We start from the raw sequence: 57,671 nt of genomic DNA, 5'->3' as shown, positions 1-57,671 counted from the left end.
AGAATCGTAGTTGCAAAAAATAAACGATAAAAGGCGATAATGGCCGATGGCGCATCAGCAAGCTTAACGAAGATGGCTGAAGTTGATAGAGCAAAGACTCCAAAAAATAATGCTATGTAAGAGAAAATAGATCCTTTCATATATGTACACTCCATAAGAAAAACCCATTTACAATGCAGATATTTGTAAGTGGGTTTTTTATCATTTTATAAACATAAAAACGGTTTACGCAGTCTTTTTATTAACAAGTCCTTTTCCTTCTTTACGATTCTTTGCGTATTCAGCAGTTGCTGTAAACAGTACGTCAGAAGAGGAATTAAGTGCAGTCTCACATGAGTCTTGTAAGACACCGATGATGAAACCAACACCAACAACTTGCATTGCGATATCATTTGGAATTCCAAATAAACTACATGCTAACGGAATTAATAACAATGAACCTCCGGCAACACCTGAAGCACCTGCAGCTGAGATTGCTGATAAAACGGACAGGATTACCGCAGTAGCAAAATCAACTTGAATGCCTAGAGTATGAACGGCTGCAAGTGTTAGGACAGAAATCGTAACAGCTGCCCCAGCCATATTGATAGTAGCTCCCAATGGGATGGAAACTGAATACGTATCTTTATCTAATTTAAGTTTTTCACATAAACTCATATTCACTGGAATGTTTGCAGCTGAACTACGTGTGAAGAATGCCGTAATTCCACTTTCCCTTAAACATTGTAAAACAAGTGGAAATGGATTTTTACGAGTATTCATGTATACAATAATTGGATTCACTACTAGAGCTACAAAAAACATGCATCCGAGTAATACTAAAAGTAATTTTCCGTAATCAAGTAAAGCAGAAAGTCCGCTTGTAACAATAGCATCGAAGACAAGCCCCATGATTCCAAGTGGTGCCAAACTTATAACCCATTTAACTAATTGGGAGATGGCATCAGAAAAATTAGATAGCATGTCCTTTGTCGAATCAGAAGCATGCTTTAAAGCAATACCTAAAACAATAGCCCAAGTTAAAATGCCGATATAGTTAGCATTCAATAAAGCATTTACTGGATTGTCAACTATATTAAATAGCAATGATTTAAGTACCTCTACAATACCGCTAGGAGGGGTTACACCTTCTGCACCGGTAGTAAGAGTTAAACTAACAGGAAAAAGAAAGCTTGCAATAACTCCTGTAACCCCAGCAAGGAATGTCCCAATTGCATAAAGGCCAAGAATTGATTTCATATTTGTTTGCTGACCACTTTTATGTTTGGAAATGGCTGACATAACTAGGAATAAAACTAGTATTGGTGCCACTGCCTTTAATGCACCTACAAATAAGGAACCAAAAATTGTGATCCATTTTACTGCATCTGGAATCGTAATAGCTAGGATAATACCAATAATAATACCAATAAGAATTCGTTTTACTAGGCTGATTTGGTCCCACTTGCGAATTAAATCCTTCATTGACTTCCCTCCAAAAATAATTATTAGAAAATACAGGCATTTCACCGTGTGAAGACAAATGTTCACAAGAAATTTACACTTATTTTAACATGAATATTAGAAATTGTGAAACAAATTATTATATTGAAATATTTGTAAGTGCTATATTGATATATATAAAATCAAAATATAATTTCTTTGTTAAGTTACTTAAAAAGTCCAGATTATATACAGGTTATTGCTGTTATTTGTCGAAATAGTGTATGGGAGGGAGCATAGAATATGGTTAAGGTTAAAGCTGTAAAAATCGATGGTGAAGATATTCATATATTTAATAGCGCTATTTATATTCTGGAGTCTAGTTCAGGCTACACCTTAGACTTGGATATTATTGTTAGTGAAGTTGTCGTTAAAAAATATCGAAATGAAGAAAACTTAATTGTTGAAATAGAATTACAGGATGGCAGAATGATAACGTCTTATATGAACCTAAAAAGTCTGTCAGGTGGACTACCACAGCTAAATCTTTTCTGTGAGATAAGTGATGTCAGTGAATACATTGATTTTCAAATAGTAAATGAGAATGATTTATCATTTCCAAATATAGAGGAGGGAATAACATTAGAAGAAATAAGGAAATATGAAATGCCAAATGAAAAGGTTACTTTAAAATTAACTTTACCTATAGATCAAGTTGAATGGCTGAAAAAGCAGAAAAGTAAGGATGTAGCCGAAGTAATAAAAGAAGCTATTTACGATTATTGGGAAAAAAATAATAAAAATTAATAATTGGAAAATATTACTGATCGTGATATATTGTTATTGAACAGCGGTTAATAAAATCTTGATGAGGGATAAAAATGTCACCAAGAAAAGCAGTTGAACAAGAACTTACACGTGAAATCATAATGGATACAGCACGAGAATTGTTCATGAAAAATGGCTATGAACATGTGTCAATGAGGCAAATTTCAAAGGCCTTAGGCTATAGTCATGGGGCAATTTATTATCACTTTAAGAATAAAGCAGGCTTATTTTATGAGCTCGTGAAGGCAGATTTTTTCTTACTTGATCAGACGCTTGAAGACATTATGAATAAGCCATTAGATCCGGAAAGTAAGCTCAAGGAGGTTTTCTTAGGATTTATCGAATTTGGTCTGACACATCAAAGTCATTATGAAATTATGTTTCTTATAAAAGACGAAGAAGTGAGAAGTTGTCAGCAAGAGGAGCCAATTCTAAGTTATGAGAAATTTGCCAAAGCCGTATTCTCTTTATGCGGAAACCAAGTCACTTTAACTGAGATTTGGTCTATGTTTCTGTCCTTACACGGGTTTGTTTCCCATTATTGCAGAAGCGGGCAAACATACGAGGATGTACGCTCATTAGCCGAAACACATGTAAATTTTATTTTAAGAGCCATGTTAAGGAAATAATTTTTTTTGAATTTTATTGACCAATGGTTAATTAATAGGAGGAAATTATATGAAAAAGGTATTAGTACTGGGAGCATCAGGCGGTATGGGATATTCAATTGTAAAGGAATTGGCGCAAAGAGGGATTAATGTAGCTGCTTTTGCCCGTGGAAAGGAAAAACTTCAAAAGCTTTTTCAGGATAATGCGAGGGTCACGATCAATTCCGGTGATGTTTTCGATTTGGAGAGTTTGAAGGAGGCTTCAGCCGGAGTAGATACGATTTTTCAAGCGATGAGTATACCGTATTCTGAGTGGGAGCAAGATTTGCACATTGTTATGAAAAATATCTTGGAAACAGCAAAACACGCGAATGCAAAGCTTGTTTTGGTAGATAACATCTATGCTTATGGAAAGAACCCGGGCCACTTAGTTACGGAGGATACTCCGAAAAAGCCTCATACGAAAAAAGGAAACATTCGCTTGCAGCTTGAGACAATGGTAAAACAATCGAATCTGCCTTTCTTAATTGCTCATTTTCCTGATTTTTATGGCCCGAATGCCACCAATACAATACTAAATTACACTTTGGAAGGCGTAATAAAAAACAAAAAAACATTATTTGTGGGGGATAAGAAAATTTCAAGGGAGTACATTTTTACTCCGGATGGAGCAAAAGCTTTAGTAGAGCTGGCATTCCTTGATTCAGCTTACGGGCAGAATTGGAATATACCAGGCAGTGGGGTCATTACTGGTGACGAAATCGTAGATATCTTGTGTGAACATACTGGCTATAGCAAAAAGGTAGGCACGGTATCAAAGGGGATGGTAAAGTTTCTAGGTTTATTTGATAAAAACATGAGAGAAGTTGTGGAAATGTTCTATTTGACGGAAGATCCGGTAGTTTTAGATGGTGGGAAGCTAGAGCGGGCGATTAAAAGTATTCCTAAAACACCTTATCAAGATGGAGTAAAACAAACGATAGATTATATGCTTCGTAGTTTAACCTAATATGAAAATTTTATATAACTTGTCATCACCTGTCTTTTTGCAAATGCATAGAATGTAAAAAGGTGGTGATGATATATGGAATTTACTGCTGTGAGCATGTCTAATTATATGATGATGGCTGTATTTGGACTAATGATTATTGGTTTTCTCTTAGGATTTTTTAAATCTTTTTGGACGGGAACATTCAGTCCATCGATTGTTCTAAATTATTTAAAAGATATCGTATACTACGTTCTTCCATTAAATGTTCTTTGGTCAATGATGTCGATCGATCCTACAGGCTGGATCCTTTTAATTTTCTACTTTATAGGCGGTCTTGCTGTAATGATTAAGTATGCGATGGATATTAAAGGAAAAATATAAATAAATTCTTAAAAATTAAAGCCTTCCTTGCGAAGGTTTTTTTTGTAGTTTAATTTCAATATTTTAGGGTAAAAGCATAATTAGAGATATATTATGAATACTAATTTTGTGTGAAATAAGAATAAAAGGAAGTTTAATGACTATGAGCCATGAAAAAATTGAAGCTGGTTGGAATTTTGATAATAGTTATACGCGATTACCGAAGATGTTTTATAGCAGTCAAAGCCCTGATCCTGTTACCGCACCGGAGCTGGTCCTATTCAATTCATCGTTGGCAGCTTCACTTGGGTTGAACGAAGCGGAATTAAATAATAATGATGGAGCTGCTGTGTTTGCCGGAAATAAAATCCCTGAGGGTGCTTCGCCACTCGCTCAAGCGTATGCCGGGCATCAATTCGGTCATTTTACGATGCTAGGGGATGGCCGTGCTGTTTTGCTAGGTGAGCATTTAAGTCCCGAAGGTGAACGGTTTGATATTCAGCTTAAAGGCTCAGGTAGAACTCCTTATTCAAGAGGTGGCGATGGTCGGGCTGTACTAGGACCAATGCTTCGTGAATATATCATCAGTGAGGCGATGTATGCACTTGGAATACCGACTACTCGCAGTTTAGCAGTAGTGAAAACGGGTGAGTTAGTATTCCGGGAAACAGCTCTTCCTGGTGCCATTGTCACTCGTGTGGCGTCTAGTCATATTCGGGTAGGTACTTTTGAATTTGCAGCCAATTTCGGAACTGATGGGGATGTTAGAGCATTGGCGGATTATACATTGCAGAGACATTTTGGCGGTGCGACAGACTTTGAAAATGCTACTGAAACTGACTTGCGTAAGGGAATTGCTGCGGGCCGTTATCTTTTTCTGCTACAAGAGGTTATAAAACGGCAGGCAGAGCTGATTGCAAAATGGCAGTTAGTTGGCTTTATTCATGGAGTAATGAATACTGACAATATGGCTATAAGTGGTGAAACAATCGATTATGGCCCTTGTGCATTCATGGATACGTATGACCCTGCAACAGTTTTCAGTTCCATTGATAGGCAAGGACGTTATGCTTATGGAAATCAGCCGCCGATCGGGGCCTGGAACCTTGCCAGATTCGCCGAAACCCTGTTGCCATTATTGCATGAAGATGAGGAGCAGGCTGTTCAATTGGCCCAGGATGCAATATCAGAATTTCCAAAGCTGTTTCATAAGTATTGGTTATCCGGTATGAGAGCAAAGCTCGGCCTGTATAATGAAGAAGAACAGGATGAATCTCTAATTGAAGATTTACTTAGCTTGATGAAAAAGAATCGTGCGGACTTTACGAATACATTCCGTGCATTGACCTTAAATCGAATTGAAGATACGGGCCTCACTGAGGTTATTGGGTTTGAAAAGTGGTATGCGGAATGGGAGACAAGACGCAGCAGACAGTCACAATCAAGATTGGATTCGCAAAAGTTAATGCAACATAGCAATCCTGCTGTAATTCCACGTAATCATAGGGTTGAAGAGGCACTGGAAGCAGCGGTAAACGACGGTGACTACACTGTGATGCACCGACTTCTTGAAGTTCTATCTGATCCATATGCCTATTCGCCCGATCAGGACGAGTATTGTGAACTGCCAGTACCAACAACGGTACCATATCGAACTTTTTGTGGTACTTGATTAGTGTGGGTTGGGAGTGAGTGGGGCTTTGATTCCCGTTTACTGCTTATGGTACTTAGTTCGGGAATCAAAGAGAGTCAATAATCCGAAGAACCCGACCCTGTGTCCCACCAACCCGACTCTACTCCCAACCCTATTTAAAACCGAAATTGACTAGCAAGCTCAACTGGATTTGCACAAGTCATCGCCTCAGACATGATACAGACACCACTTGCTCCAGTTTTAGCAACCTCAGTAACATTATTCTTAGTGATGCCGCCAATCGAAAATACCGGAATCGCAACGGATCCGCATACTTCCTTTAGAAACTGGAGCCCTCTTGGAGGCACTCCTTTTTTACAATCAGTTGCAAAGATATGACCGGCAACTAGGTAGGTGGCACCTAATCTTTCAGCTTCTTTTGCCTCTTCGATTGAATGAACAGAGGCACCAACCCGAGAGAACACCACTAATTCATTTTGAAAACTTCTTAGGTTTTCCATGGAGAAATGGATATTCGGTATTTTTAGTTTTAAAGCAGCTTTTATATTCTGATTAATAATGAGTGGGACCCCATTTTTCTTACAGATTTTATTAACTACAAAAGCCAACGCTTCATATTCGATTTGAGTTAAGTCTTTTTCCCTTAGCATGATTCCATGTGGCTTGCCTTTAGCTATTTGAGCAATTCGAGTTAATAAATCATCCTTACAAAGCTTTCGATTTGTTACACAAATGAGCATGTTGGCTCTCCTTAAATCAAAATGCGCCTTGGCGTATTTGCGCCCAGATTTTTTCGAGCTTGCTCGAAAAACTACCTTTGAAAATCTGAGGCATCCGCCGGAGGCTTTAACTTTATTCAGTAGGAGCTTGAAACCTCTACTGAATTACATACTGGTTTGTGTTCATCCCGCCACTCATGGAAGTGAAGGACTTCTGCTGAATAAAGTTATACCCTAATATAATCCGTATAAACAGGCTGCAGCCCTTTATTAACAATCATTTCATGAACTTCCGTTACTGAACGTTCATCGGAAATTTCAAACTGTTCGTCACCTTTTTGTTCTTCATCGTGGCCACCAACACCAACACTTACACCGGCTGACATTTTTGTAGCAACCAAGCCGATTACATTGTCCCGAAAACCTGCACGTTCTCGAGTGGAAATCGTAATTCCGGCGTAAGGCATTAACAAACGATAAGCAAGCATGACCTGCAGTAACTGTTTTTCATGAACATCTTTAGAATTATTGTCCGCATTGTTTTTAAAAGGTCGTAAACGTGGGACAGAAAACCCTATCTCAGCATGCGGATATTTTTGCTGGATCAATGCTGCATGGAATCCAGCTGCAAAAGCATCCTTACGGAAATCATCGAGTCCAAGCAAAGCACCAAATGAAACGCCACGCATACCTCCTAATAATGCACGTTCTTGGGCATGAAAACGGTAAGGGAAAATTCGTTTTGACCCCCATAAATGGACCGCAGCATATTTATCCGGGTTGTACGTTTCTTGGTAAACTGAAACAAAGTCAGCACCACAGTTGCGCAGATAGGTATATTCTTCTACATTTAATGGATAAATTTCAATACCCACAGTTTTAAAATATTTTGTTGCTAATTGAATTGTTTCACCGATATACTCAACATCGGATTTATAACGAGATTCACCTGTTAACAAAAGAATTTCTTCAAGACCGGTCGCCGCAATCGCTTTTAGTTCACTTTCCGCGTCTTCCTTTGACAATGTAGCACGTTGAATTTTGTTCGTTGCTTTAAATCCACAATAAACACATTCATTTTCGCAATAATTCGCAATATATAAAGGTGTAAATAAGGAAATAGAATTTCCAAAGTGCTTTCTCGTTTCAAGCTTAGCCTTTCTTGCTATATCCTCCAAATAAGATAAGGCAACAGGAGAAAGAAGCGCTCCAAAATCATCAATGGAAAGATGGTCTTTATGTAGAGCAATTTCTACATCTCTACTAGAATATTGGCTATAATCATATTTTTCAACAGCCGATAACACCTTTTCCATCAAATCTGATTCTATGACATCCATACCATCAAGATACTTCATATGATCTATTCTGTTGAGCACCATATTAATCCTCCAAAAATCCAGTCAAAGGACTTGATGCCTCTGCCTGAAAGTCTAATACACGTCCTAAGCCTGCAAGATAAGCGGATCGTCCTGCTTCAATTGCAAGTTTGAAAGCCTTCGCCATTAAAGCTACATCACCGGCAGTGGCAACAGCTGTGTTGCACATGATTGCGTCAACGCCCATTTCCATGGCCTCACAAGCTTGTGATGGACGGCCAATACCGGCATCGACAATGATAGGGACGTTAATTTCATCAACTAAAATTTGAATAAAATTCTTGGTGGAAAGCCCCTTATTACTTCCGATTGGAGACCCAAGCGGCATGACAGCGGCTGCGCCGGCATCCACCAATGATCTTGCTACATACAAATCCGGATACATATAGGGCATTACAATAAATCCTTCTTTGGCAAGGATTTCGGTCGCTTTAATAGTTTCATAGTTATCAGGCAGTAAATACTTTGAATCATGGATAACCTCTAATTTAATAAAATCACCGCAGCCAAGCTCCCTTGCTAGACATGCGATACGAACGGCTTCTTCCGCATTTCTGGCACCAGAAGTGTTTGGAAGTAATGTAATATTTTCAGGGATATAATGAACAATATTTTCTTCTCCACCTGTATTAGCACGTCTTAGCGCAAGCGTTACTATTTCAGCCTCACCATATTCAATAACAGCCTTCATGAGGTCTAAAGAAAATTTTCCTGATCCTAAAATAAATCTTGATTGAAATTCATGTCCACCAATTACTAACTTATCAGTCATATTATTAAAATCCTCCTAAAATTCATTTGTTCTCATGCTGAGCCGGAGTTCCCGACCCTGTGTCCCACACCACCCCCGTGGCTCAACCCCCACCAACGAAGGTGACGACTTCTAGCGTATCTTCATTCGTAAGCAAAACTTCTTGATAGGTATCTTTGGGTACAATTTCTCCATTGCGTTCAACAACAATAATCCCTAAATTGAAGTTTTGCAGCATTAAAAAATCGTACAATGTCTGCTGTTTTTCTAATTCAATAAATGAGCCATTTACTTTCACTTCTTCCACCCTTTCTAAAAATCTGCATAAAAAAAGCACAAAATGGCCCTTACACCCTTTCGGTGGTGTACCCCATTTTGTGCTTCGTTTTTTTTTTTTTTTATAATTTAAAATATACAAAACATTCATAAGGAAGTCAAGAGAATGATATTTTATCAATAGCTTGCATTATTCAATTCCAAAGCTTTAGTTTGAGTATATGGAAAAAATTCTGTATCTGCATTTTGGATATGACCAATAATAAGATCGTTCACAATAAATGAAAATAATTCGGATAGTTTAAGATCGCCTGCCTGATAAGATTTTTTAAATTGAAATACTTTATCAAGTAATGTTTTATGAATTTCGGCATGTTTTTCATAATCAGGGTAGCCTGTTTCTACCAATATTTGTTCTTCATCATGAAAATGCTTAATTATACGGTCTAAAACTTTATCGACCGCTGGCATGATTTTACCTTTTTCTGACTCTGCAAGGAACAGATATAAAAGACTATTAGCACTTTCGACAAGCTCCCGATGTTGCTCATCAATCATATGGTTACCGCTTTCCCATTCCGCTTTCCACTTAATATTAACGGGTGCGTTGAGTAAGCGGTCTTGGTCTTCCGAACGATATACTCGGTTTCTTCCGCCCTCTTTAGCTCGATACATCGCTTTGTCTGAACGTTTGTACCAGCTATAATAGGATTCCAATTCCATTCTTTCCGCAACACCGAAACTAGCGGTTAAATGCCCAATAATCGGGTATTTATATTTTTCCAAGGTTTGACGAATCGTTTCCGCCACTGCAAGTGCTCGTTGAATGGAGCTTCCAGGCATGATAATAACAAATTCCTCTCCACCAAGCCTAACGAGGAAATCCGGGTCGCAAATTAAGCTATTTGCAAGATTGGCCGTTTCTTTTAGCACCTCATCCCCAACTGGATGCCCCCAAATGTCATTAACGCGCTTAAAATGATCCAAATCGAAAATAATCATCGAAAGAGGTTGATGATCCCGGTCCGCACGGGACATTTCTTTTTCAATCCACTGATCTAAAAAATGGCGATTATAAAGTCCGGTTAATTCATCTTTAATAGCAAGATCGTTTAGCATTTTATTTTTTTGCTCTAATTTTTTCGTAAGTTCTAATAGACTTCTATTATTCCTAAAGAGCTCCATTTCCAATTTTTGAGTTTCCTTGTTAAGTGCATATTCTGTCGTTACATCATGATAAATACACCCAATTATTTCGCGACATAATGGAAAAACAAGGACACGGATCCATTTTTGAATCGATTCACGATGTATATCGAATTGAGTAGATGTATAATTCACAACAGCATTTTGTAAGAGTTCTTTCCATTGCTCTTCGCCTTCCCAGCCTTCAGGGAAAACTTGATAGAATGTCTTATTAATAAGATCAGTTCCTTGAATTTTTAATAAATCTTCAAAAGCCTCATTTAATAATAAATATTCATAGTCATAAGGTATACCTTCATTATCAAATATAGCTCTATGACATGAATAGGCAATAGGAGATTTTTTAAAGAACTCTTGAAAACAGCGTTCCTTCATAAATTTTCCCTCATTCCATTCTTTTCCTTACCATTTAATTATAATAGATATTTTGTTTGCAAACCGCGAGTTTTGTAGCAACTTTTAGAAAAATACTGGAAAAATAATTTGAAATTTCGTTATACTAAATTCTATGGGGAAACGGACAACAAGGGGGACAACCGGCGTGAAGGGGCAGGTAAAATTAATTGCAGCAATGTTGATTTTCGGTAGTTTGGGTATTTTTGTGAAAAATATAAATCTATCATCGAGTGAAATTGCGCTTTTTAGGGGTGCGATAGGGAGTATATTTTTAATTTGTGCTAGTTTTTTGGTAAAACAAAAGCTTTCTTTTAAAGCAATTAAAAGGAATGGTATTCTTTTAATTTTATCTGGAGCAGCGATTGGCTTTAATTGGATTTTTTTGTTTGAGGCCTATCGTTTTACCACGATATCAAATGCAACGATCAGCTATTATTTTGCACCTGTATTTGTTATGGCGCTTGCACCCATGATTTTAAAAGAAAAACTGACAGCGAGTAAGGTAAGCAGCATTATTGGGGCGATGATCGGCTTATTTTTAGTCGTTAATAATGGGACTGGCAGTGCAAGCGGTTCCTATAATCATACAGTTGGAATATTATATGGACTTTCGGCGGCTGCTTTATATGCGAGCGTTATTTTAATGAATAAATTTATTAAAAAATTATCGGGCTTTGAGACGACGTTAATTCAATTAATGCTGGCATCACTCGTGCTGGTACCTTATGTGTATTGGCAAGAGGGCATCACTTATGTAACAGAGCTTGGCCTTCAGTCTATTGTTTTCATTTTGATTCTTGGAATTGTCCATACAGGCTTCGCTTATTATTTGTATTTTGGTTCCATTAAAGAACTTAAAGGGCATACGATTGCCATTTTAAGTTATATTGATCCGATTTCTGCTGTGATCTTTGCTGCGATATTTTTCAGCGAAAGTATGAGTTTGTTGCAAATAATCGGTGGTGTGCTTGTTTTAGGTTCGACCTTTATTGGCGGAATGGGAACGTCAAAAAAACGTAAAAGAGTAAGAGGAGACGAAAAACAGTCTAAGCAGCGGGGCGAATGAAAAGCCCCGTTAAGCATAAAATATTCCCAACTAACTATGTTGGAGATGTGAATGATGGCATTAACTCAAAAATATATTGACCTCTGTGGTGTTAAAATTTATTGTGAATATTCCTTCGTTGAGAATCGGCCTCCACTTCTCCTCATCCATGGAGTTGCCGCCACTATGTATACATTCAATTCCTTAATTCCACTATTAAAAGACCATTTCTCAATCATTGCTATAGATCTGCCTGGGTTTGGACGGAGTGAAAAATCGTCATTATTCATATATTCATTTCAAAACTATGCCAAAGTAGTCGCAGCTTGTATCGATTATTTTAAATTAGAAAATGTAAATATCATAGGACACTCAATGGGTGGACAAATTGCTTTATATGCGACGAAAATGGTTCCGGAAAGAATTAACAAACTGGTGTTAGTATCAAGCTCCGGTTATTTAAAAAGGGCAAACAAAGCAATCATTTTTTGCACGTATCTTCCTTTTTTCGGGCATTATGTAAAACACCAAGTACATAAACAAGAGGTAAAAGACGTTTTGAAAAATGTCTTTTATGATCCTTCGCTTATTACCGAAAATCACATTAGAGAATTTGGCAAGCCATTGGAGGAAAAGGGTTTTTACACTTCATTAATGAGGTTATTACGATATCGTGAAGGGGATTTAAACAGTAAGGACCTGAAAACAATCGAAAATCCGACATTATTACTTTGGGGGAAAGAGGATCGGGTTGTGTCCTACCGTATTGGTCAAAGATTGGCAGATGATCTTCCGAATGCGAAGCTGATCACATACGAAAAAGCAGGTCATTTGCTAACTGAAGAACGTCCCGAAGAGGTTTTTAAAGAAATAGTAACCTTTATTTTATAGAAAATTCTGAAAATGTTAAAAACATAATAATTCTGCTAAAATGAGAAAAGTGTATTTATCCTTATAAAAAACTTAGAAGGGTGAACAAGCCTTGAAAACATTCAAAAAAGTATATGTGGAAATTACGAGCGTATGTAATTTAGCTTGTAGTTTTTGCCCACCTACGGAACGGCTTGCAAATTTTATCAAATTAGATAAATTTAATAATATATTAGACCAGATTAAACCGCATACATCTTATATTTACCTTCATGTAAAAGGGGAGCCTCTCCTTCATCCAAGGATTGACGAATTGCTGGAGGCTGCTTATACCAAGGGATTTAAGGTGAATATTACGACGAATGGAACTTTAATTGCTAAAAATAGGGAAAAACTATTAGGGAAGCCGGCATTGCGCCAGATGAATTTCTCCCTCCACAGTTTTGATGGAAATGAAGGGGCTTTGAACCGGGAACAATACTTGTCTCAGATTCTTTCTTTTACTCGTGAAGCAGCTGAGAGTGGTGTTCTAATTTCATTTCGTTTATGGAACCTGCAACGGGAAAATGCAACAAGTGCGGAAAAGAGAAGGAATCGTGAGACCCTCGAAATGATCGAAAAAGAATTTAATCTTGATTTTAAAATTGAAGAAAAAGTTATGCCTGGCAGCGGAGTCAAAATTGCTGATCGAATCTATCTCAACCAGGATTATGAATTTGAATGGCCGAGTTTACAGGTCCCGGAAGATGATGGAAAAGGATTCTGCCATGCTCTAAGAACCCAAGCGGCTATACTTGTTGATGGAACTGTTGTCCCTTGTTGTCTTGACGGTGAAGGCGTAATTAAATTAGGTAATATTAATCAAACACCTTTCTCCGATATTGTCGAAGGTGAGCGAGCTAATAATCTATACGATGGCTTTTCAAGAAGAGAAGCTGTGGAAGAAATGTGCAGGAAATGTGGTTACAGAAAGCGGTTTGGGGTATAAAGGGAGAGTGGAATTTATGATAGAAAAAAAAATAACGGTTGAAGACATAGTTCGAAGGTTTTCACTTACAGTGTTAGCTGGTGAAGAACATTTACAGAATACAATAACACAACAGCGAGTACATCGGCCTGGTTTGGAATTTGTTGGACACTTTGACTTTTTTCCAAAAGAAAGAGTTCAAATTTTAGGAAAAAAAGAAATAAACTATTTGCATAAGCTAAGTAAAGAGGAACGTATTATCCGAATTGGGAATATTGTTAGCTATCATCCGCCTTGTTTTATTGTGCCTTCTGGTGAAGAGGGACTTACGTATTTAAAACATCATTGTATTAAAGCGGGAATTCCCTTATTAATTACAAAAAAACGTGAAGTAACCTCGGAATTCATTTTGAAGATAGATGCATATTTGGTAAAGGCATTGGCACCCGAAATGACTGTGCATGGAGTATGTATGAATGTGTTTGGAATTGGGATTCTACTTCGAGGCAACTCAGGGGTTGGAAAAAGTGAGACAGCACACACATTAATCGGCAGGGGACACCGACTTGTGGCTGACGATGTTGTTGTTTTAAAAAAGCTTAGTTCACAAACAATTCTCGGTACTCATGATGAGAAGACGAAAGAATTCTTGGCCCTTCGTAGTTTAGGATTATTAAATGTAGTTCGTATGTACGGACGAACAGCTTTTCAAGATGAAACAAGAATTGCACTTGATATTAATCTGACAAAATGGCAGAAAGACGATCTGAATAATGATTTGGAACAGGAGCCCGAATATGTAGACTACATGGGTGTTAAAATTCCTTCATTAGAAATTCAGCTACAACCCGGTCGCGATGTGGCAGGATTAATTGAGGCCGCCGCAAATAATTGGTATTTAAGGCAGCAGGGCTATAGTGCTGCAGAGGAATTTCTAAGTCGGCTTGAGCCAGAATTTGGCCGAATCGAGAAAAGATAAAAAGGAAAGGGCAAAAGTTGTCACTTAAGCCCTTTCCTTTTTATTAATTATAATTATCCATACAATTTTCACAAAAAGTTAATGAAATGGATATATTTTTGCAATTTGACTTTGATTAGTTATGATAGCTTATTTTATATGAGAAAAATTTTTTCGAATAGATTAACGGAAATATCTAGCTAATCAGAGGAGCAATTTATTATGGAACAAGGACTTTTTCAAAACCAGAGGTTACAACTTGTTATTACAAACAAGATGGAACAACAGCTTTCACTATTGCATATGCCCATGGTTGAGTTGGAGAGGTTTTTAATGGACCAGGCTCTGGAAAACCCATTAATAGATATGGAGTCTTTTGACAACAACCATCTTATTTTAAAAAAACATCAAAATGATAAAAATAGTGAAAAAGATTGGTTAAATAATATTGAGCAACCGAGAAATTTATATGATTTTTTATTGGAACAACTAAGTTTTTTAACACTTAAACCTAAAGAACAAGAAATAATGGAATACTTAATTTTTCTAGTCGATGAAAATGGATATTTTCAAGGAGATTTACAGGATGTTAGCAAGCACTTTGCAGTACCTGTTGATTTGGTAGAACAAGCCCTTTATCGCTTACAAACTTTTGAGCCAATTGGTGTAGGTGCCCGTACATTACAGGAATGTATTTTGCTTCAAATAAGAGATGTTAGCAATCATAATGAACTGGCTGAATTAGTAGTTGCTCATTATTTCGAATTATTAGTTGAAAGAAAGTGGAGAGAAATTAGTAATAAAATGGGGGTGGATATTACAGAAATTCAAAACGTATTTGATTTATTAAAAAATCTAAATCCTAGGCCAGCCAGTTCTTATCAAAATGATTATCCTCAACTCATAAAACCAGAATTAATCATAAGCGAAGATAGGCAAGGATTTATTGTTAAGATAAATAACGCTCTCTATCCAAAGTTGTCATGCGACTCCTACTATAATGAACGAATGGATCAACTCTCAAAGTATGACCAGTCAAATTATTTAACTGAGAAGTATGAGCACTTAAATTGGCTGAAGAAATCAATTGAAAAACGGAAGACAACTTTAGTACGTGTAATGCAAGCAATTATAGATAAACAAAATGACTTTTTTCAAAAAGGTACTTCCTATTTAAAACCATTAACCATTAAAGAAATTGCGGAATTGGTTGAACTACATGAATCAACTGTAAGTCGAGCTGTTAACGGTAAATATGTGCAGACACCACATGGTCTTTTCGAATTAAAATACTTTTTTACATCAAGTATAAGTACAAATGGAAATGACGAAATATCCTCGGAGATTGTTAAGGATTTGATAGTTGAAATAGTTAAAAATGAAAATAAGAGCAAGCCATTATCAGATCAAAAAATTTTAGATATATTATCTGCCAATGAAGGACTTACTCTTACTCGTAGAACGGTAACTAAATATCGTGAACAACTAGGCGTTCCTTCATCATCTAAACGTAAGCGATATTGACTTTAAACATGTGAAAAAACTCACAATGTTAAGCAGGTAGCTATGCTTAGCAGTGAACTAATACATTATTTGTTTCTTAAGAATATTAGACGGAGGCAAGGGAAACATCCTTTGCTTCCTTTTTTTGTTATTAAAACGGCTTTGTTCACAAAACCTTCACCTATATTTAAAAGTCTAAAACTCCTATAAACTTATTTTCTACTTCAATTTGGAAAGAAAGTTCTACTTTTTGTTAAAAATTTTTTACATATTATCTAACCCATACAATACCAACAGACTTGTACGTCAAAAAAATTTAACATGTAAAAATATTTTTCGAAAAGGTACAACATAGATTTTTGTTTGTGTCATCTTTTGTGAAATAAATCACAAAGTATGTTTAGTTTCAGGTGAAAAATTTTATTTTTATTAAGAGACTGACGAAAAAGTTGGAACAGTTATTGCTTATATAATTTAGTGAAAGAAAAACCATGGTTTCACTTAATTAAAGATTTCATTTTTTATATGGGAGGTGAGAGGGCAGTCAATATTATGCTCAACCGATTGAGTAATTAGAATTTATTCACGAGCCAGGAATAGATAAAAGGATAATGAGGAGGAAATCAAATGAAAAAGAAAATGAAGATTGATCATATTATCTTCTGGCCACCATTACTATTTATTTCCATTATTTGTGGATTAATCATTAAAAATCCGGACAAAGCAAATGAAATATCAAATGCTGCCTTGGCTTGGACAACAGACAAACTCGGTTGGTCATTTGAATGGTACGTAATTATTCTTTTCCTTATTGCTATGTACTTTATCTTTGGTAAGTACAAGGATAAAAGATTTGGAGATGGCGAACCGGAATTTAAGACTAGTACATGGTTAGGAATGATCTTCACTTCAACTTCAAGCGCGGCCCTTTTATATTGGGCAACAATTGAATGGTATTATTACATGCAAGCTCCTCCTTTTGGCGCAGAACCATTTTCTACTGAAGCTGCACAATGGGCTTCTGCATATGGTATGTACCATTGGGGACTAATTCCATCTGCTATGTATGTGGTAATCGGAACAGCAATTGGTTATAACTTCTTTGTTAAGAAAAGGAATGTTGTGAAGCCGAGTAGTGTGTGCGGCTTATTAGGAAAACAAAAGGATGGATTTACAGGGAAAGTAATTGACATCCTTTACATTATCGGAATGGTTGCCGGAGTAGGTACATCATTAGGTTTAGGTACACCGCTTGTTGCAGAACTAATTTCTAAGATATTTGGAATTCCACATACGCTGTCAATGGATGGATGGATTCTAATCGCTTGGATCGCTTTATTTACAACTAGCATTTATTTTGGATTACAGAAAGGGATTAAAATCCTTAGCGATATAAGAGTGTATTTAGCTTTTGGTGTTATTATTTTTGTCGCAGTGTTTGGTCCAACATCATTTATTTTAAATGGTTTTACAGATGCGCTTGGAACAATGCTGCAAAATATTACTAGAATGACATTCTATACAGACCCATATGGTAAGTCTGGTTTCCCACAAGGATGGACGATTTTCTATTGGGCTTGGTTCTTAAACTGCGTTGTTACTTATTCTATTTATCTAGTAAAAATTTCAAAAGGGAGAACGGTTCGCGAATTCTCATTAGGAGTATTAGGCGCAATTGTTCTAGGAGAAATGGTTTTCTTCGGTGTGTTTACAAACTATGGAATGTTCGCCCATTACGAAGGACTAGTAGATATCGGCACGATAATGGAAACAGCTGGTCCGGCTGCCGCTATTGTCGGAATATATAACACGTTGCCATTAGCAAAAATTGTACTCCCAGTATTTCTTGTTTACGCTTTTATTTCTACAGCGACATTCATTAATGGTGTTGCCTATACATTGGCGATGGTAACGACTAAAGAAATCACAGAGGATGATGAACCATCAAGAGTAAATCGGATCGCATGGTCATTACTACTGGGTGTACTTGCGATTTCACTGCTGATGCTAGGGGGACTTAAACCTTTGCAAACAGCCTCGGTTTTAGGCGGCTTGCCAATGATGATTGTTTGTATCATTATCCCGCTTTCATTCTTTAAAGAGGTTCAAAAAACGGGTTGGAAAAACAGTAAAAAAACTAAAAATGATGATGAAAAGAGAGCTGGATAATCAGTAGATACATTACCTAAATTCTATAAATATAATGGAGGGGTTTCATAATGGATTTTAGACTTACAGATGAACAGGAATTAATCGTTGCAGGGATTCGTGAATTAATGGGAAGAGAGAACTGGGAAAGTTACTTTCTTGAGTGTGACGAAAAAAGTGAGTATCCAGAAAGATGGGTTAAGGAGCTTGCTGATTTAGGAATTGATAGTCTTTTATTACCGGAGGAACATGGTGGTTTTGATGCAGGTCTTGTAACATTAACAGCTGTTTGGGAAGAACTAGGCAGATTAGGTGGACCAACATACGTTTTATATCAGCTTCCTGGCTTTAATACGGTTCTTCGGGAAGGAACTGAAGAGCAAATTGAAAAAATCATGGCCCTGCGCGGCACAGGAAAACAAATGTGGAATTCAGCGATTACTGAGCCAGGAGCAGGTTCAGATGTTGGTAGCCTGCAGACAACGTACACTCGCAAAAATGGAAAAGTCTATTTAAACGGCCAAAAAATCTACATTACAAGTGGTGCAGGTGCTCCTTATTTAGTAGTAATGGCGAGAGATTCTGACAATTACTCTACTTTTTCGGAATGGTTTGTTGATATGACAAAACCAGGCATTAAAATTGAGAAACTTCCAAAATTAGGGTTGCGCATGGATAGTTGCTGTTCAATCTATTTCGATAACGTTGAATTAGAAGAAAAAGATATGTTTGGAAAAGAAGGAAACGGCTTTAACCGTGTGAAGGAAGAGTTCGACTTTGAACGTTTCCTAGTTGGCTGTACGAATTATGCTACTGCACTATGCGCACTAGAGGATGCAGCTAAATATGCCAACCAAAGAAAGCAATTTGGTGAGGCAATTGGGCGATTCCAATTAATTCAAGAGAAGTTTTGCCGTATGGCGATCAAAGTTAAGAATATGCGCAACATGTTATATGAAACTGCTTGGAAGATTGATAATGGTTTAGCAGATTCCGGAGATGCTGCGATGTGTAAATATTACTGTGCAAATGCTGCTTTTGAAGTGGTAGATGACGCTATGCAGGTTTTAGGCGGAGTAGGTATCGCTGGTGAACACCGTATTACCAGATTCTGGCGTGACCTTCGTGTCGATAGAGTTTCTGGTGGATCAGACGAAATGCAAATTCTTACTGCCGGCAGAGCAGTACTAAAAAAATATCGCTAATCACATATAGTAAGAAACTTATAGGTTAATAGATATTGGACCTGGTGAAAGGAGTAATGTTGATGTCAACCGCAACAAGCAAGCCGGCATTTGGAAACTTACATGGTTTAAAAGTGGTTTATTCCGCAGTAGAAATAGCAGGACCTGAGGCTGCACAATTAATGGCAGAATGGGGGGCAGATGTTACTTGGATTGAAAATACATTTAATGGCGATTCAATGAGAGACACAACCTATGTGAAAGAACTCGAACGCCGCAATCAGCGGAGCTTATCGTTGGATATCTTCTCGGAAGAAGGAAGAGAAGTATTTCTAAAACTAATTGAAACAGCAGATATATTTATTGAATCAAGCAAGGGACCAGCGTTTGCAAGGCGTGGCATTACAGATGAATTGCTATGGGAACATAATAACTCCTTAGTCATTGTGCATGTTTCCGGCTATGGTCAGTATGGCGACATGGAAAGAGTAAACAGGGCGGCTTATGACCAAACAGCTCAAGCGTTTAGCGGCTATCTAAGTCAAAACGGATCTCCAGAGCAGCCGATGATTGCTTCACCTTATACTGGTGATTATTTTACCTCACAAATGGTCGTGGGTTCGGCACTTGCAGCCCTTTACAAAGCACAGAAAACCGGAGTTGGCGAGAGCATTGATATTGCCATGTATGAAGTGATGCTTCGCATGGGTGCTTATTACATGATGGATTACCTTAATGCAGGAATTCTCTATCCACGTGCAGGTGCCAAACACCAAAACTTATGTGGAATCGGAGTGTACAAGTGTAAAGATGGTTTCTTAAGCTTATGCCTATATGGTGCAAAGCAGAATAAGGCGATCCTTGAAAGAATTGGACTTGGTTATTTATGGGGAACGGATGAATACCCGGAAGGTACAACAGCACTTTGGTTGGATGGTCCTAAGGCGGAGCTTATCGAACAAAAAATAGAAGAATACTTGTTAAGTATGCCGGTTGACGAGGTAGAAAAGGATTTCTCAGATTGTAAGATTGCAGCAAATAAAATGATGACGTTTGAAGAGTTGCCAAATCATCCGCATTTTATCGCTCGTGAAGCATTCGTGGAATGGGAAACAATTGACGGCAAAAAATGCAAAGGTCCTAATATATTCCCTAAGTTCAAAAATAATCCGGGGCAAATTTGGCGGGGTATGCCAACCCTTGGAATGGATACAGAAAGTATCTTAACTGAAATAGGTTATTCATGTGAAAAGATTCACGAACTAGCTGAAAAGGGCATTATTAAAAAATCCTAATACCCAAATTGATGGATGGGAGGAGCATATCCTCTCGTCCAGTGAAAAATGATCTATATTAAATCAAACAAAATTATTAAGAAGGTGTTAATAGATGAGAGTAATTGCATGTTGTAAAGCGGTACCTGAGGAACAAGATATTGTGATTTCGAAAGATAGACAAGTTTCCTTTGAAAAAGCGGAATGGAAGTTTGGATCCTATGATCTCAACGGCGTTGAAGCAGGAAAACAAATTGTTGAGGCTGCAGGAGGTCAATTATCTGGTTTGTGTGCTGGAGGAAAAATCCTTGAAAATGCAAAACTGAAAAAAGATATTCTATCTAGAGGTTTGGATGACTTATATATTGTGACCGATGAAGCATTGGTACAAGCTGATACCTATCAATCTGCAAAAATATTAGAAACAGCTATTAAAAAAATGGGTGACTTTGATCTTGTCTTATGCGGTGCAGGATCCTCTGACTTTTATGCACAGCAAGTCGGTAATCAATTAGGTGAATTGCTAGGTGTTCCGGTAGTTAATGCCGTGAATAAGATTACACCTGATGGGGATAAAGTCATTGTAGAACGTGCGCTAGAAAATGAGATTCAAGTTCTAGAGATAACATTACCTGCGGTATTATCTGTTACATCTGAAATTAATGTCCCCCGTATTGCGGGAATGAAAGACATTATTGCAGCAAATAAGAAACCTGTAACGACATACACATTAGCTGATATTGAGGCAACAGATTATCAACCTTCAAGTATAGTAGTTAGTACACTCGCACCTGAACAGGTGGAGCGCCGTTTAAATATATTTGAAGGCGAATCAGAAGATGTTGTCGATGCATTTGTAAAATTAATTAGTGCTGAATTGAAGTAATTTGATAAAAAGAGGTGGAGATATCATGGCAGTAAAAAAAGTATGGATAATAACTGACGATCAAAATACTATTGGGGAATTATGCGGTGGCGGACGTAAGCTTGGTGAGCATGTAACGGCTGTTTTATTTGGGGGCCAAGCCCAAGCAGAAGAAGCAAGCTTTCTAGGAGCGGACCAAGTCTATTTATTTGAACAAAATGGGAATGCCATAATGGAAGCAAATTCACAACCTATAGCGGAATTGCTTCGTGAAGAAAAGCCCAACCTTGTGATGGTTTATTCCTCTACAAGAGGAAAGCTCCTTGCTGGAAAAATTGCTTCACAACTAGGTACTAGCACTCTATCAAATATTTCTGAGTTTGCCGCAGAAGATGGCAGCATCGTTGTCAAACATCTGGTTTACGGTGGAGCAGCAATTAGAACGGAAAAAGCATTATCTGAAACAGTGATCGTAACAACAGGAACAGGTGTATTTGAAGCAATACCAAAAGACGAATCAAGGCAAGTGAATGTGATTAAGCTTGAGGCTAAAGCTGAGCAGTCTGGAATTCGTGTTCTTGAAACTCGTCCAAAACAAGGAGAAGTCGTTAATTTAAGTGCTGCAAAACGAGTTGTTGGTGTCGGAAGAGGGTTTGCATCTAAAGATGACATAAAAATGGCGGAGGAACTTGCTTCTTTAGTAGGGGCTGAAATGGCATGTAGCCGTCCAATTGCGGAAGGCGAGAAGTGGATGAGCAAGGAGCGCTATATCGGTGTATCAGGTGTAGTACTTAAGCCAGATATCTATCTTTCTATCGGTATATCAGGTCAAATTCAGCACATGGTTGGGGTTAATCAGGCAAAAACATTAGTGGCTATTAATAAGGATAAAAATGCGCCAGTTTTCAAACAGGTTGATATTGGTCTTGTTGCTGATATTTATAAAGTACTACCACAGATTATTGAAAAACTTAAAGCCTAGTGAGTTTTCTAGGCTTTACCAAAATTTTCATAGAGAGGTGAGAAGCGTTGAGCGAGAACGGATTTGACGCCATTATTGTTGGGGGAGGTCTTGCTGGTTCAACTGCAGCTTATGTTTTGGCGCAGGAGGGCCTTGAGGTTTTACTCATTGAAAGAGGGAATTACGGTGGTTCCAAAAATATGACTGGTGGGCGTCTCTACGCTCACAGTTTAGAAAAAATAATTCCTAGCTTTGCCGAAGAAGCACCAGTAGAGAGAAGGGTTGTAAAAGAACGTATTTGCATGATGACGGAACAAGATGCAGTAACAATGGATTATCATTCCCCGCGCCTTGCTAAAAATGGGAGTGATTCCTATGTCGTGATGCGTGGTGAGTTTGACCGCTGGCTTTTTGAAAAGGCGGAAGAAGCAGGTGCCGTTACTGCTGCTGGAATAAGGGTAGACGAATTAATTATAGAAAATAATCGTGTCACTGGTGTAATTTGCGGTGGGGAGGAAATGAAAGCTGATGTTGTGATTTTAGCAGACGGTGTCAACTCCCTTCTAGCGGAAAAAGCTGGACTGAGAGAAAGAGTCAAGCCATCCCAGGTGGCTGTTGGCGTCAAGGAAGTCTATGGTCTGCCAAAAGAGGTGATTGAAGACCGCTTTGGATTAACTGGCAATGAAGGTGCAGCCTGTTTGTTTGCCGGTTCCCCAAGCAACGGACTTGTCGGTGGGGGCTTCCTGTACACGAATAAGGAAAGTATCTCCATTGGTTTAGTTTTAGGTCTTGAGCATATCGGCGAAAGTGACAAAACAATAGACGAAATGCTAACTGCATTTACGAGTCATCCTGAAGTTGCCCCTTTAATTAAGGATGGCAAGCTTCTTGAAAGAAGCGGTCACGTCGTTCCTGAAGCAGGATTATCTATGGTATCAACATTATATGGTGATGGCTTCCTCATTTGCGGTGATGCTGCGGGATTTTGTTTGAATATCGGCTATATGGTTAGAGGAATGGATTTAGCGATAACATCCGGAGAACTGGCAGCCAAGGCGGTTCTTGAAGCGAAGAAAAGGGGCAACTTTAGTGCATCGACTCTCAAAAGCTACAAAACAATGCTTGATCAAAGCTTTATTATGAATGACCTAGATGTATATAAAAACTTCCCAGGATTTATGGAAAATCCACGCATTTTCAATCAATATCCAGCTATGTTAGCAGATATTATGGCAGATATGTTTGTAATAGACGGAAAGCCTGCTGTTCCATTACGCAAAAAAGCGATGAAGCACTTAAAAGCCGTTGGTCTTATGAATCTAGCGAAAGATGGTCTTAAGGGGGTTAAATCCGTATGAGTGTATCTATTGAAGAAAAATTAGGTGTGAATAAGTATTTTGTTGATGAGGGAAATGCTCATATTGAGATTGACCCTAATTACCCAGATATGAAGGAGAAAATGAAGCTCGTCAATGCCTGTCCAGGTGGGCTGTACAAGCTCAATGAAAATGGCAGCCTGTCTTTTGATTACGCGGGCTGTCTCGAATGCGGTACATGCAGGATTCTGTGCTTAGGTACAATTATCAAGAAATGGGAGTTTCCTGAGGGAACAATGGGAGTAGAATTTCGCCACGGATAATTTACAACAAGGAACGATGCTTAGCAAATCTAACAGGTGTAAGATCTGAGTTATGTTAAGAGGTGGAAGAAATGGCAGATATAGTGGGGAACAAGACTATACGAGATATCTGGGATGAGATGGTCTGGATTAACGGTGAAAAAACGGTCTTGATCTTTCATGGCTGCGATGATAAGATACAGGAATTTTCTTATCAACATTTTAACGAAGAGATCAATAAGACGGCCAATCTTTTCCTTGATTTAGGAATCCAAAAAGGGGATAAGGTTGCAATTCAGCTTTATAATTGCCCGGAGTTTTTAATGTCTTGGTTTGGACTCGCAAAAATTGGAGCTATCATGGTTCCTTTAAATACACAATTAACCCAAGAGGAATGTGAATATATCATTAAAAAATGTGGAGGTGTTGTTGCTGCCGTTATTGAAGAAGAGTTTTTGCCTTATTATCATACCAATGGACAAATTCCCGATAATGGCATCAAACATTTACTACTTGCCCGAAGTAAAGACCATACTCCCGGTACGATCAACTTTTGGGAAAATAAAGAAGCACAACCCGTTAAATTAAAGGAAAACAGACCGTTAACGAGTGATGATGTTGCGGAAATCTTGTTTACATCAGGTACTACCTCCATGCCAAAGGGGGTTGTTATCACACATGCCAATATGATTTTTGCAGGTATTTTCACTGCTTGGCAGCTTTCATTAAGGAACGATGATCGGTTTTTAACGATCATGCCAGCATTTCATGTTGATTTTCAACTCAACACGATGATGCCGATCTTAATTGCCGGTGGAACATTAATTTCAGTTGCTAAATATAGTGCAAGAAGGTTTTGGAAGCAGATCTTTAGTTATCAAGCAACGATAACCGAATGTATACCGATGATGATTCGAACAATGATGATGCAGCCACAACAGAAGTGGGAAAAAAACCATTGTCTTCGCGAAGTGTTTTTTTACCTTGCGCTTACAGAAAAGGAAAAGAATGAGTTTGAAGAGCGCTTTAATGTGAGACTTTTCAATTCTTACGGCTTAAGCGAATCTCTCGTAGGTGTAATCGGTGACTCTCCATGTGGGGAAAGACATTGGCCTTCAATAGGAAAGCCAGGATTAACGTATGAAGCGAAAATTATTGATGAGGAAGGCAATGAACTCCCTCCAAATACAATCGGAGAAATCTATATAAAAGGTGTACCCGGCAGAACACTCATGAAGGAATATCATAATGATCCGGAAGCAACAAGAAAGACATTAAGTCCTGATGGCTGGATGCATACAGGTGATAAGGGCTATGTAGATGAATCAGGCTGGTTTTACTTTGTTGACCGAAAAGTAAATATGATTAAACGATCTGGTGAAAATATCTCCACTACGGAAATTGAAAATGTTCTTATGACTCACCCGAAAATTGAAGAAGCTGCTGTAATCGGTGTACCTGATCCTATTCGTGATCAGGCGGTTAAAGCCTTTATTATTGTAAAAGATGGTGAAGTGCTCAATCAAGAAGAAATTTTAGAATATTGTAAGGGTCATATGGCAAAATTTAAAGTGCCTTCTTTTATAGAAATAAGGAAGTCCTTACCAAGAACCTGTACTTATAAAGTGCAAAAAAAATTACTTAAATAATCGAGAGGATGAGTAAAGTGGCTATTAAGATGGAAATGGTTGGACAAACATTTGGACCTTTTGAAAGAGAGTACAATTTCAGAGATTTAATTTTGTTTGCGCTAGGCTGCGGTGCTGGCATTGATGGAAAAACAGACTTGCAATATGTTTACGAAAAGGATTTAAAAATCCTTCCTATGTTTGCAGCAATGCCAATAGTAGATAGTGAAGTTACGAAAACAATTGATTATGGCTATAATTATGCAGGCTCTCTTCATTGGGGCTTTGATTTGCAATTTCACAAGCCGCTGACCAAATTATCGGGGAAATTAAGCACGTATGTACTACTAAAAGGGTTATATGATCGCGGCCCGGACAGAGGCTTATTAGCACAGCATATAGGAGAAACTTTTGATGAAACAGGTGAGAAGATCTTCACTAACGAAAGCTGGGATTGTTTAATTTATGATGGCGGATTCGGAGGTCCAAAACCACCAAAGGATATCGTTGAAATTCCAGATAGAGAACCTGATTTTGAAGTTGAGGAACGAATTCCTGAGAATCAAGCACTCATTTACAGATTGTCAGGAGATTATCATCCTCAGCATATCGATTGGGAATATGCCAAAGCAAATGGTCAAATGAAGCCCATTCTTCATGCTGTGAGTTTTGCAGGTGTGGCTTGTCGTCATTTTATTAATACATTTATTCCTGGGGAACCTGAAAGATTAACACGCTTTAAAACTCGTATTACTGCTTCTCTTCTTCCTGGTGCAACAATTAAGACGCAAATGTGGAAAATGGCGGACAATAAAATTCATTTCAGAGTAATTGATGCTTATACACAAGCTAAGCCATATTTGAACTTTGGCATTATTGAATGGAAATAATAACGTTAGCGGAATTTTGTAAGCAATGAAAATGTAAACGGGCTGCTGTGGTAGAAAGCAAAACAGGTTGATAGTGGTTAGGAAAAGGGAGATAAAAACTATGAAGACGAAAAAAACACTTGATGATTTTGAGTTAACGCCTTTTCTCAAGAAAATGATCCTTTTTGCTAGTGGCGGACCATTCTTGGACGGCTATGTTCTCGTTATTATAGGAGTCGCCCTTGCCCAACTGGGTCCAGAACTGCATTTAGATGCACATTGGAATGCATTAGTTGGTGCAGCGGCATTGGCGGGGATTTTTATCGGTACAGCCGTATTCGGTTATTTAACAGATATAGTTGGACGCCAAAAAATGTTTACCATCGATATCATTGCCATTGCGCTCATTTCTGTTGCAACCATGTTTGTAACCACTCCTTTGCAGCTCGTTATAATGAGGTTTTTAATCGGAATAGTGATTGGGGCAGATTATCCGATTGCCACTTCACTAGTAGCAGAATTTACGCCAAGGAAATACAGAGCTATTTCAATTGGCTTTATCGCGGCGGTTTGGTACATCGGTGCTACCGCTGCTGATGTTGTTGGTTATTATCTCATTGACGTTGAAGACGGTTGGCGCTTTATGCTTGGAAGTGCTTTTATTCCATGTGTGATCTTACTGATTGGTCGATGGGGCACGCCAGAGTCACCACGATGGCTGCTGAGCAAAGGGCGCACTGATGAGGCTAGGGCAATCGTTCATAGGTTATTTGGCGATGATATCGAATTGGAAAAAGAAGAAGTAAAAAAGACTCGCTATAGCAAGATTTTTGAAAAAGGCTATTTTAAGAGAATGTTGTTTGTTGGAACAATATGGGCTTGTCAGGTTGTTCCGATGTTTGGTTTATATACGTTTGGCCCGCAGATTATGAGTGCATTTGGATTCGGTGTTGGAAAACAGGTGATTTTAGGAGATATTGTGATCAGTATGTTTTTCTTAATCGGTTGCATACCTGCTATGTTCTGGCTGAATTCAATTGGACGCCGCCCCTTGCTTATTGGGAGCTTCGCCATCATGAGTATGGCATTAGCTGTTTTAGGGATCTTTCCCAATGCTAATATAGTGGTTGTCGTAGCTGCCTTTGCTATATACGCATTCTTTTCCGGCGGTCCTGGTATTCTGCAATGGCTTTATCCAAATGAACTTTTTCCAACAGAGATTAGGGCTTCGGCGGTAGGTGCTGCAATGGCTTTTAGTCGGATAGGAACAGTCTTATCCACTTATACATTACCTATTTTCATGGCTTCTCATGGCATTGGACCAACAATGATGATTGGGGTCGCTATTTCCGTGCTTGGATTGATTGTTTCAATAGCGATGGCTCCTGAGACAAAAGGATTAACGTTAGCACAATCAAGTTCTGTAGATTTTAAATATAAAAAGAATAAGCTTGCTTAAACCATTGTTAATTCAACACAAATGAAATAAAAGCCGGTAATGGGATCTTCTCTCCTAGCTACCGGCTTCTCTGATACCAAAAAACTATGCAATATCTATGAGAGGTCCATTTTATGAAACAACTTCGAGGAATGAGTCTAATTATTGCTGCCGCAACTCTTTTTGGATTTATGCCAATATGGACCAAACAGGCCTATGCAACCGGCCTCTCTATTTCGGAGATTAGCTTTCTTCGTTTTGGTTTAGCTGCGGTTATGATACGAATAGCTATGCACTATCGCAGGATTGATTCGCGTGTAAGGAAACAACAGATAAGACCATTGTTTTTATCGATTTTCATTGGTTATATCGCCACCAATCTTACTCTATCATTATCTTATAAATATATAAGCTCCGGCATTGCTACCTCGCTACATTACTTGTTTCCAGTAATTATTATGCTGTTAGCTTATTTTATTTATCATGAAAAATTAAACTGTTATAAATGGATGGCCCTAGTAATATCTTTGACAGGCATCTATCTAGTAGCTAGTCCAGGGGGAAGTAATTTTTCTCTACGCGGCGTTACCCTTGCGATTAGTTCAGCTGTATTTTTTGTCATTTATGTTTTGTTAATTAACCATCATCAGCTAAAAAAGATGGACAGTCTAGTGTTAGCATTTTATTCGTGCCTAATTTCATCGCTCGTATTTCTGATATTCATTTTAATGAGAGGGAATTGGTCAATGATGCTACCGATTACATTAAAAGGCTTTTTTTATGTAACTTTGTTAAGCTTTTTTTGTTCTTCTATGGCAATGATTTTCTTTATAAAAGGTGTACAAAGTATTGGATCAATCAATGCTTCTATACTTAGTACATTTGAACCGGTGGTTAGTCTGGTGGCGGGTATTTTCATTTTAGATGAACCACTAAGTTGGCAAACATCGATGGGGTGTATAATGATTATTTCTGCTGTTATTCTGATTGGATATTCAAATCTAGCTAAAGATTACGTCACCCGTGAAAAAGCGAATAAGTAATTTAAAATAAAAAAATCGTACCAGCATGTTTTTTGCTAATACGATTGGGGAGTTATTCAATATGAATCTCATGCTGTACATCAATATCTAAACGCTTTAATTTATAATGCAAGCATTGTCTTGATAGATTAAACTCCTTAGCAGTTTGGTTGATATTGCCGTTATTTCTTTTCAATGCTTCTGTCAAAATATCCTTTTCAACCTGTTGCATCATTTGTTTATAATCATTAAATTTCGAGACATTGATCGGTGGTATATTTTTCTTGAGTGTCTTGTCCTGAAGGAAAGGAGGTAAATGCCGAGCCTGCAAGGAAGTATCGTTAGGATCAATAATGTTCATTGCATGTTCAATACAATGGCTTAATTCACGAACGTTTCCTGACCAGTTATAACTTTCCATCATTTGAACTACTTCATCAGAAATCTTGTCAATTTTTCTACCTAAGATTTTGTTATACTTTTTAATATAACACCAAGATAAAGTGGTAATATCCTCTTTTCTGTCCCGTAAAGGCGGAATATCTAAAGTGACCACAGCAAGCCTATAATAAAAATCACTTCTTAGTTTTTCAGTTTCAATGGCTTCGATTGGATCTATATTCATAGCACTAATAATTCGGGGGTTTACAGGTATTTCTTTGTTGCCACCAACCCTGCGAATTCGATTTGTTTCCAGCGCTCTCAATAATTTAGCCTGAAGAACGATACTCATTGAATTAAGCTCATCAAGAAAGAGTGTGCCATTTTTTGCTTCTTCAAACAGTCCAGCTTTATCCATGGCACCTGTAAATGCACCTTTCGTTGTTCCAAATAAGATGCTCTCTAATAAAGTATCGGGTATGGCGGAGCAGTTTACTGCGATAAAAGGTTCAGCAGCTCTTGAACTGAAGTTATGGATACTTTGGGCAAAGAGTTCCTTTCCTGTTCCTGTTTCTCCTAATATCATAATTCTTGATTCTGAACTAGCCATTTTTTTTGCATTATTAATAACTCTTTGCAATCTTTCGCCGGATCCGATAATGTCGTCAAAACAAAACTGGGTTCCGTTATTGTTCGTTTTCTGCATTTGGTGATACAGGGCTTTTTGGAGTTGTGATAATTTATCTGTAAGCTCTTTTATTTTGCTTGTATCCCGGCTAATTGCAACAGAACCAATTACCTCTTGTTCAGAAAAAACTGGGTATATATCCATTATGAGCTCAACAATTTTACCATTTGCTGCAGAGTACCTTAATAGCGTATTCTTCATGATCCGTCTTTCATGAATTGCTATCATATGCACACTATTTTGTTCTCCTAAATTGTATACATCCAATACATTTCTTCCTAAAATATCACTGGTTTTATAGCCGTCAAATTTTTCAAATTCTTTTGATATGAACACAATTTTACCTGTTGCATCGACTATTGAAAAATAACAATCACTCAAACAATCTAAAGAATTAATAACCAATTCGAATTCAGCACAAATATCTTTGCAACTTTTTTTAGGTTTATTTAACTCCACTAGAGGTTTGGTGATTACATCTTTGGCCATTTCTATATCTCCTTCAAGACATTTTATTATTTTTAAAAATTACTTAGACTCTAGCAATTTTAAATCTCTTTAATTTTAGCAACATAATAATTTTACTACCCATTTTACTTTGTAAATCCTGAAATTCTAACTTATTTGTGAAATTTGGTAGGACACTTAATATACGACGCAATCAATTGCAGCACCTCCAGTGTCCAATTTGTTCACTACATAGGTGAAATAAACTTTGGATTTGAAGAATGATCGTATCATAGCATTCATAAAAAATTTAAGACAAACTCTTTCTGTGTAACCTAAATGTGGTACGATAAATTAATAAAAAACTTTATGAAAATAATGTAAACGGAGGCTTACGAATGTACAGTTTTAAGAATGATTACAGTGAAGGTACGCATCCAAGAATTTTACAAGCATTAGTGGAAACAAATCTTGAACAGTTAGAGGGTTATGGATTGGATCGATATTCCCTTGAGGCAGCAGAGCTGATTAAGAAAAAAATCGAACGGAGTGACGTAGATATCCATCTGTTGACAGGGGGAACGCAAACGAATCTTACTGCTTTATCAGCATTTCTAAGACCACATGAGGCTGCCATAGCAGCTAGTGTAGGACATATCAATACACATGAAACAGGCGCGATTGAGGCTACGGGTCACAAAATAGTAACGGTCGATGTAGCGGATGGAAAATTGAATCCTTCTCATTTGCGGGATGTACTTGATGCTCATACAGATGAGCATATGGTGAAGCCGAAGCTTGTTTACATATCCAATTCTACTGAAATAGGTACGATTTATAAAAAGAACGAACTTGAGCAATTAAGAGCCTTTTGTGATGAGAACAACCTTCTTTTGTTTATGGATGGTGCGAGACTGGGGTCCGCTCTTTGCTCCAAAGAAAATGATGTACAAATAAGCGACCTCCCTTGGCTAGTTGATGCATTTTATATTGGTGGAACAAAGAATGGTGCACTTCTTGGTGAGGCTTTAGTTATTTGCCATGATTCACTAAAAGATGATTTTCGTTTTTATATGAAGCAAAGAGGAGCGATCCTAGCGAAAGGCCGACTAGTAGGAATCCAATTTCTGGAGCTATTCAGGGACGATTTGTTCTTTGAACTAGCCTCCCATGCAAATAAGATGGCAGACAAACTTAAAGAGGAACTTGCCGGAGCCCATATTAGCTTTTTAACGGATTCACCATCCAATCAAATTTTTCCGATTTTGCCTAATGCGGTGATTAGTGAGCTTCAAAATAAATATGATTTTCATATTTGGGAAAAGGTTGACGCAGAAAACTCTGCGATCCGTTTAGTAACATCATGGGCAACGAAGGAAGAAGCAGTAGCTGCTTTTATTGAGGATATTAAATGAGACGGAGTTCCCGACCCTGTGTCCCGCCCCCGACCACATGTCCCGCTTTTCCGAAAAATTATGAAATAAGGTGTAGCAATTGTTTTATTTCTGTTATATAATTAAAATCAATAAAACAAATTGTTATATAACAACAAAATTTCAAATAAAACTTTAAAAATTTTGTGAAAAGGGGAAATCGGAAATGAATAAAATTGATGCGATCGCTCGGAGAATCTTTGGTTGGAAATTAAATAGATGGGATAGATGGTATGATCATGAAAGCCGCACTTTCATCCATGATTCAGAATTCCAGCCTGAAAAAAATCTTGATCATGCAATGTTGATCGTAGACAAACTACAAAAGTTCGGATTTACTTACAAAACAAACGGAACATCTGAGGTAAGCTTTAATGATGCAACTGGTACGGGAGAAACGCTTGCACAAGCAATTACTAATGCGGCATACTCGATCATTGAAAAAAACTCATCTGCAGACAGTAGCAGAATGTGGAGTACTTTGTGTTAATAAATAAGAAAAGGGGCATCCAATAAGTCGAGGACGATTATTGGAGCCCCTTTTTTGTTTTCATATGCAACCTTGAACACAAAAATAAAGGACTTGCATATGATAGTAAAAAGGAGTTTTTTAAATGAGTGTTCTTTCATTTTTGCTCACAGCCATTATTGTTTTAATAATAGCTGCTGTGGCCGAAAAATTATCCCCTTTTAGTATGCCGGGAAGTTGGGCAGGGCTAATAATAGCGGGCTTTATTGGTGAATGGATAGGCACGGTGATTTTCGGACCATGGGGCCCAACGGTTTTTGGGATTTCGTTGATTCCGGTGCTTGTTGGATCATTTATTGTAATATTTATCGTTGGACTCATTGCTGACCTTTTTAAGTGAAATGTATATAATATTAATTATTAAGAGAAAAGGGAAGACGTTGACAGGAGATATCAATGGCTATTACAAACAATTTTTTTAGCAACAATCAACATCAAGCCAATGGATTATATGTATTGGTTGCGGCTTTACTGACGACGTTTGCCGGTGAATTTAGATTCGTCCCTTATGAAGGGGACGCTTTTCGTTTTGGGTTGGGAAGTATCACCTTTTTCCTTCTCATACTAGTTAGGCCCCCTGTAGTTTCACTAATCCGTATTGGTGTGGTAACAGGGATCACAGTCGTATGTTTTCGGATGATTGAGGATTTTATCCTTTATGAAGTTTTGTTTTCAAAAAGCTTTTTAAAGCATGTTGCGGCCTTTTTATACTATTTTATCTATGCCCTCGGTTTGCATATAATTAAAATCGAAAAGTATAAAACATTTCCTTTGATATTAGGTGCATGGGCGTCAGTATTTGAGGTTATTGCAAACGGGTCTGAACATTTCGTAAGGCATTTATTATTGGATCAACCGGGTATAGGGTTAAAGGATTTTGCACTATTAGGTGGCGTTGCAATAATGAGGAGCTACTTTGTAGTAGGATTATATGGGTCCATCACCGTTTCCGAACAGAAAAAAAGAGTAGAGGAGCTGTTAAAGGTCGGCTCAGAATTATATGGTGAAACCTTATACTTAAAAAAATCAATGAACCATATTGAAAAAATAACAGCTGAGAGTCATGATCTTTATCGTAAGCTAAAGCAAGAAAATTTTAATCAATTAAGTGCACAAGCATTACATATCGCACAAGAAATTCATGAGGTAAAAAAAGATTCCCAGCGAATATTAGCTGGACTTACAAAAATAGGAGAACAGAAAATGGATAATACTGTCTCACTATCTGATGTCATGGATCTTGTTATAAGTGCCAATGAAAAATATAGTGAGCTTTTACAAAAGAAAATAATTTTAATAGGAAATATCTCAATTGATTATCAAACCGTTCAACTAATTCCCCTGCTTGCTTTATTAAATAATATTACGGCCAATGCTGTTGAAGCAATTGAGGAAATAGGCGAAATAAATATAAATATATTTGAGGAGCAGGAAAATACGTTTTTTGTTATTGTAGATTCTGGACCTGGTATTCCAAAAGCAGATCTCCCGATTATTTTTGAACCAGGCTATACAACAAAATTCAATGATCATGGTGTTGCTGCCACAGGAATTGGACTTTCCCATGTACAAGAGATTGTTCATACTCTTCAAGGTCAAGTTGAAGTAGATACTTCAGAAAATGGAACTATTTTTAAAATTAAAATCCCAACAATTATTTTGCGAAAGTGAGTGTTTAAAACTGCGGTATTTCATTGTAGATGATGATAGAGCTAGTAGAATGATGTTGAAGAATATTATTACAGAAGGGGATCTTGGGGTTGTAATTGGAGAGGCTGAAAGTGGGTCGAAAGGTCTTAAATCCATTATTACGATGCATCCCGACGTAGTTTTGATTGACTTTCTAATGCCGGAGTTAGACGGAATTGAAACAATTGAATACCTGAAAAAAGAAGGATTTAAAGGACTATTTATTATGATCTCCCAGGTTGTCAATAAAGACATGGTGGCAGAAGCATATGAAAAAGGGGTCGAGTTTTTTATAAATAAACCGATTAATCGTGTAGAGGTCCAAAGTATATTAAAAAGAACGGCTGAGCAGTATAAACTTAAAGATTCCCTTCAAGCGATCCAAGAATCCCTCACAAAAATTGGGCTTGGCACAATTAAAAGAAAGGTTACAGTAAAGGAAACGGTTTTATCCATTTTAAATGATATGGGAGTTATTGGTGAAGCCGGCAGTGATGATATTGTTGCCATTATTGAATTTTTGATGAACCAAACTGATAAAACTGCCCAATTACCACCATTGAAGGATTTATATGAAGCAATTGCGATGAAAGGTGAATCTGCTAATGTGGACATAGCTAAAGAAAGTAAAGCAATTGAACAGCGCATACGGAGAACAATTCAAGCCGCGATCAATAATTTAGCTTCATTAGGAGCTATTGATTATACTAATCCTGAGTTTGAATATTATGCACCCCGTTATTTTGATTTTCAAGAAGTAAGAAACCATATGATCATGATTGAGGAAGGCAGGAATGATCAGGCGAAATACAAAATTAATATTCGTAAATTTCTTCAGGTATTATATGTGGAAACTATGAAAAAATTCAGTCATAGTTAAAAATTAAAAAGGAAATTTTTTTAATTCATTATGTCGGATTAAGTCGGATTTAATAGGTTACCCTTAAACTGAGTATGTAAGCGAACTCATTTATGTAGTAAGCGTTTTCTATACGAAAAAAGGGGTGACTATTAATGAAGAAAAAATTTAAATTTCCTCTTGCTTATCAAATTTTGGTAGGTTTAATTCTAGGTATTGTCGTAGGTGCAATCTTTTATGGAAACCCAGCGATTGATACTTACTTAAAGCCACTAGGAACTATCTTCCTTAATATGATTAAAATGATCGTAGTTCCAATTATCGTTTCTACACTAGTTATTGGGGTAGCAGGAACTGGCGACCTTAAACAGTTGGGTAAACTTGGTGGTAAAACACTAATTTACTTTGAAATTGTTACAACAATTGCAATTCTAGTTGGGTTATTGTCTGCGAATATTTTCCAACCTGGTGCAGGCATCGATATGTCTGAACTTACAAAAACAGATATAGGTAGCTATGTTGAAACAACTGAACAAGTTTCAGGTCAAGGTCATGGTATATTAGACATTGTAGTAGGCATAGTTCCAACAAACGTTATATCAGCAATGGCAAATGGCAATATGCTAGCTATTATCTTTTTCTCAGTAGTATTCGGATTAGGGGTAGCAGCAATTGGTGAAAAAGGAAAACCAGTGCTTGCATTCTTCGAGGGTGTAGCAGATGCCATGTTCTGGGTAACAAACTTTGTTATGAAGTTTGCTCCATTTGGTGTATTCGGTTTAATCGGTGTTACAGTTTCTAAATTTGGTTTAGCATCTTTAGTTCCACTTGGAAAATTGATGATCCTTGTTTATGTAACAATGGCATTCTTTATTTTAGTGGTGCTAGGCGGTATAGCTAAAATAGTTGGTATTAATATATTCCATGTTTTCACAGTGTTAAAAGAAGAGCTAATTTTGGCATATTCCACATCAAGTTCTGAAACAGTGTTACCAAAAATAATAGAAAAAATGGAAAAGTTCGGTTGTCCAAAAGATATTGTTTCTTTTGTTGTCCCAACTGGATATTCCTTTAACCTTGATGGTTCAACATTATATCAAGCGCTTGCCGCTATTTTTATCGCGCAAATGTACGGTATCAATCTTAGCATTAGTGAACAAATTACATTAATATTAGTATTAATGGTTACATCTAAAGGTATTGCAGGTGTACCGGGCGTATCATTCGTAGTACTTTTAGCAACTCTAGGAACAGTAGGAATTCCATTAGAAGGACTTGCTTTTATTGCTGGGGTTGACAGACTTCTTGATATGGCACGTACAGTTGTAAACGTTTGTGGTAACTCTCTTGCTGCAATCGTTATGTCAAAATGGGAAGGTCGTTTCGACAATACGAAGAAAGAACAATACTATGCTTCCATTAAAAATGCAGCTTAATAATTAAGATAAAACTGGCACTAAAATTGGGTGCCGGTTTTATTTTTGGGAAAAACAGCTAAATGATTGAAAGTTGACAATTTTGAAAGAATAATATATAAATATAGTATAAAACAATTAAATAATGACCTCACTTTTCAAACAGTGGGGTAGAGGTGCGATATTTAACAGTCTATAGAGGAGCCCGAGGAGCCATGAAACTACAGAGAAGGAAATGTCGCCGAAACTTGTAATGAACCTCATTTATTACTTGTTGGGTCTGCAGTTAATATCTGCAGGACTGTCTCAATAAACGTCCCGGTTTATTGAGGTGTGCTATCTCATTGGGAAACAGAGAGGAATTTGGGTAATCTGCTTACTACGACCTGAGTTTATCTCAGGTCTTTATTATTTTTATGCTTTAAAGTTTCCAATTAGTAGTAATAATTTAGTATACTTAAAAAGGGTAAATACAAGTATTTTACAGGAGGGGAAAAGTATGAGAAAAAGTTTATCATTATTATTTGCCATTTCACTTTCAGTAATGCTTCTTTTGGCTGGCTGTGGGACAGGTAATAAAGCAGCTGAGAATGAAAATACGGGAGCTCCAGATTCAGCAGCTACAAATGGCGGGACTTTTAAAGTAGGACTTGAAGCAGGGTATGCGCCGTTTAACTGGACTCAAATGGATAATTCTAATGGTGCTGTTCCGATAGATGGTGCTGCAGAGTTTGCAGGCGGGTATGATGTGGAAATTGCAAAGAAACTAGCTGAAGGTTTAGGGAAAAAATTAGTGATTGTTAAAACTGAATGGGATGGACTTGTGCCTGCTTTAACATCAGGAAAAATCGATGCCATTATTGCGGGTATGTCACCAACAGCCAAACGTAAAGAGACAATCGACTTCTCAGATAACTACTATAAATCAGATTTAGTAATGGTCGTTAAAAAAGGTGGGAAGTATGAAAGCGCTACTTCAATCCAGGACTTTAATGGTGCTAAAGTAACAGCACAATTAAATACATTCCACTATTCAGTTATTGATCAAATTGACGGTGTTAAAAAACAGCCTGCAATGGATAATTTCCCGGCGATGAGGGTTGCTCTTGAATCAGGAATTATCGATGGTTACGTTTCAGAACGTCCGGAGGCTGTTAGTGCTTCATCTGCCAACGAAAAATTTGCCTTCGTAGAATTTACAGAAGGATTTGATACATCAGATGATGACACAGCAATCGCAGTAGGTTTAGCAAAAGGCAGTGAATTAACTCCAAAAATTAATGAAATCTTAGCAGGTATCTCAGAAGAAGAACGTACTAGTATTATGGATGCTGCTATTAAAAATCAACCTGCAGCACAGTAAGGAAAAGGAAAGAGGTTGTCTCAAAATTGTCCAGCTACAACTAGTGGTGCTGGGTGATCTGTACAATTGTACGGGGTGCTTGAGACAGCCTTTTGTTTTGACTAAAATAGGAGGGGAAATATGACCTTTGAATGGGTAATAAAAATAATAACAGAAAACTGGCCCATGTTTATTCGCGGGGCTGGAATAACGCTATACATTTCGATTATTGGTACAATTGTAGGCTCTATCATAGGTTTATTAGTAGGTGTGATCCGGACAATCCCAAATCCGGACCGTGGTTCTAAGAAAATATTATTAAAAATTATTAATGCCATTCTTTCTATTTATATCGAATTTTTCAGAGGAACACCAATGATCGTACAAGCAATGGTTATATACTACGGTTCAGCTTTGGCTTTAGGAGTAGATATGGACCGGGTAGCCGCTGCTATTTTCATCGTATCTATCAACACGGGTGCCTATATGTCTGAAATCGTCCGCGGTGGTATTGTATCAATTGATAAAGGTCAATTTGAGGCTGCTCAAGCGATTGGTATGAACCATATACAAACCATGTTACATGTTGTTTTACCACAGGTTATTCGCAACATCCTACCGGCAACAGGTAATGAGTTTGTTATCAACATTAAAGATACTTCAGTATTGAACGTTATTTCAGTATCAGAATTATTCTTCGCAACAAAATCGATTGCGGGAAACAACTTCCGCTATTTTGAGTCATTCTTTGTGGCGTGTATTCTATACTTTATCATGACATTTACAGTTACTAGAATTCTCCGGTTTATTGAAAGAAAGCTGGAGGGTCCGGATAGCTACATGATGGTGCCAGGTAATCAAATGCAGGTTGAAACCGCAGAAGATGCCATTCGCCGAACAGATAAATATGACGGTAATAAATAAGCTGGCAAAGGAGGAGAAAAGATGGAAAAGATCATTGATATTCAACATTTAAGCAAATCCTTTGGAGCCCATGAAGTTTTAAAAGACATCGATTTTTCAGTTAATAAAGGTGAAGTAGTATGTATTATCGGTTCCTCAGGTTCAGGTAAATCAACGTTACTTCGTTGTGTTAATCTATTAGAAAAGCCGAGCGGCGGCCAAATCATTTATCGTGGTGAAAATATTTTGGATGACAAGCACGATATCCCTACTTACCGTCAAAAGCTGGGTATGGTATTCCAACAATTTAATTTATTTAATAACCACAACGTTTTAAGTAATTGTGTTGTTGGACAAGTCAAGGTGTTGGGTCGTTCAAAGGAAGAAGCAGAAAAAATCGCAATGAAGTATTTAAAAGTTGTTGGTATGGATAAATACGTTAATGCCAAACCTAAGCAATTATCAGGTGGACAAAAACAACGTGTAGCCATTGCCAGAGCCCTTTCGATGGAGCCAGACGTGATTCTTTTTGACGAACCAACGTCTGCTTTGGATCCCGAAATGGTTGGTGAGGTTCTGAAAATTATGAAGGAGCTTGCAGAATTAGGGCTTACAATGTTAATTGTGACCCATGAAATGGAGTTTGCACGAGAAGTATCTGACCGTGTTGTCTTTATGGACAAAGGAGTTATTGCCGAAGAAGGACATCCAGAACAAATTTTTAACAATCCAAAACATGAGCGGACAAAGGAATTCTTAAAACGTACGTTAAAATAATGATTAAAAGCCGAGGAACTTATTCCTCGGCTTTTGTGTCTTCGGTATTACAGCTTTGCACCAGTATCGACTGCACTCCGTCTTTTTCTGGTTGCAATTTTATCAAGATAATAAGTGATAATAATAAATACCGACATTATGCTAAAATACGTGCCAATAACACCAAGTGGATTTACGCTCTCAAAATGACGATTCCCTCTTTTGAAGCCACGCTCACCATCTTGAGCTAGATGCCTATCGAATTGGTGATCAGCCCATTTTTGATCTCCCTCTGAATTGTTGAATCTTTCAAAATGTTCTTCTCCTTCAAAATGTGAAGAAGATGAATCAAATATTCCTGGAACCCCTTGTAAATGCATGATGAAATTAGATGAGAATATTTGATATCCACCAAACACTAGTAATGCGACAGTTGCGAATTTAACTAATAAACTAAATAAGGGTATGGGAGCTTTTATTGAAAAGATTTTTTTTAAAACATTCATAATCCAATTCCAATGCAAGCCAACGTGCACTGCCACTAAAATAAGCACTAAAAATGAAATGGTGATATGAGACATTTCAAACCATCGGTCATTTCCGATATCAATGTTTGGAAAAACAACTTTTGATACTAAAATACCACTGATAATGATAAAGGCCATTGAAATTAGCAGAAGTACATTTAAAAAGCAGCCTAATTTTGTTTTAAAAGGTAAATTTCGATCAAACAATTTCATTGTCACTTTTTTCACCCATGTCCAATTGAGTAATACATGAGTGAAGAAGGTCGCGGCAATTGCAATACCAGCAATTTCGTGAAATGCTAATCCTCCTAATACTCTTTTGTTAAAAAATAAGACGAAAATAACAGCCATAATTATATCTAAACCAAACTTAACGTAATTGCTCTTTTTCATTTTCAGGACCCTTTCTTATAACTATTTAAGCAGTGAAATTGCCATCATAACTTAACATAACCGCAGATGAAACACCTTCAATATTAGAAATATTATTTATAAAGTTCATTTCTTCATCTTTAATTCGAACTTCATAGGTTACTTCGTAATTATTGCCTGGAAAAACAGATTTAGATTTAATACAATGTTTCTTTGAATTTTCAGCAATAATATGACTCAGCGATTTTTCGATAGCAGCGTCAGTATATTTAATCACTAACAAATAAGGATTTCGAATAGAAATGTGATTAATAAAAACAAGTAGGACTATGCCGATTAAAATGGACCCGATAATGACAAGTGGAATAAAGCCTGCACCACATAAAATGCCGGAAACAATCGCCCAGAAAATATAAACGATATCCATAGGATCTTTAATAGGCGTCCTAAAACGAACAATGGATAGAGCTCCTACCATTCCAAGGGATAACAGAATATTAGAGGAGATTCCCATAATAATTAGAGCGGTAGCCATAGACATCACAATTAACGAAATATTAAAAGTGTGAGAGTAAATGACACCTGAGAAGGTTTTCTTATAGACAAAATAAATGAATAATCCAATTAAAAAGGCTGTTAATAACCCGATAAGTGAATCGATTATTGAAAAACCGCTTGTTTTCTCTAAAAAACTAGATTTGAATATATCAGTAAAATTAAGTTGTTCCATTCTTTATTCCTCCTTGGTAGTTACCCATACATTCTGCTAATTTGATATTTTGAATAGGCTCCTTTTTGGCGGTCACCAACCTGAAGCAATTGTTTAATCACAGTTGGTAAATACTCATCATACTTCACTTCCAGTACCACTATATTCGGATTTGTTTCAATCATCGGAATCGTAGGGTTTAATACGTCATTATTGCGGATGCTTGTTTTAATCGAACTATCAAAAGTAATACGGACATTTCCGTATTTGTAAATAAAAACTTCTCTTTCATAATCAACAACGGTTATTGGTTTTAGTTGAAATAAGCTCATTTGAACATATAAGTCCCTCATAAGAGATCTCGAATCATTTTCCATCCATGCGATGTTATCAACACGGATTTGTTCATACTCTTCCGCTGTTATTCGGCATTTTTGCTTGAATGTTAGATTATTCCTTTTACTTTTTTTCTCTAAGTTTAATAAGCCAGTGTTATAGTCATAAAGCCTTACGCGAAATTTATCGCGATCAAAATACCCTTCTTTTTTCTGAGTTAAAACTTTATTATCAAAATTATCAAAGTAAACGCTACGAATCAGATACTTTCCATCGTGATCGGCATGGGGATCGATTTCCATCACATGTTTCAATTTACTGCTAAGCAGATAACAATCCATCTGAGTAATCTCATGTTTTAATTCATGTCGACCTTGGACACCATTTAAACTCATAGTTTTCATGCTGATAAGCCTCCTTTTTAACAGGTTGATCAACTCCTTGATTCACATTATTAGGGGCAAACCTTAAACAAACCTTAAAAGGACTTGGAAAAGCGGAAGCGCCTTGCTCATCGCCGTACAAACTGGAGGCGCTGGAGCTAGACAATGATGCACAATATTAAAAGAGGCCGCAGCATTGCGACCCCTACTTTGGGAATTTTACTATAAAGGTTGTTCCTTTTTGTTGATTTTTCAAAACTGAAATTGTTCCATGGTGTTTTTCAACAATCCATTGAGCAATGGATAATCCTAAACCAACACCACCAGTTTCTCTCGAGCGGGCTTTATCTTCTCGATAGAAGCGCTCAAAAATATTTTGGAGATTTTCTTCTTTTATGCCAATACCAGTATCAGTTACTTCAACAACAATCTGTTGATCTTCTATATAGGTTTTAACACCGATGCTATCATGTTCATTTGTGTATTTTAAGGCATTATCTAGCAAAATAACTAATAGCTGATGCAAGCGTTCTTTGTCTGCCTTTATGTTTATTTTACTGTTTAAACTTAACCAAAAATGTTTATCCTGTGACTCTGCGATTTCTATATAGGGCTCACTAACCTTTTGAACAAAATCATCAAATTGAAAGGACTCGAGAACTAACTGTGTTTCCGCTGAATCAGCCCTCGCTAACGTTAATAAATTTGAGGTGAGCTTAGATAAGCGTCTAGTTTCTGATAAGCTAAGTGCAATGCTTTCAAACTTATCGGCAATTTTTTCCTGCGGTGTCCTTAAGAGCAGCTCCAATTTATTTTGGATAACAGTTAATGGCGTTCGCAATTCGTGTGATGCATTTTCAACAAATTCAGCCTGTTTATTCCATGCAGCGATAATTGGTTGCATCATTTTTTTCGATAAGATGTAGCTGGCAGAAATGGAAAGGATAATAAAAATTAGCGAACAAATCATAATGAGTTTCCCAAAATTATGAATGATGGTTTGTTCAGCATCCGTGTTCATTAATAATTGTGTATAGGCAATATCATCATTATCATTACTATCTTCAAAGAGAAGATAACGAAAATGGTATTGCTCATTAATGGTGATATTTGTGATTGTATCCAAAACTTTTTCATCAAGTTTGAAATCTAGTAAATAATTTTCGTATAGCAATGTTCCAATTTCGCCTTGATTCACGATTTCTCCATCTTTATTCCAATGTAATACAATTATCCGAGGATTAGGTCTTTGTTTTTCTTTAGGAGCACCGTTTCGTTCAAATTCTTTATTGGGGGGATGGGGTTTTGTCTCCCAAAATAGATTTTCGGCAAGCATCTTATTTTTAAAGCCGATCAGTTCTTCGTCAGTTTTTGAAAATAATGTATTTTGTACTTGGCTAAAAATAATAATGCCGAAAATAGAAAAAATAATGGTAAAAGCAACTAGGTTTAAAACCATAAATTTTAGTTGTTGTTTTCTAAAAATCCTCCGTCTAGACATTTTCATCACCGTTTTCTGAAAGCATATAACCTAAGCCCCGAAAGGTTTTGATATATTGATCATAGCTCCAGCTTTTTAAATTTTTGCGCAAATTACTCGCGTATACCTCTACGACAGTTGTGGACGTATCTGATTCAAATCCCCAGATTCTATCAAATATTTGTTCTTTTGTAAGAATGGTATTTTTATTGTTAATAAGGTATTCTAGCAGGTCAAATTGCTTACCATTCAATTTTATAAGGTCTTCTCGAATGTGCACCGTTTTACTTTTAAGGTTCATTTTTAATTCTTTGAAGGTAAGGACGTTTTCTTTAAACTCTCCTCCAGCCCTTCTAACGATGGCCTCCAAGCGGAGTAGCAGCTCTTCGCGGTGAAACGGTTTTACTAAATAATCATCAGCACCAACCTTAAAGCCTTTTATTTTATCATCAATCCCACCTTTAGCTGTAAGCATTATGACCGGTGTCGAAATATTTTTGTTCCTTAAGTTTTGTAATACATCGTAGCCATTCATACTAGGCAGCATTATATCCAAGATAATTACGTCAAAAATATTTTGCTCGGCTAAAAACAACCCTTCCTCCCCGTCAAAAGCTTGTTCCGTTTCAAACAATTCTTGTGTGATTTCCTTTATTGTTTCAGAGATGAATTTGTCATCTTCGATAATTAATAGCTTCATCACAAGCTCCCCTTCTAAGTTTCCAAGTATCCATCATTCGATATGTTCGATTATAGGACGATTTGTCGTAATTGCAACTTATTTTCTATTTTAAGGTTTTGTTAAGGTTGATAATTTAATGTAAAACAAGCAAGCAGTGGAACAAGTACATAACCCAAATTATAAGTAAAAGGTGGATAAAACAATGAGGTTTACCATTAGAAAAAAATTAATGTTCAGTTATTTATTATTAATTTTTCTATTTGTTGCAAGTAATTTTATCGTAAATTCTAATTTGATAGCGGTTACGAATGACTCAAATCAAGAAATCATTGAATCTGTTCGGAGTTCTATTGATGATTTTACATATATTACGATTATTTTAGGCCTAACAATAGCCCTTGTAACCTCACATCTCATTAAGAAATCAATTAATGAATTTTCCATTGCCATTCATGCGATGGCAGAAGGGGATTTTACAGGTGATGATATCAAAATCAAGCAAAAGGACGAGTTTGGTGAACTTACTGAATCAGTAAACTATATGAAGAAAAACCTGAAGAATTTGATTTCCCAGGTAAATGAGACGGCTGAACAGGTTTCAACCATGTCAATTCAACTCTATGAAGGTGCAGAACAAACCAGTGTGGCCACGAAGGACATCGTTACCTCTATCCAAACTGTAACAGTAAATACGGAGGATCAATCAAGAAGGCTACAGGAATTAGTTTCACAATTTAAAGTTTAATTCACTAAGAAAAGGAGTTCAGTAAGATGACTAAGAAAACAAAATATTTTAAAGCTGCAGCAATTTTAGTGAGTACGTCACTCTTGTTTGCTTGCAGTAACAATTTAGATTCAGAGGCAGTTGAAGGTGCTCAAACTGAAAATGGGAGTTCTAGTGTTAGCGTTGTAAACGTTAGTGCTTTAATTAGTGAAAAGGTAAAGTATGATAAAGGCGACTTTTACAATGATTGGGAAAACGAAAATCCCATTCTAGTTAAATTGAATGGGACTGATGTTAGTTACGATTCAGCAACACCTGTGATTTATGATAATAATAGACTTACAATAAAAACAGGCGGCACTTATGTGATAAGCGGTGAATTGCTGGATGGGCAAATTGTGATTGATGCCGAAGATAAAAGTCCAGTTCGGCTCGTATTAAATGGGGCAAAGATTAACTGTAGCAATAGTTCAGCCATTTATGTAGCCAAGGCTGAAAAAACAGTGATCTCTTTACCGGAAGGCACAGAAAATTATCTTTCGGATGGACAACAATATGTTTTCGATGACTCATCAGAGGCTGAGCCTAATGCAGCACTGTTTAGTAAGGATGATCTTACTATTAATGGTACAGGAAAGTTAATTGTCCAAGGAAACTATAATAATGGAATTGCCAGCAAGGATGATTTGAAAATTACAGGCGGTGACCTTCACATAAAAGCTGTCGATGATGGGTTAATGGGCCGTGATTTACTTGCCGTCAAAGAAGGGAATATAGTGATTGAAGCAGGTGGCGATGGAATAAAGTCCACGAATGATAAAGATGCTTCTAAAGGAATAGTTGCGCTTGAAGGAGGTACATTTGACATAGCATCAGGTAATGATGGCATACAGGCGGAAACATCATTATGGATTGCGGATGGTTCTTACAAAATTAAGAGCGGCGGTGGAAGCCCAGAAGTGATAAATAATTCTGAAGAAAAAGCGAGGGGGCCATGGGGCGGCAGTGCTGTGCCTGTTAGCACGGAGGATACTGATTCAGAAAGTGCAAAAGGTTTAAAAGCAGGTACGGCAATTGCTGTAGGGGGTGGGTCCTTTACCATAGATTCTCTAGATGATGGTGTGCATAGTAATGATAGCATTGAGATAGGAAATGGTGACTTTATGATAGCAACCGGTGATGATGGTATTCATGCGGATTCATCGATTGTAACAACTGGTGGAAAAATAACAATTACAAAAAGCTATGAAGGGATAGAAAGCCAGCTCATCACGGTTAATGATGGTGAAATTCATGTAACAGCCAGTGATGATGGAATTAACATTGGCGGTGGTAATGATGGTTCAGGATTTGATGTGCCTCCACAGATTGAAGGGACAAGAGGGCCTGTTGGTGAAGCGAACAACGAGAATGCATCAAAAGCTAGCTCGAATAATGAAACAAAAACTGCTTCAGAGGAAAACAAGCTTACAATCAACGGTGGATATATCACAGTTAACGCAAATGGTGATGGACTTGATTCAAATGGATCAATAGCTATGACAGGTGGAACAGTTATTGTAAACGGACCGACATCTAATGGAAACGGACCTCTTGATTATGACAACAGTTTTGATATGAGTGGTGGATTTTTGATTGCAGTTGGAAGCTCAGGGATGGCTCAAGCAGTTTCCGAGGAGTCATCACAATACTCTTTATTAATGACCTATCCTGAAACACAGAAAGCAGGGGCGCTTGTTCATTTGGAGGACAGTAAAGGGGAGTCAATCGTAACGTTCGCACCTGAAAAAGACTATCAATCTGTTTTTATTAGTTCACCCAAACTAGAAAAAGGCTCTTCCTACACGCTATTCACCGGTGGGGCTTCAACTGGAAAAGATATTAATGGACTGTATAGCGATGGTGATTATCAAGGTGGAACAAAGGTTGTAGACTTTACCATTTCAGACTCTGTCACTTGGCTAAATGAAACAGGGATAACAACTGCCAGCAGTCATGGGCCTGGAGGATTCAATCCAGGTGGAGGTCAAAATCGACCAGGCGGATCAGGAGACAACCCGGGTGATATATTTAAGGATTTGGATGAAGCAACGATGGAAAAAGTAAGATCAATTATGGATCAAGAAAGAGCTGGTAGCATTACAAGAGAGGAAGCACAAGCTCAATTAACAGAACTAGGTGTGGAGTCCCCTAAAAGAGGGCCTAGACAATAAAAAACGATTAAGGGGAAGGTGCTTTTGCGTTATTGTTTAACCAAAAGCACCTTCCCCTTGCTTTAAGGATATTATTCTATAAAATTTACTGACATATTCGTGTTTCCAATCTTTTTCGAACATCTGAAACAACGGATTGCCAATACCTAGGCTCAGTTGTTACTGTTTTTTTGAATGATGCAAACATCGCTTTTTGTTTATCAGGAAAATCCGGAGCATCCTGTGGTGGCAATTCAGTTCTTTTTTCAGATACAAATTGTTGGACCTCCGGTGACCTTGGACCCCAAACAGCTTGTTCTTCACCCTTTTCATCAATAAAAATAAAGATTGGAATAGAGCGGGATGTCCCATTTGTTAAATATTGATCCATTAGCTCCAAATTTTCATCTCGAATAAGAAATCTCGTCTCGATTGAGGCAACTTCAGCCAGCCTTTGCAAAACAGGTACACAAAGTGCTGCATCTCCACACCAATCGGCAGTTAGAGTAATGATTCTAAGGTTCTTATTTTTTAACTCCGAAAAATACTGAACATCTTCGTGGTTTAGTTCTAATTCTTTATATACTCCCTCTAACTCAGGCCGATTTACTTGCATGTAATTCACGTATTCTGTAAAAGTCATTCCTTTTGAAAACCAATTGTTTAATGACATAAAAGACCCAATCCTCCTCGGAATTCCGGTTTTTCCCATCTTACCATATTATTATTAATTCCTAAATTTTTGTGCTCAAGGGAACACTTTTTGAAAATTTAGTGAAAGTGAAAAATTACCACCTTTATTTTACTAAAACTATATTGTGAAAATTCGATTAATTTAATATAATTTCACTAATACCTTCTTCTTTTTTATCTATGGGTTAGTTTCCAAATTGCACATTGTACGTAATGGTAGTCGTTATCGTTGAATATGTAGACACAAAACTTTAGAGACAAAACTGTATAAGTTAAGCAAGCCAGTATCGAATACTCCCGACGGAAGTTTTCAGAGGAGGAATGTAGGTTGGGTGTTTGTAAAGAATGTTCTTTAGAGATTAATGGTAACAGCAAGCAAGGAAGTAAGTTAACAAAATACCATAGATGAAAATTGGAGGAGAGAAGATGACAAAAAAGAAATTAAATAAGCGAGTTATTAAAATGATTAAGTCACATATGAAAGAGCAAGAACAAAAACAAGTAAATTGGCAAAAATCCGTATTACGTGAGGAAAACATAAGTTTCAAATAATTGTATTTGGAAAGCCCTTTCAAGGCAGATGAGTACAAGTTGATAAAGAAGAAGGTTGGACAGTTCACTCATTCTGGAGTGAACTGTTTATTTTTTTATTTATATAAAAAAGGTTGACGGTGGAAATAAATTACTCTATAATCCAAATTATCATAATTTTAAAAAATAAATAAATTTACTTATCAAGAGTGACGGAGGGAACAGGCCCGAAGAAGTCCGGCAACCACAAGCGATGCTTGTAAGGTGCTAAATCCTGCAGACAAAATTGTCTGAAAGATAAGGTTGAATGAGGCTACAAAACCCTTCTTCCTTATCGGATGAAGGTTTTTTTGATTTTGATTCAAATGAACAATTGAATAAAAGTAAATCTCTTATCAAGAGTGACGGAGGGAACAGGCCCGAAGAAGTTCGGCAACCACAAGCAATGCTTGTAAGGTGCTAAATCCTGCAGACAAGATCATGTCTGGAAGATAAGAGGAGGTGGCTCCTCTTCTTATGGAGAGGGGTTTTTCATTTTACAGAAAACCCCTCCCTTAGGCGTATAAATCTAAGTTTATACATCGAAATAGGAGGTAATAAAATGGCGAAAAAACATAATTGAAATAAAAATCTAACGACATAATCTTGCATCTAAAATATGACAAATGAAAAGAGGAAGAGAAAATGAAAAAACTAATTGGAATTATATTAAGCACATTATTATTGATTGGAGTTGTTGGTTGCTCAAGCAGTTCAAGTTCGTCAAATAATACCGGTGCTGAAGGTGAGAATAGTGGGGGAGAAGCCAAAAAGCCGAAAAAGATTGTTCTCGATTATGCTTACTATTCACCAACAAGCTTAGTACTTAAAGAATTCGGTTGGGTTGAAGAAGCATTCGCCCAAGATGATATAAAAATAGAGTTCGTATTAAGTCAAGGAAGTAATAAAGCACTGGAGTTTTTAAACAGTGGCAGCGCGGATTTTGGTTCGACAGCGGGTGCGGCAGCCTTAATGGCAAAAGCGAAAGGGGCTCCAATTGAATCCGTCTATATTTATTCAAAGCCTGAATGGACAGCATTAGTTACAGGTAAAGATTCAGCAATAAAATCTGTTGAAGAATTAAAAGGTAAAAAAGTAGCGGCAACAGTTGGTACAGATCCTTATATTTTCTTACTTCGTGCATTAGATGAGGTTGGGCTAACAGCAAAAGATATTGAAATCGTGGCTTTACAGCATAGTGACGGTGCTTCAGCGTTAGCAACGAATCAAGTGGATGCATGGGCAGGACTTGACCCACATATGGCAAGAGTTGAGGTTGAAACAAAGGCAAATCTGTTTTACCGAAATGTAGATTTCAATACGTACGGAGTTCTAAATGTTCGCAGCGAATTTGCAAAAGAATATCCAGAACAAGTGAAAAAGGTTATCGAAGTTTATGAGAAAGCAAGAAAATGGGCAATTGAAAATCCAGATGAATTAGCTGAAATCCTTGTAAAACATGCCCAAATTTCACCAGAGGTAGCGAAGAAGCAATTAGAGCGTAATGATTTCTCTGAACCAGTACCAGGAGAGAAGCAAATTGAAGCATTAAATGCTGCCGGAATAGTATTGCAAAAGGGAGACATTATCGATAAGAACACAGATGTATCAACGCTTGTTAATGAATTAATTAATCCTGAATTTGCGAAAGAGGTTATTAAGTAAAGGGTCCGACACCCACAAGAAAGGGGAATTCAATAAGATGGAAAGAAATAGTGCTTCAGTTGTTGGGAATATTGGAATAGGGAAGAAAACGAAAAAGTCCGTCCAACGATCAGGTAAACTGCAGCCCCTTATTTGGGGAAGTATCCTGCCGGTAATATTAATCATAGCTTGGGAGTTTTTAAGTAAGATCGGTGTTTTTCCAAAGCATTTATTACCTGCTCCGACGATTATTATTAGTAAGATTATTGAAATGGGACAGGATGGAACGCTTTGGGGCCATCTAGGTATAACGCTATACCGTATTTTCTTCGGATTTGTACTTGGCGTAGGGTTTGCAGTTGTCCTAGGAGCTATTGTTGGCTATTTGAAAAAAGCAGAGCTTTTACTTGATCCTATATTCCAGGCATTTCGTTCTATTCCATCGTTAGCATGGGTTCCTCTATTTATTTTATGGATGGGGATCGGGGAGCCATCTAAAATTGCGTTAATTGCAGTTGGGGTATTTTTCCCGGTTTATTTAAATATTGTTTCCGGGATTCAAGGTGTTGACCGCAAAATAATTGAGGTAGGGCGTATCTATAATTTTACAACCTATCAATTGATAAAAAGAATCATTTTACCTGCATCATTGCCATCATTCTTAGTTGGTATCCGCAGTGGTTTAGGATTAGGCTGGATGTTTGTCGTTGCCGCAGAATTAATGGGTGCAAGTAAAGGCATTGGATATTTATTAGTTTATGGACAAAATACGTATTCACCAGAGTTAATCATCGCTAGTATCGTCCTATTTGCAATAATGGGAAAACTAACAGATTCCCTTCTAAAAGGGCTCGAGGGAAAAGCACTGCACTGGCAAGACTCTTTTGTGAAGAATTGAGGGTGGAAAAATTATGTTAGCAATTGAGAATGTAACAAGAACGTTTGAAAATGGAGCAGGTTTTAAAAATATCGATTTGACAGTAAATGAAGGCGAGATTATTGGAATCCTTGGAACAAGCGGTTGTGGGAAAAGCACTTTGCTAAGGGTTTTGTCTGGTTTGGACCAAGGCTATAAAGGAACGATCAAAATTAATGATGAGGTTATCACTTCAGTTCACAAAAAAATTGGAATGGTGTTTCAGGAAGCAAGGCTAATGCCTTGGTTAACTGTTATTGAAAATGTTGGTTTTGGATTAAAAGTAAAGGATCAATCAGAACGGAAGAAAAAAGCGCAACAATTAATTCAATCCGTTGGGTTAACAGGTTTTGAAAATCAGTATCCAAAGGATCTATCAGGTGGTATGGCACAAAGGGTGGCAATTGCGAGGGCGCTTGTATCAGCTCCGGAAATATTGCTTTTAGATGAGCCCTTCAGTGCATTAGATGCTTTTACGAAAATGAAGCTGCAAGATTTATTGCTTTCAATTTGGAATGAATATAAATCTACATTTGTGTTAGTAACACATGATATTGATGAGGCATTATATCTTTGTGATCGGATTTTAATATTAAGAGGGCAGCCTGGCATTGTGTATGAAGAATTGAAAATTGAGGCGCCAAGACCAAGAGCCCGTGGAGATTTATTGCTTGCACAGCTAAAAGACAAAGTTTTAAGTCACTTGGACTTATCAAAACAAGAGTAAGGGGATTATAAAATTGATTACATCTTTAGTAAAATATCTAAATCCTGCCCGGGGAGACTATAATCTTTCTAATTATCAAAAGGTTCGTGAAGAGTTTTCTTGGGAGGAAGTGAAAAAGAATTTCTCCTGGTACAAAACGAACAAAGTCAATATGGCTTACGAGTGTATTGACCGTCATGTGGCGGATGGGTTCGGTGAAAAAATAGCCATTCATTATGTTAACGGGGAAGAAGAAATTAAATATACATTTAAAGAGGTTAAAGAGAAAACAGATCACCTGGCAACGGTTTTAAAGAAGCATGGGATTCACAAAGGTGATATTGTCTTCGTTTTTTTACCTAAACATCCTGATTGTTTAATAGCTACTTTGGCAGTGATTAAACTAGGTGCAATCGTAGGGCCACTATTTGAAGCTTTTATGGAGGAAGCAATCAAAGATAGAATTTCAGATTGTGAGGGAAGGTATCTCATTACCAACTTGGAATTAGGGATTCGTGTTCCAAGGGATGAACTGCCAACTTTAAAAAAGATTTTTTACACAGAAGATGTGGATCAATGCTTGAATGGAGAAATTTCATTAGTGGGGGAGTTAAGGAACACTGAAATAGATAACAACGTTTTGGAATGGGTCGATTTTGAACATGGTTTAAACATCCATTATACAAGTGGCTCAACAGGAAAACCGAAGGGGATCATCCATGCGCACCGGGCAATGATTCATCAATATTTAACCGGGAAATGGGTGCTCGATTTAAAAGAGGATGATGTGTATTGGTGCACGGCCCATCCAGGTTGGGTAACCGGAACTGTATACGGGATTTTTTCCCCATGGTTAAATAGAGCGACGATTGTCATTAATGGAGGACGCTTTGATGCGCATTCTTGGTATAAAGCGATTGAGCGAACTAAGACAACAGTTTGGTACAGTGCTCCAACAGCCTTTAGAATGTTAATGGCTGAGGGAAATGATCTTGTGTGTGAGTATGATCTTTCTTCATTGCGACATTTGCTGAGTGTTGGTGAGCCTTTGAATCCTGAAGTGATTTATTGGGGTCAGGAGGTATTAGGGAGAAGAATTCATGATACATGGTGGATGACTGAAACCGGTGCCCAGTTAATTGTGAATTTACCATCTGAAGTGATCAAGCCTGGTTCAATGGGGAGGGCTTTTCCTGGAATTGAAATTGCCGTGTTAGATGATGACGGCGAGCGCCTCCAGCCTGGTGAAGTTGGTCATTTGGCAGTAAAAGCGCCATGGCCAGGAATCATGAAGGAAGTATGGAGAAATAAAGAGAAATATGATTCCTATTTTAAATTTGATGGCTGGTATATATCCGGAGATTTAGCAACGATTGATGAAGATGGCTACATCTTTTTCCAAGGCCGCAGTGACGACATGATCAACTCATCAGGCGAAAGAATTGGCCCATTTGAAGTCGAAAGTAAATTGATCGAACATCCAGCTGTTGCTGAAGCGGGTGTCATTGGTAAGCCAGACCCACTTCGTGGTGAGATTGTAAAAGCATTTATTGTGCTGAGAAAAGGGTATGAAGCTAGCGCACATTTAATAGAAGAAATCCGTCTTTTTGTAAGACAAAAGCTTGCCGCCCATTCAGCTCCCCGCGAAATTGAAGTCTTAGATGAATTACCAAAAACAAAAATAAGCGGGAAAATCTTAAGAAGAGAGCTTAAACGATTAGAGCTGCAAAGATTAGGGGAATAAAATAGGAAGCAGGGGGTTCTCCTGCTTCCCGGGACAGAGGGACGGGTTCTCTGGTCCTTTTGTATATTTATTAGCTTAATATTTTATAAAGCTCATTAAGCTTCCTAATTTCATAGGTTGGCTTAATGGTTGTTTTATTCGGATTCTTTTCCGGGTTAAACCAACAGGAGTCGAGTCCCGCAAGTTCGGCTCCTTTTATATCAGAACCTAATGAATCACCAATAACTAAGCTTTGTTTTTCGGTGAATTTAGGAATCCGTGAAAAAACATAATCAAAGAATTCTTTCCTTGGCTTTTGATAACCGATATCATCCGAAACAAAAACATTCTTAAATAGAGGATGTAGCCCCGAAGCACGTAAACGTTTATCCTGAGTTTCGGACACTCCATTTGTGATAATATACAGATCAAATTCCTTCTCCAAGTCTTTAATCAATTCAAAGGCTCCATTAATTAGTTGGTACCCTTCTCTTAAGTAACTTCGAAATCTCTTTTCTAACAATATTCCATCGACTTCTTGACCGTATTCCCTAAAAAACTTCGAAAAGCGGGAATTCAGTAATTCATCCCGGCTGATCTCACCAGCCTCATAAGACCACCAAAGTCCTTTGTTGAATTTTTTGTAATGGGATTCTATTTCTGGCGTTAAGGTTAATTTCTGCTCCTTAAATAATTGACGCAATGCCGCACTTTCCGCAGCACCAAAGTCTAAGAGTGTATCATCAACATCGAATAATAGGGTTTTGTACCTTTTCAATATGCTCACCTCTGGATGGTTTCCTTTATGTTTTTACCTATTGTACTATCATTTGAAAAGAAATGGCTATATTATGACTTATTTTGATTTACAATGGATTAAACCTCAGAAGTTTCATACAATGAGGGGGGAGATCTTCAACAAGTATTAATTGTTGCCCTAAAATCTTGGAGGAAAATTATATCAATGCAACTTATAATTACGTTTTTAATTCTGGGGATTACGATCGCCCTTTTCATGAGCAATCGAATTCGTGCTGATTTTGTTAGTTTGTTAGCTTTGTTAGCTCTTGTTTTGACAGGAATATTGGAACCAGCAGAGGCTTTGGCTGGATTTTCAAACTCAGTTGTTATCATGATTGCCGGTTTATTTGTTGTAGGAGCAGGTATTCTTCGTACAGGCCTTGCACAAAAGGCTGGTAATCTGCTTTTAGATTGGTCCGGTAACAGCGAGAAAAAATTATTTGTTTTACTATTATTAATAGTGATTTTTGTTGGGTCATTTATGAGTAATACCGGAACAGTTGCGATTATGCTGCCGGTTGTGATCAGCATTGCGATAAGTATTAAAAAAGATGTTTCAAAGTTTTTAATCCCACTTTCTTATGCAGCAAGCTTATCAGGGTTAATGACATTAATTGCTTCTCCACCCAATTTGATTATCAGTCAAACACTAGCGGAGCATGGCTTTGAACGTTTGAAATTTTTTGATATAACCCCAATTGGGATTATTGCAGCGACAACAGGGATTATTTATCTTTTTTTAGTAAGAAATATATTGCTACCGAATGGGCAAAACAAAAAGCAAACAGAAAACAATCAATTGTCCCCTAAGGATCTTATTCAAAACTATCATTTAGAAGGAATTTTACATCGAGTTCAAATTACGGAAGTATCTCCGATGGTAGATAAATTGTTGTCAGATTTAAAGATCCCGGCACAATATCAGCTATGTATTTTGAAAATTGATCGAAAAGCCGGAGAGGGCAGAAGTCTTTTGCCAATTACATATCAAGAGATGGCTGGACCTGCAAGTGTGATCCATCCTAAGGATATTCTTTATATTCAAGGCTCCCGTGTGCAGGTTGAAAAATTGGTGAATGATTATCAACTTGTATTAGAAACAGAAGAGCTGGAAAGTAATCATCTCGTCTCTAGTCAACTTGGAGTTGCAGAGGTCCTATTAACCCCTTATTCAAAATTAATTAACAAAACAATTCGTGAAATTGATTTTAGGGAAAAATATAATTTAAATATTATTGGGATTAACCGCAAAGGTACATATATCTTAAAAGAGATGTCAAATGTCCATCTTCGTTTTGGTGATGCCCTTTTGGTGCAAGGATCGTGGGACGAAATTGACTTACTTTCTAAAGAAACAAAAGATGTCGTAGTTGTTGGTCAGCCGAAAGTGCATGCAAGTATGGCTTCCGCTAGTGGAAAAGCACCAATAGCCGGAATTATTCTGCTTTTCATGGTCGTTTTAATGATTTTGGAAGTATTTCCACCAGTTATTTCAGTGTTAATCGGAGCGGTGTCAATGATTATCACTGGATGTTTGCGGAATATGGATGACGCCTATAGTCAATTGAACTGGGAAAGTATTATCCTGATCGCTTGCATGCTTCCTTTAGCTACAGCCTTGGAAAAAACAGGCGGAATGGTGTATCTGTCCGAAGGGATTATTCGTTTGCTCGGTGATTATGGACCGACCGGCGTATTGATAGGTATTTATTTAGTCACCATGGTGTTTGGGCAATTTATTAGTAATACGGCAACAGCTGTTTTGTTTGCTCCAATTGCGATGAATGCCGCACTTGGTATCGGCGTTAGCCCGTATCCGTTTTTGATTGCAGTTGCGGTTGCAGCCAGTATGGCCTTCGCTACACCAGTTGCATCACCGACGAATGCGTTGGTCATGACGGCAGGTGGCTACAAGTTCAGCGACTTTGTGAAAATCGGTATTCCAATGCAAATTGTCATGTTTATCGTGATGATGCTGGCAATTCCAATGATTTTTTCATTTTAAATAGAGGCTGACCTTAGGTCAGCCTCTTCCACTATGATTTTGAGCCAAAGAACCCGACCCTGTGTCCCGTTTTTGCTTTCTTCGATTATGTTGTAGTAAGACCCGTTTAAGTATGGGTGGTACGGCGAAATAAATAAAAAACAATCTGAACAATTGATAGCCGGTTACCATAGATAGGTCTGCGTTCACCTCATGAGCAATGATGGCCATTTGTTCCATTCCACCAGGGGCTAGACTTAAGAAGGCTGTCGCGAGTGAAAATTGGTAGAAGTGCATAAATATAAAGCTAAGGGCAAAAGAAGCGCCAACCATTACCACCCCGTTTAGAAGGGCTAATGGAATGGTTTTTGCTTTGTTTTGCAATTTTTCTGGTTTCAATAATAATCCAATATACCCGCCAATCATTAACTGGGAAAGATCTAATAATGAAGAAGGGGCTGCTGGCCCTCCAAAGCCCAAAACATTTAGGATTGCCGTGCCCAGAATAGGACCTACTAGATAGGCAGTTGGTAACTTAAGCTTTTTACCCATTTTGGCAAAAATGAAAGATAGGAACAAAAAGAAAACGAGTAATGTTACTGGGAATTCCTTAAGTGTCACTTCATTTAGAAGTGTTCCAGATGTTACTGGAATTTCTCCCATAGGAAATAAAGGGGAGAAAATAAGTAATGGAACAAAAATAACTATCATGAGCATTCTTGTAACCTGAAAGAAGGTGACTGTCGTTATATCAATCCCTTTAACCTCTTCCGCAAAAATAATCATTTGGGTAAGTCCACCAGGAATACTCCCGGTTAAAACGGTGGGGTAGTCCACCCCTGAAAGTCTAGAAACCAAGTAAGCACCAATGGCTGCGATGATGGTGATTGTCAAGGTTATTAGAAGCATGGAAGGAATTTTGACAATCATTTGTAGGAGAGAGCTTTGGGTAAAGGATAAACCAATTGAATAACCAACTATGATTAATCCAGTATCTCTAACCCATCTTGGCCAAGTTAAAAATTGAACTGACCGGAAGCGAGATGTAATTAAAATAGCCGTCATCGAACCCAATAACCAAGGTATGGGCAATCCAAATAGGGTAAAGATGAACCCACCGATGCTTGCGATTACAAGTGTACCTAAGAATTGTATTGTTTTATGATTCGTCCGTAAACGCAATGTTGCCATTATAAAACCTTCTTTGTTGTAAGATACTTATATTATAAAATTATAATACAAGTAAGTGAATTGAACTACGAATAGGATTTCCCAATTCAATAGAAAATGGGCCGGAGAACCCGACCCTGTTGTCCCAAAACCCCGACCTCTGTGTCCCGCTTATGAAGCCTTCGCCTCTAAATTCTCAACAACCTGAGGTTTTGCCCCAAATTTGTCTAATACTAACCCCGTAACAGTACCAACAAGAGCGGGAACAACCCATTCCATTCCGACAGAGGAAAGAGGAAGCATTTCTTTCATCGTTTGCAATGGTCCAAGATCAAGGCCGAATGCATTTAATCCTCCCATTACAGCAACAATTCCTGTAAATAACATCGCGCTGCCATAAACTTTTCTTTGGCTTCTATAGTAGCGGCTGAAGAAGGTTAATGTGATCAATACAATAGTCAACGGATAAGCCGTTACTAAGAATGGAACCGAAACTTTCAAGATTTGATTTAAGCCTAAATTTGATAATGTAAAACCAACCAATGTAACAACCAAAATAACTGTTTTATAATTGGCTTTCGGAATTAATTCTGAAAAATAATGGCCACATGCAGTAGTTAATCCAACAACTGTAGTAAAACAAGCAAGTGTAAAAATTAAGCCAAGTAACATCGTAC

At 37.5% G+C, this 57,671-nt stretch carries 55 protein-coding genes and 3 riboswitches (2 of these 58 cut by a window edge); of the genes, 38 read left to right on the top strand and 17 right to left on the bottom strand.

Annotated features, from left to right (window positions below):
- Window positions 1-140, bottom strand: the 5' portion of a protein-coding gene (locus BAZO_RS06980; RefSeq protein WP_003330663.1) for a DMT family transporter. 742 nt of this gene lie to the left of the window's left edge; 140 of the gene's 882 nt are visible here — the first part of the coding sequence; the start codon lies at window positions 138-140; the stop codon falls past the left edge of the window.
- An 85-nt stretch (window positions 141-225) separates the two neighbouring features.
- A complete protein-coding gene (gene sstT / locus BAZO_RS06975) occupies window positions 226-1,464 on the bottom strand; it encodes a serine/threonine transporter SstT (RefSeq protein WP_003330662.1) in 1,239 nt (412 codons plus the stop codon).
- Between the two features lie 261 nt (window positions 1,465-1,725).
- Here sstT and BAZO_RS06970 point away from each other — a divergent pair, with 261 nt between their 5' ends.
- From BAZO_RS06970 to BAZO_RS06950, 5 genes are all read left to right on the top strand, one after another.
- A complete protein-coding gene (locus tag BAZO_RS06970) occupies window positions 1,726-2,229 on the top strand; it encodes a hypothetical protein (protein ID WP_003330661.1) in 504 nt (167 codons plus the stop codon).
- Between the two features lie 74 nt (window positions 2,230-2,303).
- Window positions 2,304-2,879, top strand: coding sequence for a TetR/AcrR family transcriptional regulator (locus tag BAZO_RS06965; RefSeq protein ID WP_003330660.1), 576 nt, complete (start codon window positions 2,304-2,306; stop codon window positions 2,877-2,879).
- 49 nt (window positions 2,880-2,928) lie between these two features.
- Window positions 2,929-3,867, top strand: a complete 939-nt coding sequence (locus BAZO_RS06960) for an SDR family NAD(P)-dependent oxidoreductase (protein ID WP_003330659.1) — start codon at window positions 2,929-2,931, stop codon at window positions 3,865-3,867.
- Between the two features lie 75 nt (window positions 3,868-3,942).
- The gene (locus BAZO_RS06955; RefSeq protein WP_003330658.1) at window positions 3,943-4,230 is read left to right on the top strand and encodes a hypothetical protein; all 288 of its coding nucleotides are present in this window, start codon (window positions 3,943-3,945) and stop codon (window positions 4,228-4,230) included.
- A gap of 136 nt (window positions 4,231-4,366) precedes the next feature.
- Complete coding sequence (locus BAZO_RS06950) at window positions 4,367-5,881, top strand: protein adenylyltransferase SelO (protein WP_039957118.1); 1,515 nt, start codon at window positions 4,367-4,369, stop codon at window positions 5,879-5,881.
- A 137-nt stretch (window positions 5,882-6,018) separates the two neighbouring features.
- On the opposite strand, the gene BAZO_RS06945 is transcribed toward BAZO_RS06950, so the two are convergent.
- From BAZO_RS06945 to BAZO_RS06925, 5 genes are all read right to left on the bottom strand, one after another.
- Window positions 6,019-6,603 (bottom strand): thiamine phosphate synthase, encoded by a 585-nt coding sequence (locus tag BAZO_RS06945; RefSeq protein ID WP_003330656.1) that lies wholly within the window; start codon window positions 6,601-6,603, stop codon window positions 6,019-6,021.
- A gap of 206 nt (window positions 6,604-6,809) precedes the next feature.
- Window positions 6,810-7,964, bottom strand: a complete 1,155-nt coding sequence (gene thiH, locus BAZO_RS06940) for a 2-iminoacetate synthase ThiH (RefSeq protein WP_003330655.1) — start codon at window positions 7,962-7,964, stop codon at window positions 6,810-6,812.
- Between the two features lies 1 nt (window position 7,965).
- Window positions 7,966-8,733 (bottom strand): thiazole synthase, encoded by a 768-nt coding sequence (locus BAZO_RS06935; protein ID WP_003330654.1) that lies wholly within the window; start codon window positions 8,731-8,733, stop codon window positions 7,966-7,968.
- Between the two features lie 82 nt (window positions 8,734-8,815).
- Window positions 8,816-9,010 (bottom strand): sulfur carrier protein ThiS, encoded by a 195-nt coding sequence (gene thiS, locus BAZO_RS22950; protein ID WP_039957135.1) that lies wholly within the window; start codon window positions 9,008-9,010, stop codon window positions 8,816-8,818.
- Window positions 9,011-9,165: 155 nt separating this feature from the next.
- A complete protein-coding gene (locus BAZO_RS06925) occupies window positions 9,166-10,569 on the bottom strand; it encodes a bacteriohemerythrin (RefSeq protein WP_003330651.1) in 1,404 nt (467 codons plus the stop codon).
- Between the two features lie 166 nt (window positions 10,570-10,735).
- Between BAZO_RS06925 and BAZO_RS06920 the strand changes: the two genes are divergently transcribed.
- From BAZO_RS06920 to BAZO_RS06845, 16 genes are all read left to right on the top strand, one after another.
- Window positions 10,736-11,656 (top strand): DMT family transporter, encoded by a 921-nt coding sequence (locus BAZO_RS06920; protein ID WP_003330650.1) that lies wholly within the window; start codon window positions 10,736-10,738, stop codon window positions 11,654-11,656.
- Between the two features lie 54 nt (window positions 11,657-11,710).
- Complete coding sequence (locus tag BAZO_RS06915; RefSeq protein WP_003330649.1) at window positions 11,711-12,526, top strand: alpha/beta fold hydrolase; 816 nt, start codon at window positions 11,711-11,713, stop codon at window positions 12,524-12,526.
- Window positions 12,527-12,617: 91 nt separating this feature from the next.
- Complete coding sequence (locus tag BAZO_RS06910) at window positions 12,618-13,493, top strand: radical SAM/SPASM domain-containing protein (RefSeq protein ID WP_003330648.1); 876 nt, start codon at window positions 12,618-12,620, stop codon at window positions 13,491-13,493.
- Window positions 13,494-13,509: 16 nt separating this feature from the next.
- On the top strand, window positions 13,510-14,451 hold the full coding sequence (gene hprK, locus BAZO_RS06905) for an HPr(Ser) kinase/phosphatase (RefSeq protein WP_003330647.1): 942 nt from the start codon (window positions 13,510-13,512) through the stop codon (window positions 14,449-14,451).
- A 201-nt stretch (window positions 14,452-14,652) separates the two neighbouring features.
- Window positions 14,653-15,954: an RNA polymerase factor sigma-54 gene (rpoN, locus tag BAZO_RS06900; protein WP_003330645.1), complete on the top strand. Its 1,302-nt coding sequence runs from the start codon at window positions 14,653-14,655 to the stop codon at window positions 15,952-15,954.
- Between the two features lie 606 nt (window positions 15,955-16,560).
- Complete coding sequence (gene caiT / locus BAZO_RS06895) at window positions 16,561-18,102, top strand: L-carnitine/gamma-butyrobetaine antiporter (RefSeq protein WP_003330644.1); 1,542 nt, start codon at window positions 16,561-16,563, stop codon at window positions 18,100-18,102.
- Between the two features lie 50 nt (window positions 18,103-18,152).
- A complete protein-coding gene (caiA, locus tag BAZO_RS06890) occupies window positions 18,153-19,286 on the top strand; it encodes a crotonobetainyl-CoA dehydrogenase (protein ID WP_003330643.1) in 1,134 nt (377 codons plus the stop codon).
- A gap of 62 nt (window positions 19,287-19,348) precedes the next feature.
- Window positions 19,349-20,560 carry an L-carnitine CoA-transferase gene (caiB, locus tag BAZO_RS06885; RefSeq protein WP_003330642.1) on the top strand — a complete coding sequence of 404 codons (1,212 nt, stop codon included), beginning with the start codon at window positions 19,349-19,351 and terminating at the stop codon, window positions 20,558-20,560.
- Between the two features lie 94 nt (window positions 20,561-20,654).
- Window positions 20,655-21,425 carry an electron transfer flavoprotein gene (locus BAZO_RS06880; protein ID WP_003330641.1) on the top strand — a complete coding sequence of 257 codons (771 nt, stop codon included), beginning with the start codon at window positions 20,655-20,657 and terminating at the stop codon, window positions 21,423-21,425.
- 25 nt (window positions 21,426-21,450) lie between these two features.
- Entirely contained in the window at window positions 21,451-22,386 is a 936-nt protein-coding gene (locus BAZO_RS06875; RefSeq protein ID WP_003330640.1) for an electron transfer flavoprotein subunit alpha/FixB family protein, read from the top strand.
- A 47-nt stretch (window positions 22,387-22,433) separates the two neighbouring features.
- Window positions 22,434-23,723: an FAD-dependent oxidoreductase gene (locus BAZO_RS06870; protein ID WP_003330639.1), complete on the top strand. Its 1,290-nt coding sequence runs from the start codon at window positions 22,434-22,436 to the stop codon at window positions 23,721-23,723.
- On the top strand, window positions 23,720-24,004 hold the full coding sequence (locus BAZO_RS06865; protein ID WP_003330638.1) for a ferredoxin family protein: 285 nt from the start codon (window positions 23,720-23,722) through the stop codon (window positions 24,002-24,004). Before BAZO_RS06870 ends, BAZO_RS06865 begins: the two co-directional genes overlap by 4 nt.
- Window positions 24,005-24,075: 71 nt before the next feature.
- On the top strand, window positions 24,076-25,632 hold the full coding sequence (gene caiC / locus BAZO_RS06860; protein ID WP_003330637.1) for a crotonobetaine/carnitine-CoA ligase: 1,557 nt from the start codon (window positions 24,076-24,078) through the stop codon (window positions 25,630-25,632).
- A gap of 17 nt (window positions 25,633-25,649) precedes the next feature.
- Window positions 25,650-26,501, top strand: coding sequence for a MaoC/PaaZ C-terminal domain-containing protein (locus BAZO_RS06855; RefSeq protein ID WP_003330636.1), 852 nt, complete (start codon window positions 25,650-25,652; stop codon window positions 26,499-26,501).
- Between the two features lie 100 nt (window positions 26,502-26,601).
- A complete protein-coding gene (locus BAZO_RS06850; protein WP_003330635.1) occupies window positions 26,602-27,939 on the top strand; it encodes an MFS transporter in 1,338 nt (445 codons plus the stop codon).
- Between the two features lie 113 nt (window positions 27,940-28,052).
- The gene (locus tag BAZO_RS06845) at window positions 28,053-28,961 is read left to right on the top strand and encodes a DMT family transporter (protein WP_003330633.1); all 909 of its coding nucleotides are present in this window, start codon (window positions 28,053-28,055) and stop codon (window positions 28,959-28,961) included.
- 52 nt (window positions 28,962-29,013) lie between these two features.
- Here BAZO_RS06845 and BAZO_RS06840 read toward each other — a convergent pair whose 3' ends face one another.
- Window positions 29,014-30,498, bottom strand: coding sequence for a sigma-54 interaction domain-containing protein (locus BAZO_RS06840; protein WP_003330631.1), 1,485 nt, complete (start codon window positions 30,496-30,498; stop codon window positions 29,014-29,016).
- Window positions 30,499-30,854: 356 nt separating this feature from the next.
- Between BAZO_RS06840 and BAZO_RS06835 the strand changes: the two genes are divergently transcribed.
- The 9 genes from BAZO_RS06835 to BAZO_RS06795 all read left to right on the top strand — a co-directional run bounded on the left by BAZO_RS06835 (window position 30,855) and on the right by BAZO_RS06795 (window position 39,403).
- Window positions 30,855-31,871 carry a threonine aldolase family protein gene (locus BAZO_RS06835; protein WP_003330630.1) on the top strand — a complete coding sequence of 339 codons (1,017 nt, stop codon included), beginning with the start codon at window positions 30,855-30,857 and terminating at the stop codon, window positions 31,869-31,871.
- 184 nt (window positions 31,872-32,055) lie between these two features.
- The gene (locus tag BAZO_RS06830) at window positions 32,056-32,379 is read left to right on the top strand and encodes a BC1872 family protein (RefSeq protein ID WP_003330629.1); all 324 of its coding nucleotides are present in this window, start codon (window positions 32,056-32,058) and stop codon (window positions 32,377-32,379) included.
- A 124-nt stretch (window positions 32,380-32,503) separates the two neighbouring features.
- Complete coding sequence (locus BAZO_RS06825) at window positions 32,504-32,758, top strand: GlsB/YeaQ/YmgE family stress response membrane protein (protein ID WP_003330628.1); 255 nt, start codon at window positions 32,504-32,506, stop codon at window positions 32,756-32,758.
- Between the two features lie 56 nt (window positions 32,759-32,814).
- Window positions 32,815-34,089 carry a sensor histidine kinase gene (locus tag BAZO_RS06820; RefSeq protein ID WP_003330627.1) on the top strand — a complete coding sequence of 425 codons (1,275 nt, stop codon included), beginning with the start codon at window positions 32,815-32,817 and terminating at the stop codon, window positions 34,087-34,089.
- A gap of 10 nt (window positions 34,090-34,099) precedes the next feature.
- The gene (locus BAZO_RS06815) at window positions 34,100-34,987 is read left to right on the top strand and encodes a response regulator (protein ID WP_039957131.1); all 888 of its coding nucleotides are present in this window, start codon (window positions 34,100-34,102) and stop codon (window positions 34,985-34,987) included.
- Window positions 34,988-35,121: 134 nt separating this feature from the next.
- A complete protein-coding gene (locus tag BAZO_RS06810; protein ID WP_003330625.1) occupies window positions 35,122-36,402 on the top strand; it encodes a cation:dicarboxylate symporter family transporter in 1,281 nt (426 codons plus the stop codon).
- 142 nt (window positions 36,403-36,544) lie between these two features.
- A riboswitch (Lysine riboswitch) is annotated at window positions 36,545-36,728 on the top strand.
- A 152-nt stretch (window positions 36,729-36,880) separates the two neighbouring features.
- The gene (locus BAZO_RS06805) at window positions 36,881-37,744 is read left to right on the top strand and encodes a transporter substrate-binding domain-containing protein (protein ID WP_003330624.1); all 864 of its coding nucleotides are present in this window, start codon (window positions 36,881-36,883) and stop codon (window positions 37,742-37,744) included.
- Window positions 37,745-37,864: 120 nt separating this feature from the next.
- Window positions 37,865-38,647 (top strand): amino acid ABC transporter permease, encoded by a 783-nt coding sequence (locus BAZO_RS06800; protein WP_003330623.1) that lies wholly within the window; start codon window positions 37,865-37,867, stop codon window positions 38,645-38,647.
- Between the two features lie 21 nt (window positions 38,648-38,668).
- Window positions 38,669-39,403, top strand: a complete 735-nt coding sequence (locus tag BAZO_RS06795; RefSeq protein ID WP_003330622.1) for an amino acid ABC transporter ATP-binding protein — start codon at window positions 38,669-38,671, stop codon at window positions 39,401-39,403.
- 47 nt (window positions 39,404-39,450) lie between these two features.
- On the opposite strand, the gene BAZO_RS06790 is transcribed toward BAZO_RS06795, so the two are convergent.
- The 5 genes from BAZO_RS06790 to BAZO_RS06770 all read right to left on the bottom strand — a co-directional run bounded on the left by BAZO_RS06790 (window position 39,451) and on the right by BAZO_RS06770 (window position 43,889).
- The gene (locus BAZO_RS06790; RefSeq protein ID WP_003330621.1) at window positions 39,451-40,302 is read right to left on the bottom strand and encodes a DUF4405 domain-containing protein; all 852 of its coding nucleotides are present in this window, start codon (window positions 40,300-40,302) and stop codon (window positions 39,451-39,453) included.
- Between the two features lie 25 nt (window positions 40,303-40,327).
- Window positions 40,328-41,011 (bottom strand): DUF4956 domain-containing protein, encoded by a 684-nt coding sequence (locus BAZO_RS06785; RefSeq protein WP_003330620.1) that lies wholly within the window; start codon window positions 41,009-41,011, stop codon window positions 40,328-40,330.
- A gap of 20 nt (window positions 41,012-41,031) precedes the next feature.
- Entirely contained in the window at window positions 41,032-41,730 is a 699-nt protein-coding gene (locus tag BAZO_RS06780) for a polyphosphate polymerase domain-containing protein (protein ID WP_003330619.1), read from the bottom strand.
- A 184-nt stretch (window positions 41,731-41,914) separates the two neighbouring features.
- Window positions 41,915-43,210: a sensor histidine kinase gene (locus BAZO_RS06775; protein WP_003330618.1), complete on the bottom strand. Its 1,296-nt coding sequence runs from the start codon at window positions 43,208-43,210 to the stop codon at window positions 41,915-41,917.
- A complete protein-coding gene (locus tag BAZO_RS06770; protein ID WP_003330617.1) occupies window positions 43,203-43,889 on the bottom strand; it encodes a response regulator transcription factor in 687 nt (228 codons plus the stop codon). The genes BAZO_RS06775 and BAZO_RS06770 overlap by 8 nt, the downstream gene beginning before the upstream one ends.
- Window positions 43,890-44,073: 184 nt before the next feature.
- On the opposite strand from BAZO_RS06770, the gene BAZO_RS06765 reads away from it, so the two are divergent.
- Both BAZO_RS06765 and BAZO_RS06760 read left to right on the top strand, forming a co-directional pair.
- Window positions 44,074-44,616, top strand: coding sequence for a HAMP domain-containing protein (locus tag BAZO_RS06765; RefSeq protein WP_003330616.1), 543 nt, complete (start codon window positions 44,074-44,076; stop codon window positions 44,614-44,616).
- Window positions 44,617-44,642: 26 nt separating this feature from the next.
- Window positions 44,643-46,808, top strand: coding sequence for a carbohydrate-binding domain-containing protein (locus BAZO_RS06760; RefSeq protein WP_003330615.1), 2,166 nt, complete (start codon window positions 44,643-44,645; stop codon window positions 46,806-46,808).
- Window positions 46,809-46,893: 85 nt separating this feature from the next.
- On the opposite strand, the gene BAZO_RS06755 is transcribed toward BAZO_RS06760, so the two are convergent.
- Complete coding sequence (locus BAZO_RS06755) at window positions 46,894-47,460, bottom strand: thioredoxin family protein (protein WP_003330614.1); 567 nt, start codon at window positions 47,458-47,460, stop codon at window positions 46,894-46,896.
- A 446-nt stretch (window positions 47,461-47,906) separates the two neighbouring features.
- Here BAZO_RS06755 and BAZO_RS23185 point away from each other — a divergent pair, with 446 nt between their 5' ends.
- From BAZO_RS23185 to acsA, 5 genes are all read left to right on the top strand, one after another.
- Complete coding sequence (locus BAZO_RS23185) at window positions 47,907-48,032, top strand: hypothetical protein (RefSeq protein ID WP_268869816.1); 126 nt, start codon at window positions 47,907-47,909, stop codon at window positions 48,030-48,032.
- Between the two features lie 176 nt (window positions 48,033-48,208).
- Window positions 48,209-48,315: riboswitch (SAM riboswitch) on the top strand.
- Between the two features lie 85 nt (window positions 48,316-48,400).
- A riboswitch (SAM riboswitch) is annotated at window positions 48,401-48,509 on the top strand.
- A 186-nt stretch (window positions 48,510-48,695) separates the two neighbouring features.
- A complete protein-coding gene (locus tag BAZO_RS06750; RefSeq protein WP_003330613.1) occupies window positions 48,696-49,715 on the top strand; it encodes an aliphatic sulfonate ABC transporter substrate-binding protein in 1,020 nt (339 codons plus the stop codon).
- A gap of 37 nt (window positions 49,716-49,752) precedes the next feature.
- On the top strand, window positions 49,753-50,592 hold the full coding sequence (locus BAZO_RS06745) for an ABC transporter permease (RefSeq protein ID WP_003330611.1): 840 nt from the start codon (window positions 49,753-49,755) through the stop codon (window positions 50,590-50,592).
- A gap of 13 nt (window positions 50,593-50,605) precedes the next feature.
- Window positions 50,606-51,337 carry an ABC transporter ATP-binding protein gene (locus BAZO_RS06740; protein ID WP_003330610.1) on the top strand — a complete coding sequence of 244 codons (732 nt, stop codon included), beginning with the start codon at window positions 50,606-50,608 and terminating at the stop codon, window positions 51,335-51,337.
- A 13-nt stretch (window positions 51,338-51,350) separates the two neighbouring features.
- Complete coding sequence (acsA, locus tag BAZO_RS06735) at window positions 51,351-53,060, top strand: acetate--CoA ligase (RefSeq protein WP_003330609.1); 1,710 nt, start codon at window positions 51,351-51,353, stop codon at window positions 53,058-53,060.
- Between the two features lie 70 nt (window positions 53,061-53,130).
- Here the strand turns inward: acsA and BAZO_RS06730 are convergent, their stop codons facing one another.
- Entirely contained in the window at window positions 53,131-53,817 is a 687-nt protein-coding gene (locus tag BAZO_RS06730; RefSeq protein WP_003330608.1) for a YjjG family noncanonical pyrimidine nucleotidase, read from the bottom strand.
- A gap of 186 nt (window positions 53,818-54,003) precedes the next feature.
- Here BAZO_RS06730 and BAZO_RS06725 point away from each other — a divergent pair, with 186 nt between their 5' ends.
- Complete coding sequence (locus BAZO_RS06725; RefSeq protein ID WP_003330607.1) at window positions 54,004-55,845, top strand: SLC13 family permease; 1,842 nt, start codon at window positions 54,004-54,006, stop codon at window positions 55,843-55,845.
- A gap of 18 nt (window positions 55,846-55,863) precedes the next feature.
- Here BAZO_RS06725 and BAZO_RS06720 read toward each other — a convergent pair whose 3' ends face one another.
- Together BAZO_RS06720 and brnQ are read right to left on the bottom strand one after the other, a co-directional pair.
- The gene (locus BAZO_RS06720) at window positions 55,864-57,015 is read right to left on the bottom strand and encodes an AbrB family transcriptional regulator (RefSeq protein ID WP_003330606.1); all 1,152 of its coding nucleotides are present in this window, start codon (window positions 57,013-57,015) and stop codon (window positions 55,864-55,866) included.
- Window positions 57,016-57,165: 150 nt separating this feature from the next.
- On the bottom strand, window positions 57,166-57,671 hold the 3' end of the coding sequence (gene brnQ, locus BAZO_RS06715; RefSeq protein ID WP_003330605.1) for a branched-chain amino acid transport system II carrier protein. 829 nt of this gene lie beyond the right edge of the window; the window shows 506 of its 1,335 coding nt (coding positions 830-1,335); its start codon lies off the right edge, out of view; it ends in the stop codon at window positions 57,166-57,168.

The organism is Schinkia azotoformans LMG 9581, assembly GCF_000307855.1.
Taxonomy (GTDB): domain Bacteria; phylum Bacillota; class Bacilli; order Bacillales; family Bacillaceae_J; genus Schinkia; species Schinkia azotoformans.
Note: the sequence above shows the minus strand (reverse complement) of the source record. Positions and strands in the feature narration are given on the sequence as shown.

What these genes read in the sequence shown, in the direction of transcription:
- BAZO_RS06925 (WP_003330651.1), bottom strand. Translation starts at nt 10,569, where the DNA reads ATGAAGGAACGCTGTTTTCAAGAGTTCTTTAAAAAATCTCCTATTGCC.
- hprK (WP_003330647.1), top strand. Translation starts at nt 13,510, where the DNA reads ATGATAGAAAAAAAAATAACGGTTGAAGACATAGTTCGAAGGTTTTCA.
- BAZO_RS06720 (WP_003330606.1), bottom strand. Translation starts at nt 57,015, where the DNA reads ATGGCAACATTGCGTTTACGGACGAATCATAAAACAATACAATTCTTA.
- BAZO_RS06740 (WP_003330610.1), top strand. Translation starts at nt 50,606, where the DNA reads ATGTTAGCAATTGAGAATGTAACAAGAACGTTTGAAAATGGAGCAGGT.
- BAZO_RS06810 (WP_003330625.1), top strand. Translation starts at nt 35,122, where the DNA reads ATGAAGAAAAAATTTAAATTTCCTCTTGCTTATCAAATTTTGGTAGGT.
- caiA (WP_003330643.1), top strand. Translation starts at nt 18,153, where the DNA reads ATGGATTTTAGACTTACAGATGAACAGGAATTAATCGTTGCAGGGATT.
- BAZO_RS06880 (WP_003330641.1), top strand. Translation starts at nt 20,655, where the DNA reads ATGAGAGTAATTGCATGTTGTAAAGCGGTACCTGAGGAACAAGATATT.
- BAZO_RS06850 (WP_003330635.1), top strand. Translation starts at nt 26,602, where the DNA reads ATGAAGACGAAAAAAACACTTGATGATTTTGAGTTAACGCCTTTTCTC.
- BAZO_RS06865 (WP_003330638.1), top strand. Translation starts at nt 23,720, where the DNA reads ATGAGTGTATCTATTGAAGAAAAATTAGGTGTGAATAAGTATTTTGTT.
- BAZO_RS06750 (WP_003330613.1), top strand. Translation starts at nt 48,696, where the DNA reads ATGAAAAAACTAATTGGAATTATATTAAGCACATTATTATTGATTGGA.
- thiH (WP_003330655.1), bottom strand. Translation starts at nt 7,964, where the DNA reads ATGGTGCTCAACAGAATAGATCATATGAAGTATCTTGATGGTATGGAT.
- BAZO_RS06945 (WP_003330656.1), bottom strand. Translation starts at nt 6,603, where the DNA reads ATGCTCATTTGTGTAACAAATCGAAAGCTTTGTAAGGATGATTTATTA.
- BAZO_RS06805 (WP_003330624.1), top strand. Translation starts at nt 36,881, where the DNA reads ATGAGAAAAAGTTTATCATTATTATTTGCCATTTCACTTTCAGTAATG.
- BAZO_RS06960 (WP_003330659.1), top strand. Translation starts at nt 2,929, where the DNA reads ATGAAAAAGGTATTAGTACTGGGAGCATCAGGCGGTATGGGATATTCA.
- sstT (WP_003330662.1), bottom strand. Translation starts at nt 1,464, where the DNA reads ATGAAGGATTTAATTCGCAAGTGGGACCAAATCAGCCTAGTAAAACGA.
- BAZO_RS06755 (WP_003330614.1), bottom strand. Translation starts at nt 47,460, where the DNA reads ATGTCATTAAACAATTGGTTTTCAAAAGGAATGACTTTTACAGAATAC.
- BAZO_RS06790 (WP_003330621.1), bottom strand. Translation starts at nt 40,302, where the DNA reads ATGAAAAAGAGCAATTACGTTAAGTTTGGTTTAGATATAATTATGGCT.
- caiT (WP_003330644.1), top strand. Translation starts at nt 16,561, where the DNA reads ATGAAAAAGAAAATGAAGATTGATCATATTATCTTCTGGCCACCATTA.
- BAZO_RS06950 (WP_039957118.1), top strand. Translation starts at nt 4,367, where the DNA reads ATGACTATGAGCCATGAAAAAATTGAAGCTGGTTGGAATTTTGATAAT.
- BAZO_RS06780 (WP_003330619.1), bottom strand. Translation starts at nt 41,730, where the DNA reads ATGAAAACTATGAGTTTAAATGGTGTCCAAGGTCGACATGAATTAAAA.
- BAZO_RS06795 (WP_003330622.1), top strand. Translation starts at nt 38,669, where the DNA reads ATGGAAAAGATCATTGATATTCAACATTTAAGCAAATCCTTTGGAGCC.
- BAZO_RS06745 (WP_003330611.1), top strand. Translation starts at nt 49,753, where the DNA reads ATGGAAAGAAATAGTGCTTCAGTTGTTGGGAATATTGGAATAGGGAAG.
- BAZO_RS06915 (WP_003330649.1), top strand. Translation starts at nt 11,711, where the DNA reads ATGGCATTAACTCAAAAATATATTGACCTCTGTGGTGTTAAAATTTAT.
- BAZO_RS06785 (WP_003330620.1), bottom strand. Translation starts at nt 41,011, where the DNA reads ATGGAACAACTTAATTTTACTGATATATTCAAATCTAGTTTTTTAGAG.
- BAZO_RS06935 (WP_003330654.1), bottom strand. Translation starts at nt 8,733, where the DNA reads ATGACTGATAAGTTAGTAATTGGTGGACATGAATTTCAATCAAGATTT.
- BAZO_RS06965 (WP_003330660.1), top strand. Translation starts at nt 2,304, where the DNA reads ATGTCACCAAGAAAAGCAGTTGAACAAGAACTTACACGTGAAATCATA.
- BAZO_RS06770 (WP_003330617.1), bottom strand. Translation starts at nt 43,889, where the DNA reads ATGAAGCTATTAATTATCGAAGATGACAAATTCATCTCTGAAACAATA.
- BAZO_RS06725 (WP_003330607.1), top strand. Translation starts at nt 54,004, where the DNA reads ATGCAACTTATAATTACGTTTTTAATTCTGGGGATTACGATCGCCCTT.
- BAZO_RS06835 (WP_003330630.1), top strand. Translation starts at nt 30,855, where the DNA reads ATGTACAGTTTTAAGAATGATTACAGTGAAGGTACGCATCCAAGAATT.
- BAZO_RS06830 (WP_003330629.1), top strand. Translation starts at nt 32,056, where the DNA reads ATGAATAAAATTGATGCGATCGCTCGGAGAATCTTTGGTTGGAAATTA.
- rpoN (WP_003330645.1), top strand. Translation starts at nt 14,653, where the DNA reads ATGGAACAAGGACTTTTTCAAAACCAGAGGTTACAACTTGTTATTACA.
- BAZO_RS06825 (WP_003330628.1), top strand. Translation starts at nt 32,504, where the DNA reads ATGAGTGTTCTTTCATTTTTGCTCACAGCCATTATTGTTTTAATAATA.
- BAZO_RS06775 (WP_003330618.1), bottom strand. Translation starts at nt 43,210, where the DNA reads ATGTCTAGACGGAGGATTTTTAGAAAACAACAACTAAAATTTATGGTT.
- BAZO_RS06955 (WP_003330658.1), top strand. Translation starts at nt 3,943, where the DNA reads ATGGAATTTACTGCTGTGAGCATGTCTAATTATATGATGATGGCTGTA.
- BAZO_RS06875 (WP_003330640.1), top strand. Translation starts at nt 21,451, where the DNA reads ATGGCAGTAAAAAAAGTATGGATAATAACTGACGATCAAAATACTATT.
- caiB (WP_003330642.1), top strand. Translation starts at nt 19,349, where the DNA reads ATGTCAACCGCAACAAGCAAGCCGGCATTTGGAAACTTACATGGTTTA.
- BAZO_RS06765 (WP_003330616.1), top strand. Translation starts at nt 44,074, where the DNA reads ATGAGGTTTACCATTAGAAAAAAATTAATGTTCAGTTATTTATTATTA.
- caiC (WP_003330637.1), top strand. Translation starts at nt 24,076, where the DNA reads ATGGCAGATATAGTGGGGAACAAGACTATACGAGATATCTGGGATGAG.
- BAZO_RS06820 (WP_003330627.1), top strand. Translation starts at nt 32,815, where the DNA reads ATGGCTATTACAAACAATTTTTTTAGCAACAATCAACATCAAGCCAAT.
- BAZO_RS06760 (WP_003330615.1), top strand. Translation starts at nt 44,643, where the DNA reads ATGACTAAGAAAACAAAATATTTTAAAGCTGCAGCAATTTTAGTGAGT.
- BAZO_RS06840 (WP_003330631.1), bottom strand. Translation starts at nt 30,498, where the DNA reads ATGGCCAAAGATGTAATCACCAAACCTCTAGTGGAGTTAAATAAACCT.
- BAZO_RS06845 (WP_003330633.1), top strand. Translation starts at nt 28,053, where the DNA reads ATGAAACAACTTCGAGGAATGAGTCTAATTATTGCTGCCGCAACTCTT.
- BAZO_RS06800 (WP_003330623.1), top strand. Translation starts at nt 37,865, where the DNA reads ATGACCTTTGAATGGGTAATAAAAATAATAACAGAAAACTGGCCCATG.
- BAZO_RS06970 (WP_003330661.1), top strand. Translation starts at nt 1,726, where the DNA reads ATGGTTAAGGTTAAAGCTGTAAAAATCGATGGTGAAGATATTCATATA.
- BAZO_RS23185 (WP_268869816.1), top strand. Translation starts at nt 47,907, where the DNA reads ATGACAAAAAAGAAATTAAATAAGCGAGTTATTAAAATGATTAAGTCA.